The organism is Sphingomonas sp. S-NIH.Pt15_0812 (assembly GCF_003951315.1).
Lineage (GTDB): Bacteria > Pseudomonadota > Alphaproteobacteria > Sphingomonadales > Sphingomonadaceae > Sphingomonas.
Genome location: NZ_QLJH01000013.1, coordinates 54471 through 110930 on the forward strand (window position 1 = coordinate 54471; position 56460 = coordinate 110930).

Below are 56460 nucleotides of genomic sequence, written 5' to 3' on the forward strand. Positions count from 1 at the left end.
ATCGCCCGCATCGCCGCGCGTTCCGCCGGGTCGGCGGTGCGCTGCGAGACCGAGAGTTCGACATCGCCGCCCAGCAGCTCGCGCCCGCGCGCACCCAGTTCGTCGGCGATGGCGGCGGAGAGGCTGCCGATCGCCGCCAGCGCGCCGACGCCCAGCACCAGGCAGACCAGCAGCAGCCGCAACCCCCGGAACCGCGCCGACAATTCGCGACGGGCCAGCCGCCAGGCCAGCGGCCATGTGCTCATGCCACCAGCCGCCCGTCGACCATTTCCAGCGTCCGGTCGCAGCGCTGGCCCAGCGCCGGATCATGGGTGATGATGACCAGGCTGGCGCCGCTTGCCCGCTGGCGCTCGAACAGCAGGTCGATGATCCGCCGTCCGGTCGCGCCGTCCAGATTGCCGGTCGGCTCGTCGGCGAAGACGATGCTGGGGGCGGGGGCCAGGGCGCGGGCGATCGCCACGCGCTGCTGCTCGCCGCCGGACAGTTGCGACGGATAATGGTCCAGCCGGTGCGCCAGGCCGACCGCCGCCAGTTCCGCCTCGGCGCGCGCCTGCGCGTCGGGAAGGCCCGCCAGCTCCATCGGCACCGCGACATTCTCGTGCGCGGTCATCGTCGGGAGCAGGTGGAAGGCTTGCAGGACGATGCCGATCCGGCCCCGCCGCGCCACCGCCAGCCGGTCCTCGTCCAGCGTGCCGAAATCCTGCCCGTTCACCAGCACCTGCCCGCCGGTCGCGCGCTCCAGCCCCGACAGCACCGCCATCAGCGACGACTTGCCCGATCCCGACGCGCCGAGCAGCGCGACGCTCTCGCCCGCGCGCACCTCCAGGTCGATGCCGCGCAGGATCTCGACCGGCTCCGCACCGCCCAGCACCAGCCTTACATCGCGGGCGCGGATCACCATATCCGGAGCCGACATCAGGACGCCAAAGGCAAGAATGACAAAATCATACCGGCATTATGGGCGGGCGGTCGTCCCGATCCAAGCCATGGCGCTGCTGGCGGCGTGCAATGGTCAAAATGGTCAGGGCGATCCGGCGGTCCAGGCGAACACGGCCACCGCCGCCACGTCACCGATGCCCGCTACGACTCCCGCCGGGACGGTCCCGGTCAGCGGGCCGAAGCGGCTGGTGCTGGCGTTCGGCGACAGCCTCTATGCCGGCTATGGCCTGGCGCGCGGACAGAGCCTGCCCGATGCGCTCCAGACGCGACTGCGCGGGGCGGGGGTCGATGCGACCATCGTCAATGCCGGCGTGTCGGGCGACACCACGGCCGGCGGGCGGCGGCGGCTGGCCTATACGCTCGACCGGCTGGATCGCCGGCCCGATCTGGTGCTGCTCGGCCTGGGCGGCAACGACGTGCTGCGCCAGGTATCTCCGGCGGAGACGCGCGCCAATCTGGAGGCGATGCTGGCCGAACTCGATCGCCGCCATATCCCGGTGGTGCTGACGGGGATGCTCGCACCGCCCAATCTGGGGCCGGATTTCGCCGGGCGGTTCAACGCGATCTTCCCCGATCTCGCCCGCCGGCACGACGCGCCGCTCGATCCCTTCATCCTCCAGGGGGTGATCGGCAACCGGGCGCTGATGCTGCCGGACGGCGTCCACCCCAATGCGCAAGGGGTGGAGCGGATCGCCGACCGGCTCGCGCCCCTGGTCGAACGCCGGCTCGCGGAGCTGCCGCGCGACGATCGGTGAGCCAAATCGGCCCGGCTGCGGGACCGCCATTGTTTGGTAACCAAGCCCGTGTATGCTGCGGTGCGGCACGAGGCCGCACGAGGATCAATCGACATGTTCGATGCGCTGGGCGCCATGTGGTATGAAGTCGGCGCGGCGGTGCTGTTGCTGTCCGGCGTGCTCCTGAGCAATTTCGCCCGTCCCCGCCGGCCCTGAGGGTTCAGGGCCGGGCGGGTCCGGTTCAGTTGCGCCTGTCACGATAGACCGCGACGCCGATCGCGGCGGCGGCGACCAGGGCGGTGGTCGCCAGCACTGCGGGCCGTGATGGCATGGCCGGCTCGACAAGGGCCACGGGCGATGGCAGCGGCGACAGGGTGGCGGGATCGCCGGTGAACAGCCGCACCAGATGCCTTGCGACCGCGGCCGGGTCCTCGCGCTGCGGGAAATGGCCGACGCCCGCCAGATGCACCTTGGCGAATGGGCCACGGAACTTCGCCCGGACATCCTCCGATGCGGAGGGCGGATTCACCCCGTCGCGGTCGCCCTGGATATAGAGCGTCGGCAGCGCCAGCGTCGCGGTCGCCTTCACCGCATCCGCCAGCCAGCGGCCGCGCGGGTCGGGATCGGCCTCGTCCCAGCGCGCACGATAGCTGTGCAGCGTCACCGCCACCCAGTCCGGATTGTCGAAGGCGCGCGACACCCGCTCGAACAGCGCTTCGTCGAACCAGCCGGGCGGCGACCAGTTGGTCCAGTGGATATGCGCGAACCCCTTGGGGTCGTCGCGCACCGCCCGTGCGCCGCGCGCGGTCGCCATGAACCAGTGATACCATTGCCGCTGCGCCTGTTCGAAGGACGGTGTCGCCATGCCGCCCAGGCGCGGCGGCGTGCTGAGCATCGCCATGCGCTGCACCCGCTCGGGCCAGCCGACCGCCAGTGCCTCGGCGATGTTCGATCCCCAGTCATGGCCCGCGACCATGAATCGCCCGATGCCGAGCCGGTCGAGCAGCGCGATCGCGTCCAGCGCCAGGATCGCGCTGTCGCCGGTGCGCGGCGCGGTGCGGTTGCGGAACCGAGTCGCGCCGAAGCCGCGCAGGCTCGGCACGATGGCGCGCAGCCCCGCCGCCGTCAGTGCCGGCACTACCTCGTCCCAGGTCGAGGCATCGTCGGGCCAGCCATGTAGCAGCAGCACGACCGGCGCGCCGGGATCGCCGTGATCCGCATAGGCGATCTCCAGATCGTCGGTGGTCATCGTCTTCGGGGCTGCGTGTCGTCCGTCTTGCATTCTCCGCACAACCGACCGGGCGGCCCTGGGGTTCAATGATCCAGCGGCGTTGCGGCACCGGTCGGCGCAAGCCGCGCGGCAACCAGGGGCGGGGGTGGGGGTTGTCCCCTCCACATCGGTAAAGGGGACAGGTTGGATGCCGCAATGGAGCTGGATCCTGCGTCGGATCGTCCGTCGCATCTGGTTTCGCGCCGGGCTGATCAGCCTGCTCAGCGTGATGCTGGCCATCCTGGCCGGGGCGATCACGCCCTATCTCCCCTATCGCTTCGACGCGGAGATCGGGCAGCGATCGGTCGGCACCATCCTGCAGATCATGGCGTCCAGCATGTTGGCGGTGACCACCTTTTCGCTGACCGCGATGGTCAGCGCCTATTCCTCCGCCACCCAGCTCGCCACCCCGCGCGCGACTCAGCTGATGATCAGCGACCCGACCTCGCAGAACGCGCTGTCGACCTTTCTCGGCGCGTTCGTGTTCGCGATGGTCGGCATCGTCGGGCTGAACACCAGCGCCTATGGCCATGACGGACGCATCATCCTGTTCGCGGCGACGGTGCTGATCATCCTGCTGGTGGTCGCGACTTTGCTGCGCTGGATCGGCCATATCACCGCCTTCGGCCGGATGGCGGACGTGATCGACCGGGTGGAGGATGCGGCGACGCGGGCGATGCGCGACCATGCCGCCCGGCCGCATCAGGGCGGCAGGCCGGCGGTGCCGGTGCCGGCCCATGCCGTCGCCGTCACCGGCACGCGCACCGGCTATGTCACCCATATCGACATGGCGGCGCTCGGCCATCTGGCGGAGCGCCACGGCCTGACCGTCCATGTCGTCGTGCTGCCGGGGACGATGGTGCATCCGGCCCGGCCGCTCCTCCGGGTCGAGGGCATGGTCGACGACCAGCGGGCGGCGGCGCTGATCGCGACCTTCAGCATCGAACGGCATCGCAGCTTCGACCAGGACCCCCGGCTGGGCCTGATCGCCCTGTCCGAGATCGCCAGTCGCGCGCTGGCCCCGGCGACCAACGATCCGGGGACGGGGATCGAGGTGCTCAACGCCCTGCTCCGCGTCTTCCTGATGCTGCGGCCGGAGGCTGGCGGCGCGCACCATGACGCCGAGGTTGGGTGTGCCGTGCATATCGGCCGGCCGGCGATGGACGACATGCTCACCGATGCCTTCGGGCCGATCCTGCGCGAGGGCGGGCAGGAGGTGGAGGTGGCGGTGCGGCTGACCGGCACGCTGGCGGCGCTCCATGCCAATCTGCCGGGCGCTCAGGCCGCGGTCACGCATTGGGCCTGCCGCCATGCCGCGCGGGTGGCCGACACGCTCACCGACCCGATGGACCTGGCGACCTTCCGGCAGGCCTATGCCCGGTGGTGGCCGGCCTAGAGCGACGGGCCGAACACCGACCAGCCGGTCCGCGCCGCCAGCATCTCCAGCGCGCGCACGCCCAGGATCGAATTGCCATGCTGGTCGAGATTGGGCGACCAGACCGCGATCGCCGCCCGCTCCGGCGCGATCGCCAGGATGCCGCCGCCGACCCCGCTCTTCGAGGGCAGGCCGACCCGGACCGCGAAATCGCCCGAACCGTCATAATGGCCGCACGTCATCATCAGCGCCAGCACCGTCCGCATCCGCCGCGCCCGCTCCGCCTCGGCGGCATCGTCGGGGGCGATGCGGGTGCGGGTCAGGAACAGCCCGGTGCGTGCCAGACCCGCGCAATCGACGCGGATCGCGCATTGCCGGGCATAGGCCTCCATCACCCGGTCGTTCTCGGCCTCCAGATTGCCATGATGCCGCATGAAGCTCAGCATCGCGCGGTTGAGGTCGCCGCCCTCGGTCAGCACCGCGTCATCGAGCGGCACGTCGTCGGCCCCCAGCGTGTCGGCCACCAGATCGACGACCGAATCGCAGCGGCCATGGTCCGTCACCAGCATGTCGACCACGACCAGCGCACCGGCATTGATGAAGGGATTGCGCGGCAGGCCGCTGGTGCGTTCCAGGTCGATCAGCGAGTTGAACGGGTCGCCCGACGGCTCGCGACCGACGCGTTCGAACACCCGGTCGCCGCGCGACCGCAGCGCCAGGTCCAGCGCCAGCACCTTGGAGATGCTCTGGATCGGGAAGGGCGTATCCGCCGCGCCCGCCGTCACCACCCGGTCGGCGGTGGCGACGGCGATGCCGAACGGGCCGGGCGTCAGGCTGTCGTCCTTGGCGTCGGCGGCGGCCTCGATGGCGGCGGCGTCGCGGGTGATCTCGGCGGCGATGGCGTCGAGCGTCTGTTGCAGGTCCATGCCCGACCGAACGAGCGGTGCCGGGCGCGGGTCCGACAATCCGGTGGATTCGCAACGCGTCATACCCACTTGGCGCGATCGGAAACCGCTCCAGGATGCGCCATGCGCGTCCTGCCCATGGCTCTGGCCCTCGCGTCCGCCGCTCCGCCTTTGCTCGCGCAGGCCTCGACCGGCCGCTGGTCTATGGGAATGCCGACATGGCGGCGGACGCCGATCTGCGTGGCACGCTCGGCCTGCCGGCGCTTTTCGGCCGGATCGCGGTGATCGACTATCCGAACCGCCGCTTTTGCCTGTTCGACGAAGCCGACCTGCCGCCCGTGCTGGCCAGAGCCACCTATGTTCGCGCGATGCTGCGCGGGGGAAAATTCTTCGTGCCGATCCGCAGCGGCGGCTTCGCCAGCGACACGATCGTGTTCGACACCGGCTCCAGCGAGATACCGCTGCATGTCGACTTGGCGGTGTGGAAACGGCTGACCGGCCGCGCGACCGCCGACGCCGCGCCGGTGATGCTGGGGGAGGGGGCGTTGGGGCCGATCACGGTCTTCACCAATCCGGATGCGCCCGAATCCTTCGCCGACTGGCCGATGCGGACCGAGGGCGTGCTGGGCAACGCGTCACCGTGGGGCGGAATCGTCATCCTCGATCTGACCGAACGGATGCGATTCGGCCGGCTGGCTTGAGGCGCGATCGGGCCACCATCGTTTGATGACGATGGACCGCGTCATGATGTCGGCGACCGGCAAGACATGCTGCGACAATGCACGAGCGCATCCGCCAAAATGTTCCAACGATGTGAGGGAGAGCGGCCGTGTCGCAAGACTGGCGGTCAAAGTGGGCATTTGCCCGACTTTGACCGATAGTGGTGCCCAGAAGAGGACTCGAACCTCCACGACCTTGCGATCGCCAGCACCTGAAGCTGGTGCGTCTACCAATTCCGCCATCTGGGCACGGGGTAGTGAGGCGCCTTTAGGGGCGGGGACTCGGCCTTGTCAACAACCCTTTCGCTGGGCAAAGGCATTTTATCCCATCCGACAACGGACGACATGCTCATGAAGAACAAGCTGGTGACGCTGATCGGCGGCGGAGGCTTTGTCGGCCGCTACGCCGCCCAGGCCCTGTTGCACGCAGGCGCGCGCATTCGCGTGGCGCAACGCGACCCCCGCCAGGCCTGGCATCTCAAACCCCTGGCCGCGATCGGCCAGATGCAGTTGGTGGCCGCCGATGTCGGCCGCCCCGACACGATCCTGCGCGCGGTGCAGGGGGCCGACGCGGTGGTGAACCTGGTCGGCGTGCTCAGCGGCGATTTCCAGCGCGCCCATGTCGACGGCGCGCGCGCCGTCGCCGAATCGGCCGCCCGCGCGGGCGTCGAGGCGCTGGTCCATGTTTCCGCGATCGGGGCCGATGCGAATGCGGCCTCCGCCTATGGCCGGTCCAAGGGCCAGGGCGAGGCGGCGGTGCGCGAGGCGTTCCCCAACGCCACCATCCTGCGCCCCTCGATCGTGTTCGGGCGCGAGGACGCGTTCGTGAACCGATTCGCCGGGATGATCGAGAAGGCGCCGGTCGTGCCGGTGCTGCGCGGCGGCACCCGCTTCCAGCCGGTCTTCGCGGGCGATGTCGGCGCTGCGGTGCTGGCGGCGGTGCAGGAGCCGGGCCGGTTCGGCGGCCACATCTATGAACTGGGCGGCCCCGACGTGCTGAGCATGAAGGCGCTGCTGCGCTGGATCGCCAACGAGATCGACCGGTCGCCGCACTTCCTCGACCTGCCCGATTCGCTGGGCGCGCTGCTCGCCAAGCTGCCGGGCACGCCGATCACCACCGACCAGTGGCAGATGCTGGGCCGCGACAATGTCGTCGGCCAGGGCGTGGAAGGCTTGTCGGCGCTGGGCGTGACGGCGACGCCGATGGCGGCGGTCGCGCCGGAATGGCTGGTCCGCTTCCGCAAGCAGGGCCGGTTCGGCCGTCGCTCGCGCGAGCAGGCCGCCTGAAATGCATGATCTGCTGATCGCCGTCCTCCTCGGCATCATCGAGGGGGTGACGGAGTTCCTGCCCGTCTCGTCCACCGGCCATCTGGTGCTGGGCGGCTATTTCCTGGGACTGCCGGAGGGCGATCCGACCTTCGATATCGTCATCCAGCTCGGCGCGATCCTCGCGGTCGTCGTCGTCTACTGGCAGCGCTTCATGAAGGTGGGCGTCGGCCTGCTCGCGCGCGACGCGGGGGCGATCCGCTTCACGCGCAACGTGCTGCTGGGCTTCATCCCGTCGATGCTGGTCGGGGCGGTCGCCTATTCGGCGATCCGCGCGCTGATCCAGGACCAGTCGGTGGCGGTGGTGGTGATCGCCATCGCGCTGATCCTGGGCGGCCTCGCCATCCTGTTCATCGAACGCACCGTGCCGCCCGCCGCCAAGTCGAGCGTCGAGGGGCTGAGCTGGAAGACGGCGCTGGGCATCGGCGTGATCCAGTGCGTGGCGATGATCCCGGGCGTCAGCCGTTCGGGCGCGACGATCATGGGCGCGCTGACCATGCGCGTCGATCGCGAGACGGCGGCGGAGTTCAGCTTCTTCCTCGCCATCCCGACCATGGCCGGGGCGACGGCGCTCGCCCTGTGGAAGGCGCGGCACGAACTGGGCAGCGCGCACCTGACCAGCATCGCGGTCGGCTTCGTCGTGTCGTTCCTGGTGGCGATCGCGGTGATCCGCTGGTTCGTCGGCGTCATCAGTCGGCGGGGATTCGCCCCCTTTGCCTGGTACCGAATCGCGGCAGGAGGATTGACCCTGCTGGCCATCGCGCTGCGATAAGGTTTGATCCGGACCTAAAAACCGGCGCGGAAATCACTCGATTGCCCGTACCTTCGGCATCAAACATCTATTACGACAGTAATGCTGTCTTGTTTAAATGAAGCTACGTTGTAGGCCCCGTTCGAGACATTTTCGAACGGGGTCGCGACGTGGCTGACAATCCGATGCTGAAATTCGTGGTGCGTGAGCAGCACTATCCCGCCAAGCGCGAAGCCGAACAGCGCGCGCACGATTTTCGCGAGATCGCCGAACGCTATGCGCCGCCCGCCGCCGAGGATCAGGCCGGGCGCTGCTCGCAATGCGGCGTGCCCTATTGCTCGGTGCATTGCCCGCTGCACAACCATATCCCCGACTGGCTGCGCCTGACCGCTGAGGGGCGGCTGCGCGAAGCCTATGAGCTGTCCAACGCCACCTCGACCATGCCCGAGATCTGCGGCCGCATCTGCCCGCAGGACCGGCTGTGCGAGGGCAATTGCGTGATCGAATTCTCCGGCCATGGCGCGGTGACGATCGGCTCGGTCGAGAAGTTCATCACCGACACCGCCTGGGCCGAGGGCTGGGTGGAGCCGGTCGCGGTCGGCCCGGCGCGCGGGCAGTCGGTGGCGGTGATCGGCGCCGGCCCGGCCGGGCTGACCGCGGCGGAACTGCTGCGCGGCCATGGCTATGAGGTGCATGTCTATGACCGGCACGACCGCGCCGGCGGGCTGCTGACCTATGGCATCCCCGGCTTCAAGCTGGAGAAGCCGGTGGTGATGCGCCGCGTCGACCGGTTGAAGGAGGCCGGCATCGTCTTCCACGAGGGATTCTCGGTCGGCGAGGATGCGACGCTGGAGGAGCTGCGCGGCCGCCATGACGGCGTGCTGATCGCGACCGGCGTCTACAAGGCGCGCCAGGTCGAGGTCGCGGGCAACGACGCCTCGGGCGTGATCGCGGCGCTCGACTTCCTCACCGCCTCCAACCGCAAGGGGTTCGGCGACGCGGTGCCCGCGTTCGACAGCGGCGCGCTGGATGCGTCGGGCAAGGACGTGATCGTGATCGGCGGTGGCGACACCGCGATGGACTGCGTCCGCACCGCGATCCGCCAGGGGGCCCGGTCGGTCAAGTGCCTCTACCGCCGCGACCGCGCCAACATGCCCGGCAGCCAGCGCGAGGTCGCCAATGCCGAGGAGGAGGGGGCGGAGTTCGTCTGGCTGTCCGCGCCGCTGGGCTTCGAGGGCGAGGGCGGCGCGGTGCGCAGCGTCCGCGCCAGCCGGATGCGGCTGGGCGCCCCCGACGCCAGCGGCCGCCGCGCGCCCGAGGTCGATCCGGGCGGCGAGCTGGCGCTGGACGCCGATCTGGTCATCAAGGCGCTGGGCTTCGACGCGGAGGATCTGCCGACCCTGTGGGGCGCGCCCGAACTGGGCGTCAGCCGCTGGGGCACGGTGCTGGTCGACGGCAAGACGCTGATGACCTCGCTCGACGGCGTCTTCGCGGCCGGCGACATCGTGCGCGGCGCGTCGCTGGTGGTCTGGGCGATCCGCGACGGCCGTGACGTCGCGGCGTCGATGCACCAGTGGCTGAAGGCGAAGGCGCGCGCCGAACGGGTGGCGGCGTGAGGTTGTCGCCGGACACGGTCGCAGCGATCAAGTCCGCTGCCGCCGAAGCGTTCGGCGACGATGCCGTGGTGCGGCTGTTCGGCAGCCGCACCGACGATCTGGCGCGGGGCGGCGACATCGACCTGCATGTCGAAGCCGCGCCCGACCATGCCGATCTGGACCATGAGGTGCATTTCCGCGCGCTGCTGTGGAAGGCGCTCGACGAGGAGCAGCTGGATGTGGTGGTCGCGCCGCGTGGTCGGATCGACCGCTGGATCGACCGTGCCGCGCATCGTGAGGGGATCGTGTTGTGACCCCGGAGGATGTGCGGGAGGCGACCGCCGAGGCGGCGCGTGCCGCGATCGCGGTGACCGACCATCTGGAACGGCTGATCGGGCGGCTGTCGACCGTGTTGCCGGTCGCGCCGGACGTGTTGCAGGACTGGGACGATGATCCGCGCGAACGGCTCCACGCGCTGTTGCGGATGTACGAACAGACCTACGACCTGACCGCGCGCAAGCTGGTCCGGGGCTTGCTGTTCCTGTCGGGCGAAACCATCGCCGGCCTGTCGGCGCAGAACCAGTTCCGGCGGGTGGAAGCCTTGGGCGGCATCGACAGCGCGGATCGCTGGATCGCCCTCGGCGTCACCCGCAACATCCTCGTTCACGACTATCCGGTCGATCCCGTCGCCCAGGCCCAGCGGGCCAATCGGGCCTGGACCGATCTTCCCGATCTGATCGCGGCGACTCGCCGCATTGTCTCACATCTTCGCCAGGAAGGGCTTATCCGATGACCGACCAGCGCACCTATCTCGCCGAACATGGCATGTACCGCCCGGATTTCGAGGGCGACGCATGCGGCGTCGGCCTGGTCGCGGCGACCGACGGCAGGCCGTCGCGCCGCGTCGTCCAATCCGCGATCGACGCGCTGAAGGCGGTCTGGCACCGCGGCGCGGTCGATGCCGATGGCAAGACCGGCGACGGCGCCGGCATCCATATCGACCTGCCGCACCGCTTCTTCGACGACGCCATCGCCGCGTCGGGCCACAAGGTGCGGCCGAACCATCTGGCGGTCGGCATGGTCTTCCTGCCGCGCACCGACCTGGGCGCGCAGGAGACGTGCCGCACGATCGTCGAGAGCGCGATCATCGAGGCGGGCTACACCATCTATGGCTGGCGGCAGGTGCCGGTCGACGTGTCGGTCATCGGCCTGAAGGCGCAGGCGACGCGGCCCGAGATCGAGCAGATCATGATCGCCGGGCCGCTCCCCGAGGAACAGGATGCCGCCGAGTTCGAGAAGAATCTCTATCTGGTCCGCCGCCGCATCGAGAAGCGGGTGATCGCGGCGCAGATCCAGGGCTTCTACGTCTGTTCGCTGTCGGCGCGCTCGATCGTCTACAAGGGCCTGTTCCTGGCGGAGAGCCTGTCGGTCTTCTATCCCGACCTGACCGATCCCCGCTTCGAGAGCCGGGTCGCGATCTTCCACCAGCGCTATTCGACCAACACCTTCCCGCAATGGTGGCTGGCGCAGCCGTTCCGGTGCCTGGCCCATAATGGCGAGGTCAACACGATCCGCGGCAACAAGAACTGGATGCTCAGCCACGAGATCCGGATGGCGTCGATCGCGTTCGGCGACAATTCGGAAGATATCAAGCCGGTGATCCCGGCCGGCGCGTCCGACACCGCCGCGCTCGACGCGGTGTTCGAGGCGATCTGCCGCTCCGGCCGCGACGCGCCGACCGCCAAGCTGATGCTGGTGCCCGAGGCGCTGGACGAGCGCAGCGGCGACGTGCCCGACAATCATGCCGCCATGTATCGCTATCTCGCGTCGGTGATGGAGCCGTGGGACGGGCCGGCGGCGCTGGCGATGACCGATGGCCGCTGGGCGGTCGCGGGCATGGACCGCAACGCGCTGCGTCCCTTGCGCTACACCAGGACCGCCGACGGGCTGCTGATCGTCGGGTCGGAAAGCGGCATGGTGATCGTGCCCGAATCGACCATCATCGCCAAGGGCCGGCTGGGGCCGGGCCAGATGATCGCCGTCGACCTGCAGGAAGGCGTCGTGCTGGAGGACCGCGCGGTCAAGGACCGGATCGCGGGCGAGCAGGATTATGCCGCCATGACCGGCGAGTTCCTGACGATGACGGACCTGGGCGAGGTCGACGACGATGCGACGGTCCGCTATCCGCGCGCCGAACTGGCGCGCCGCCAGGTCGCCGCCGGGCAGACGCTGGAGGATATGGAGCTGATCCTCGCGCCGATGGTCGAAAGCGGCAAGGAGGCGATCGGGTCGATGGGCGACGACACGCCGCTCGCCGTCATCTCCGACAAGCCGCGCCTGATCAGCCAGTTCTTCCGCCAGAATTTCAGCCAGGTGACGAACCCGCCGATCGACCCCCTGCGTGAGCGGCACGTGATGTCGCTCAAGACGCGGTTCGGCAACCTCGCCAACATCCTGGACGTGCGCGACCAGCGCGAGCGGGTGCTGGTGCTCGACTCGCCGGTGCTGACCGGCGCGGACTGGCAGCGGTTGAAGAACCATTTCGGCCGGTCGGCGGCGGAGATCGACTGCACCTTCGAGGCGGAGGGCGGGCCGGACCGGCTGCGCGCCGCGATCCAGCGCATCCGCAACCAGGCCGAACAGGCGGTGCGCGAGGGGCGCAGCGAGCTGTTCCTGACCGACGAAGCCGTGGGCGAGGGCCGCGTCGCCATCGCCGGCGTGCTGGCGGCGGCGGCGGTGCACACGCATCTGGTGCGCCGGGGCCTGCGCTCCTACGCCTCGATCAACGTCCGCTCGGCCGAATGCCTCGACACCCATTATTATGCGGTGCTGATCGGCGTCGGCGCGACCACGGTGAACGCCTATCTGGCCGAAGCCGCGATCGCCGACCGCCACGCGCGCGGCCTGTTCGGCGAGCTGGCGCTCGACGAATGCCTGCGCCGCCACCGCGTCGCGGTGGAGGAGGGGCTGCTCAAGATCATCTCGAAGATGGGCATCGCCGTCATCTCCTCCTATCGCGGCGGCTATAATTTCGAGGCGGTCGGGCTCAGCCGTGCGCTGGTCAACGACCTGTTCCCCGGCATGCCCGCCAAGATCTCGGGCGAAGGTTATGCCTCGCTGCACCTGAGCGCGATGATGCGGCACGACATGGCCTGGGACCAGGGCGTGGCGACGCTGCCGATCGGCGGCTTCTATCGCCAGCGCAACGGCGGCGAGACCCATGCCTATTCGGCGCAGCTGATGCACCTGCTCCAGACGGCGGTGGCGACGGACAGCTATTCCAGCTATCTGCAATTCTCGCGCGGCGTGTCGGACCTGCCGCCGGTCTATCTGCGCGACCTGCTCCAGTTCAACTTCCCGGCCGAGGGCGTGCCCGTCGACCAGGTCGAGGCGATCACCGAGATCCGCAAGCGGTTCGTGACGCCGGGCATGTCGCTGGGCGCGCTCAGCCCCGAGGCGCACGAGACGCTGGCGATCGCGATGAACCGCATCGGCGCCAAGGCGGTGTCGGGCGAGGGCGGCGAGGACGTGATCCGCTTCCAGCCCTATGACAATGGCGACAACGCCAATTCGGGCGTCAAGCAGATCGCCAGCGGCCGGTTCGGCGTCACCGCCGAATATCTGAACGCCTGCGAGGAGATCGAGATCAAGGTCGCGCAGGGCGCCAAGCCCGGCGAGGGCGGGCAGCTGCCCGGCTTCAAGGTGACCGAGTTCATCGCGAAGTTGCGCCACGCGACTCCGGGCGTGACGCTGATCTCGCCGCCGCCGCACCACGACATCTATTCGATCGAGGATCTGGCGCAGCTCATCTACGACTGCAAGCAGATCAACCCGCGTGCGCGCGTCTGCGTCAAGCTGGTCAGCTCGGCCGGCATCGGCACGGTCGCGGCGGGCGTGGCCAAGGCCCATGCCGATGTCATCCTGGTGTCCGGCCATGTCGGCGGCACCGGCGCCTCGCCCCAGACCTCGATCAAATATGCCGGCACGCCTTGGGAAATGGGCCTGTCGGAAGTGAACCAGACGCTGACGCTGAACGGCCTGCGCGGGCGCATCCGCCTGCGCGCGGACGGCGGGCTCAAGACCGGGCGCGACATCGTCATCGCCGCGATCCTGGGCGCGGAGGAGTTCGGCATCGGCACGCTGTCGCTGGTCGCGATGGGCTGCATCATGGTGCGCCAGTGCCATTCGAACACCTGCCCGGTCGGCGTCTGCGTGCAGGACGAGAAGCTGCGCGCCAAGTTCACCGGCACGCCGGAGAAGGTCATCAACCTGATGACCTTCATCGCCGAGGAGGTGCGCGACATCCTGGCCCGGCTGGGCTGCAAGAGCCTGGACGAGGTGATCGGCCGCACCGAGCTGCTCCGCCAGGTCAGCCGCGGCGCCGAGCATCTCGACGATCTCGACCTCAACCCGATCCTGGCCAAGGTCGATGCGACCGACGCCGAGCGCCGGTTCAGCCTGGCGACCTTCCGCAACGACGTGCCGGACAGCCTGGACGCGCAGATCATCAAGGACGCGGCGGCGGTCTTCTCGCGCGGCGAGAAGATGCAGCTGACCTATTCGGTGCGCAACACGCATCGCGCGGTCGGCACCCGCCTGTCGAGCGAGATCACCCGGACATTCGGGATGAGCAAGCTGGCCGACGGTCACGTCACCATCCGCCTGCGCGGCAGCGCCGGCCAGTCGCTGGGCGCGTTCCTGTGCAAGGGCGTGACGCTGGAGGTGTTCGGCGACGCCAACGACTATGTCGGCAAGGGCCTGTCCGGCGGCACGATCATCCTGCGCCCGGCGGTGTCCTCGCCGCTCGCCAGCCAGGAGAATACGATCGCCGGCAACACCGTGCTCTATGGCGCGACCTCGGGCACGCTCTATGCGGCGGGCCAGGCGGGCGAGCGCTTCGCGGTGCGCAACTCCGGCGCGACCGTGGTGGTCGAGGGCTGCGGCGCCAATGGCTGCGAATATATGACCGGCGGCGTGGCGGTGGTGCTGGGCCAGGTCGGCGCGAACTTCGGCGCGGGCATGACCGGCGGCATGGCCTTCGTCTATGACGCGGACGGCCTGTTCGAGCGGCGCGCCAATCCGGAAAGCATCGTCTGGCAGCGCCTGTCCTCGGCGCATTGGGAGCAGGTGCTGCGCGACCGGATCGAGGCGCATGCCGCCGCGACCGACAGCAAGTGGTCGCGCGGGCTGCTGGAGGATTGGGACCGGGTCGCCGGGCAGTTCTGGCAGGTGGTGCCCAAGGAGATGCTGACCCGCCTCGCGCATCCGCTGGACGACAGCCAGGCGTTGCAGGCGGCCGAATAAGCGAAGGGAAGGGGGGCTGGTGACCTGGTCGCCGGCCCCGCTTTTTATCGTCGCCCGAGGGCCATGCCGGGGGTGACAGTGCCGTCTTTGCCCGCGTAACAGGGCGGTATGTGGCAGCTTCTCCAGTTTCCGTTATGTCCGTTTTCCCGAAAAGTCCGGCTGCTGCTCGGCGAGAAGGGCGTCGGCTACGAGCTGGTGCGCGAATCGCCCTGGCTGCGGCGCGACGAATTCCTCGACATGAACCCGGCCGGGCAGACGCCGGTGATGGTCGATGCCACGCGCGGCATCCTGCTGATCGATTCGATGGCGATCTGCGAATATCTGGAGGAGACGGTCGAAAAGGCCGCGATGATCCATGGCACCGCCGCCAACCGCGCCGAAATCCGCCGGCTGGTGACGTGGTTCGACACGCATTTCTTCCACGACGTCACCGGGCCGTTGCTCCACGAACGCATGGTCAAACGGCTGGCCCACCGCGTCGCGCCCGACGGCAAGGCGCTGCGCGAGGCGATGAAGGCGGCGGTCAGCCATCTCGACTATACCGACTATCTGCTCGACCATCGGCAATGGCTGGGCGGCGCGACGCTGAGCCTCGCCGATCTGGCGGCGGCGTCGCAGATCTCGATCGCCGATTATCTGGGCGGCATCGACTGGAAGGGGCATGACCAGACGGCGCGCTGGTATCAGGGGCTGAAGAGCCGGCCCTCCTTCCGCCCGCTGCTCGCCGAGCGGATGGAGCTGGTTGCGCCGCCCGCCCATTATGACAATCTGGACTTCTGAACGATGACGACGATCGCGCTGGAGGATTTCCTGAAGGTGGATGTCCGCGTCGGCACGATCGTCGCCGCCGAACCCTTTCCGGAGGCGCGCAAGCCCGCGATCCGGCTGGTGATCGACTTCGGGCCGGAGATCGGCCGCAAGCGGTCCTCCGCGCAGGTCACCACGCATTACGCGCCCGAGACGCTGGTCGGGCGGCAGGTGGCGGCGGTGGTCAACTTCCCCCCGCGCCAGATCGGGCCGATGATGTCCGAGGTGCTATGCCTGGGCTTTCCCGATGCGGAAGGCGCGGTGGTGCTGGTCGCGCCCGACCAGCGGGTGCCGGACGGGGGAAAGCTGTTCTGAGGGGGGCTTCGAAAGATGCCGCGCCCTGGTCCTGTTCCCCCGCCGGCGGCTGGGGGCGCGTCACGCAACGGTTCGGGTGACGTACCCCGAGCGGGCCCCGGCCGGTGGGAACGGAAACGGGGCGGGCGTACATGCCCCCTGCGTGGAACCGTCTTCCGTCCTCACCGCACCAGCCGCAGCCGTCCGCCCCCCGGCATGGGCGCGGCGGTGAGCAGGTCGTCGACGCGCGCGGCGAGATCGACCTGGCGGAACGGCTTGGCGAGGCGCGGCACGTCGGCCGGCACATCCTCGCCCGCCGCCGCATAGCCGGTGATCAGCAGCGCGGGCAGCGCCGGTCCGCCGGTGCGGCATTCGGTGATCAGCGCCGCGCCGGTCATGCCCGGCATCAGATAGTCGGTGACCAGCAGGTCGACCTCCGCGCCGCCGCGCAGCATCGCCAGCGCCTGACTGGCCGATCGCGCCTCGACCACGTCATAGCCGATGTCGCGCAGCATGTCGGCGGTGGCGCTCCGCACGATCTCCTCGTCGTCCACCAGCAGGATGCGCGCCGCCTGGCGCGCGGCGGTCGGGTCGCCGGACCGTTCCGCCGCCCGCTCGGCCGGCTGGTGCGAGATGGGCAGCCACAGCTCCACCGTCGTGCCGACGCCGACCGTGCTGTCCAGTCGCAGCGTGCCGCCCGATTGCGCCGCCAGCCCGTGGATCATCGACAGGCCCAGGCCCGTGCCCTTGCCGACCCCCTTGGTGGAGAAGAAGGGTTCGGCCGCGCGCGCCAGCGTCGCCTTGTCCATGCCGGTGCCGGTATCGGTGGCGAGCAGCCGGACATAATCGCCGGGCGTCAGGCCGAGCAGGTTGCGCTCGCCCGCCGTCGCGGCGGCGGCGGTGATGGTCAGCTGCCCGCCCGAGGGCATCGCGTCGCGCGCGTTGATCGCGAGGTTGAGCAGCGCCAGTTCGAGCTGGTTGGGATCGACCGAGGCGGGCGGCAGGTGGCGCGGCACCTCCAGCACGACGCGGATCGTCGGGCCCAGCGAGCGGCGGATCAGGTCGACGATGCCGTCGATCAGCGCGCCGACATCGACGGCGCGCGGCTGCAACGCCTGGCGGCGCGCAAAGGCGAGCAGCCGCTGGGTCAGCGTCGCCGCCCGCTCCGCCGCCTGGAGCGCGTTGCCGATCATCCGCTGCGTCCGCTCGTCCTCGCGATGGCGGCGACGGACCATGTCGAGGCTGCCGACGATCGGGGTCAGCAAATTGTTGAAGTCGTGCGCGACGCCGCCGGTCAGCTGGCCGATCGCATCCATCTTCTGCGCCTGGGCGAGCTGCGCGTCCGCCTCCTTGCGCGCGGTGATGTCGGTGACGACGCCGGTCATCCGGATCGGGCGGCCGGCGGTATCGTGGCGGATGCGCCCCTTCTTGGTGATCCAGCGCGCGGTGCCGTCCGCACCGGTGATCGCCATCTCGACGTCGAGATGGCCGCTGATCCGCGCATCCTCGAACGCCTGCGCCACGCTGGCGCGCTGGCGGGGGTCGACATGGCGCAGCGTCGTCTCGAACGACCAGAGCGGCAGCGGCTCGGTGTAGCCGAAGATCTCGTCATGGCGCGGGCTGCGCTCGATCAGGCCGGTGGCCAGGTCCATGTCCCAGCTGCCCATGTCGGCGGCGTCGAGCGCGAAGGCCAGACTGGCGCTCGCCGTCTCCAGCTCGCGTGTCCGGTCGGCGACGGCGCGCTCCATCGTCCGGGTGGCGGCGCGCAGCTCGTATTGGCGGCCGCGCGCCTTGAGCGCGGAGCGGACCGCGCCCAGGATCGCCTCCGCATGGAGCGGCCGTTCGAGCAGCACGACATTGCCCAGCGCCTCCACCCGTCGCGCCGCCTCCGCCGAGCGGGGCGCGCGACCGCCATTGGCGAGCAGGATGAAGGGCAGGTCGGACCAGCCGGGTTGCGCGGTCAGCGTCGCGGCAAGCGGGCTGTCGTCCAGCCCGGCCAGCGCCTCCTCGGTCAGCAGCACCGCGCTCGCGCCGTCCCGCGCATCGGCGCCCAGGGCGGCGACCAGCGATGCGAGGTCCGGCACCACCTGCGCCCGGATGCCGTGATGGGTCAGCAGATTGGCGGCGACCGCGGCGTCGCGGCCGTGCGGCGCCAGGATCAGGACCGGATCATCCACCGGGCGACGTCCCGTGCGCGTCCGACAGCAGGGTCGTCGCCTCGCCCGAGAAGGTGGGGATGCCGGTCAGGACGCCATGGAAGGCGGAGAGCGGCTCGCCGAATTCCAGCCCCTGATCGGTGATGCGGAATTCGCGGATGGTGCGCTCATGCGCGGCGGTCCGCGTCTTGATGACCGAGATCGCCTGGCGCACCGCGCCGAACGCCTCGAAGAAGCGGAACTGCACCGCATTGTCGGCGAGATAGCTGATGTCGATGTCCGACCCCTTCTCGCCCAGCACGCCGTGCATCCCCAGGATCAGCAGCGTCACCACGCCGTTCAGCGCCAGATAGGTGAGCAGCTCGTGCATCTGGAGCATCAGATACTGCTCGTTGGGCATGGATTGCAGATAGGCGTTGAGGCTGTCGATCACGACGACGCGCGCGCCCTCCGCCTCGATCGCATGGCGCACGACGGCGGCGAACGCGCCGGGCGACAGTTCCGCCGGGTCGATCGCGCGGAGCAGCAACTGCCCGGTTTCGATATAGGGGCGCAGGTCCATGCCGAGCGCGGCGGAGCGCTGGAGCAGCGTCGGCATCCGTTCGTCGAACAGGAAATAGGCCGTCCGCTCGCCCCGGCGGAGCGCCGCGACCAGCGCGCCGGTCGCGGTGGTGGTCTTGCCGACGCCGGCCGGGCCGGACAACAGGGTCGCGGTGCCGGGCGTCAGACCGCCGCCGAGCAACGCGTCGAACGCCGCCGACCCGGTCGATACGGGCGCGGTATCGAAGGCGGTTTCCATGCTGCCCGCGACCAGCCGCGGAAAGACCGCCAGGCCACCGCGCTCGATCTCGAAATCATGATAGCCGCCGCTATAGCGCTGCCCCCGCATCTTCACGATGTGAAGCCGTCGCCGCGCCGCGCCGAAGCCGGACAGCGTCTGTTCCAGCGCGATGACGCCGTGCGCGATGCTGTGCAGTTGCAGGTCGCCGGTCGTGCCGCTCTTGTCGTCGAGCATCAGCACGGTGCACTGGCGGGTGGAGAAGAAATGCTTCAGCGCCAGGATCTGGCGGCGATAGCGGATCGGGCTTTGCGCCAGCAGCCGCAGCTCGGACAGGCTGTCGATCACCAGCCGGGCGGGGCGGACGGCATCGACCTTGGCCATGATCGCGCGCACCGTCTCGCCCAGCTCGACCTCGCTGGGGTAGAGCAGCGTCTGCTCCTCCGCTTCGTCCAGTCCCTCGGCCGGGATCATCTCGAACAGGGTGAGCGCGTCCAGCGACCAGCCATGGCTGACGCCGACCGCGCGCAGTTCCTCCTCGGTCTCGGCAAGCGTGATGTAGAGGCCGGTCTCGCCCGCCGCCGCGCCGGCCAGCAGAAACCCCAGGCCCAATGTCGTCTTGCCGGTGCCGGGCGTGCCCTCGATCAGATAGAGGCGCTGGCGCGTCACGCCGCCCTGCAACACCTGATCCAGCCCGGCGACGCCCAGGGCGGCGAGGGGCGGCGGGCGGTCCTGTACCGGTGGCATCGACGTCTTCCTTCCCCGCGTGGAACCGTCTTGTTTCGACACCGGGCTTGGGGTCGTATACCGATGGCCGTTATAAGCTTTACAGCGACTTGCTGACGAAGCCTAGCATCGATGCGGGAAGAGGCGCCGGATCAGGGTCGACAATGGACCAGATCGGGTCACCGTCGGCGCAGCCGGGGCAGGGGCGCGGCGGACAGGATCAGCACCGTCGCCACCCCGGCGATCCCGGCCGCGCCCAGGAAGCGGACCCAGCGCTCGCCCGTGATCGGCGCGCCGCAGCGCCACAGGCCGGCGGTCAGCACCATGACGCCCGCCACGCGCAGCCAGCGCGCATCGCCCTTGGTCAGGCCCAGATCGCGGCGGATGCGGAACGAGCTGGCGGCGAGCAGCAGCCAGCCGATCAGGCAGGTCAGCACGGTTTCAAGCATGGATGGTCTCCGAACGGCTGGGCGCGCTCGGGGCGGCGCGGCGTCGTCTGGGGGCGGGCACGCGGCCGGTGCGCCAGGCGGCGAAGGCGAACAGGGCGGCGATCGCCAGCATCGCCAGGTCGAACGCGGCGAACAGCGTGTCGCCGCTCAGCAGCGAGCCCGGCAGGCCGCGCGTCGTGGTCAGCGCGTCGGCCAGCGGAATGGCGGCGAAGACGAGGGCGGCGAGCGCGAACCCCTCGCGCCAGGCCCGACGCGCGGGGCGGACGAGCTGCACGAGCGCGACCAGGCCCCAGGCCCAGAACATCGTCGCCACTTCCGCATCGGCGCGGCCGGGCTGCATCGCCGGGATCAGCCGGTTGGCGAGCAGATAGGAGGCCATGCCGACGGGCAGGCCGACGATCACCGCGATGTTCAGCCGCTCGACCAGCCGCAGCCCGAAAAAGGGCGCGGCCCCCGGCCGCCGCCGCTTGGCGGTCCAGAGCAGCAGGCCGGTGCCGACCATCGCCACGCCGGTCAGGCCCATGGCGAAATAGGCCCAGCGCAGCGCCGGTCCGGCATATTGCGCCAGGTGCAGCCCCAGCATGACCCCCGCGGTGGCGAGCGCGGTGCTGCCGGTGCCGGATTGCTCCAGCCACCGCCCGGTGGCGCCGTCATAGGTGACGGAGGGGCCGCGCGCGTTGATGGTGGTGCCGGTGCCCTGCGCCAGGGTGATGGTCGCGGCCTGATCATTGGGATGGTGGACGATGATCCGCGACACCGGCGCGCCCAGCCGGTGGCCGGCATCGGCGATCAGCGGCACGATCGGCGTCAGGCCGACGCGCTTGCCGGTCGCCGGCCGGTCGGCGGGCTGGCTGAAGGCGATCTGCGCGAATTCGGCGGGCTGCTTGTAATTGGCCAGGATCGGCCAGGGCATGTACATCGTCACCAGCGTGATCAGCCCGGTATAGGTGATCATCGCATGATAGGGCAGCGCCAGCACCGCCGAGACATTGTGCGCGTCCAGCCAGCTGCGCTGCCCCTTGTTCCAGCGCAGCGTGAAGAAGTCGGCGAAGATCCGCTTGTGGGTGATGACGCCCGACAGGATCGCGGCCAGCATGAACATCGCGCACAGCCCCGCCAGCCAGCGTCCCCAGGGATGCGGCAATTGGAGCTGGAAGTGGAAGCGGTAGAATTGCTCGCCGCCCCTGGTCTCGCGCGCGGTCACCGGCTGGCCGGTGGCGGGATCGAGTTCGATCTCGTCGGGGCGGGACGCGGCCTTGGCGGCGTCGGGCTTGGGGACCGGGAAGATTTCGGTCGTCGGCCGGCGCGCATCGGGCAGGAAGACATACCATTGCAGGTCGTCGGCGCCGGTCCGCTGCAGATAGGCGATGGCGGTGGCGGCGGCGCGTTCGGTGGAGACGGCCTGGACGCGCGACTCGGGCTGCATCCAGCGCGTGATCTCGGGCCGGAAATAGCTGGCGGTGCCGGTCAGGAACATGGCGAACAGCAGCCAGCCGGCCAGCAGGCCGAGCCAGCCATGGATCCAGGCCATGCTCTGACGCAGCGACACGCTCATGGCCGGACGCCCAGCCACCACAGCGCTGCGCCGCCCAGCAGCGCCACGCCCCAGACGAACCCGGCGACCCGCGCCAGTCGCGGCTCGTGGAAGCACCACAGGCCGATCGCGCCATAGGTCAGGAAGGACAGGATCATCGCCCAGCCGGTCGCCTCCACCCGGTCGACCGGCAGCAGACGGGCGGCGAGCGTCGCGAGCACGACGGCGGCAGCATAGCCGCCGACCAGCGCCGTCACCGATCGCGCGGCCATCGCCCAGACGATCGGACGGACATGGCGGCGCGCGGGCGACGGGGATGGGGCGGGATGGCCGCGCTCCATGAACATGATGTCGTTCCCCTTGCCGTTCTCGCCCGCTCCTCCTAGCGGCGATTGATAGTCGTTATCAATAATAAAATGGGCGTTCGACGGCAGCTGCCGTCACGCGGCAACGCTCGATCGCCTTCGAACCGATCCGCGCGGTCGGGCGCACGGACCGGTTCTAGGGGCTCAGCGGCAGCCTTGGCTGCGCTCGATCTCGCGGCCCGCCAGCGCGCCGACACCCGCGCCGACGATCAGGCCGGTGGTGCTGGGGGCGTTGTAGCGGCCGCCGCGACCGATCTCGCGTCCGAGCAGGCCGCCGACCACCGCGCCCAGCACGCCGCCGGTCGTGCCGCCGCTGCGGCAGCGACGGTCATAGCCGGTCCGCCGCCAGTCGCGACGATAGCTGTCGCCGCGATAATCGCGGTAACCGCGATCGTCATAGCCCCGGTCATATCCGCGGGCGTCATAGCCGCGATCATAGCCACGGGCATCATAGCCGCGGTCGTAATAGCCCCGGCCGTAATAGTCCTGCGCCATGGCGGGGGTGGCGGAAACACCCGCGATCGCCACACCGGCAACCGCGAGGACTTGCGTGACAGTCTTGAACATCGATCGTCTCCCTGTGGGCGTTGACGAACGATTACGCCGATTCGACTGTGGCAAGGCTGAACCGGGCTGGCAGCTTCCGTTCAGCCTTGCGGCCGGGCGTCAGAAATTCTTTGCGACGCCGACGAAGAATCCGCGCCGCGGGCCATATTGCGGCGCGCCGACGCCCACGCCGGTCCCGTCGCGGATTTCATAGCGATGGTCGAGCGCGTTGATGACGTCGAAGCGGATGTCGAGGTTCGGCCCCGCCAGATGCTGGCTCGCGGTCAGGTTGAACTGCGCATAGGGCGGCAGCTTCGCCCCGTTGGGCACCTGGTGGACGTCGTCGTCGCGGCGCAGGCCCGATCCATAGATCATGCTGCCGCCGAGCTTCGTGCCCTGCCCGAAGGCATAGGAAATGCCCGCCGAGCCGGTGAAGGTCTGGTCATGGTCGAGATAGATGTAACGACGCGCGATATAGTCGAGATCGTCCTGGCCGAAGCTGAACTGGCTGGAGAGGATGTTGCGACCCTTGGCCTTGGCGGCGGCAAAATTGGCATAGGCGAGCAATGGGCCGCGCGCATAGCTGACATTCGCCTCGATCCCGCCGATTCGACCCTGTTGATAGTTGAACGGCGTCAGGATGATCGGCGCGCCGAACTGCCCCTCGTCGATTAAATTCTTCGAGATGCGGTAATAGGCGTCGATGCCATAGGTGAGATAGCGGCTGAGCTTCGCCTGGAAGCCGGCGTCGAAATAATCCTGCCGCTCGGCATAGGGCACGGTGTTGGCGGTGACCGCCGGATAGGCGCTGGTGCCGACGAACTTCGCGATGCTGGTCGTGCCGACCAGTTCGAAGGGCGGCGGCACGAAATAGCGCGAATAGCCGGCATGGAGCGTATAGATATCGCCCGGCTGCCAGACCAGGTTGACGCGCGGCGACAGCTGCCCCTCACGCCGATAGCCATCATAGAGGTCGTAGCGCGCGCCATAGTTGAGCGTCAGGCGCGGCAGCAGCTTCCACTCGTCCTGCAGATAGGCGCTGACGCTGGTCGCGGTCTTGCCGCCATCGTCGACGATCGCGACCGGATCGCCCGCCTGCGCGCCGCTGGCGTCGACCGGGAAGACGCGGGTGATGGTGTCGCTGGTCGACCGGTCGCGCGTGACCAGCAGGCCGCCGCGCAGCGTGTGCGCCTGGCCCAGATGATAGACCGCATCGACCTGTCCGCCGATCGCGAAGTCCTGCTTGTACGCCTGTTGCGCCTGCCCGTTATAGAGCAGCTCGCCCAGGATGTCCGGCCGGTAGCGCAGCGACGAATAGCGCGCGAACAGCGAGGCCTGCACGGTCAGCGGCTCGGCATCGTGGAGGAAGGCGATCTGGCCGAAGCCGGTCTTCTCCAACTGCGTCTCGTTGAGATTCTCGCTGGGAAAGCCGGTCTGGCCGTTCACGTTCCAGCCCGCGCCCGGCTGCTGGCCGACGGGGTTGGGGATCTGGAACCACTGGTTGGAATAGCCGCCGACGAACGACACCCGGTTCCGGTCGTCCAGGATATGGTCGACATAGGTGAAGGCCTGATATTGGTCGGTCTTGTCATGGATCGGGGTCGAACGGCCGTCGACGCTCTCGATCCCCAGGCCGCTATGCCGGTAATCGCCCGAGACGAAGTAGTTGGTGCTCCCCGACGAGCCGCCATAGGTCAGGCTGGGCTGGATCGTGTCGTGGCTGCCGCCATAGAGCGAGGCGGTGCCGCCATTCTGGAACAGGCCGCTCTTGGTCGTCACGTCGATGACGCCGGCGGTGCGCAGGCCATATTGCGCCGGCAGCGCGCCGGTCAGGATGTTGACCTTCTCGACCAGGCGCGGCGACAGCGTCTGCCCGAACACCGCCAGCCCCTCGGGCAGGATGGTGCCGTTGATGCGATATTGCAGGCCGTTATGGTCGTCGCGGACGTGGAACTGGCCGAAACCGTCCTGCACGATGCCGGGCGCCTGGAGCAGGATCTGGTTGAACTGCTGGTTCTCGCCGCCGGGCAACGCCTTGATCGTGGCGCTGGTGATCTCATAGTTCGACGCGCCCAGGCTGGGCTGGATATGCGCGCGCGCGGTGTCGAGCCGGCGGGCGGTGACGACGATGTCGGGTGCCGGGGCGGTCGTGTCCTTGGCGCCGTCCGTGCCGTCCTTCCGGTCCTGCGCATCTGTCCGATCCTGATCCTGGCTCGGCAGGCCGCGCGTCTGCGCCAGCGCGGGCTGACCCCAGGCGGCGGCGGCAAGGGCGAGCAGGGCCACGCGGGAGAGGAGCAGGGGAACGCGCATCAGCTATTCTCGATGTTACTTTATATCAGATAGCTTGTGCATTGCGGCATCCTCGATCGCTGGCAAGACGGCGAAGGCAAGATGAGCAATTTGTCACCAAAGTGACGGAAAACCCCCATGTCGAACGGCCCATCGAACATGACGGGCGAGACAGGAAAGGTTTCTATGCTGATGATCGTCTTGCGGTGGTGAAGGATAATCCTGTCGGGGCCACGATGATGGCCGGCCATGATTTGATGGCTTCGTCTGCGGCTCCGAACATCATGAAGAAATGTTCAACATCCGTGCAGCCGGTGGAATTGCGGTGAACCAATGCCGATCAGGCTTCGTTGCGCGGGATCAACGGTTGAAGGAGGAGATGGGTGGTGGAGCGGACCGTGATCGTGACGGGGGCCGAGTCGGGAATCGGCGCGGCCTGCGCGGAGGCATTCGGCGCGACGGGCGCGCGGGTCGCCATCCTCTTCTATCAGGACCAGGCGGCGGCCGACGCCACGGCGGCGGCGGTGAGCAAGGCGGGCGGCACGGCGATGACCGTGCAGGCGCATGTCGATGACGAAGCCTCGGTCGACCGGGCCTTCGCGGCGGTGGAGGCCGCCTGGGGACCGGCGGCGGTGCTGGTCAATTCGGCCGGGCTCAACATGTCGGGGGTGACGGTGCGCGACATGACCCTGGCGCAGTGGCGGCGGCTGCTCGACACGGACTTGACCGGCGCGTTCCTGACCTCGCGCCGCTTCCTGACCGGGCGGGGCGAGGCGAAGGGCGACGCCGCGATCCTGCACATCTCCTCGATCCACGCCTATGCGGTGCGCGCGGGCGGCGCGGATTATTGCGCGGCCAAGGGCGGCCTGTCCAACCTGGTCGAGACGCTGGCGATCGAGGAGGCCCCGCGCGGCATCCGCGTCAATGCGATCGAACCCGGCATGATCCTGACCCCGATGAACGCGCGCGCCGAAAGCGACGACGCCTATCGCCGCACGCTGGAGCAGAACATCCCGCTCGGCCGCGCCGGACAACCGTCGGAAGTGGCGGAGCTCGCCGTCTTCCTGGCGTCCGACCAGGCCCGCTACATCACCGGGGCGCGGATCGTCATCGATGGCGGCCTGTCGCTGATGCAGGCGCTGGGCGCATGAGCATGCCGACGAACGCGACGGGATCGATCGCCGACCCGCATCGCAAGGATGCCGTCGTCGACGCGCCGCCGGACCTCGACTTCAACGTCAAGCGGATCGAAGAGGTGACGCTGGACGGCCCGCCGGAGCTGATGGCCCGCGACCTGATGAGCCCCTATGTCTGGCGCGAGCCGGACGGCCGCTGGGGCCTGATGGTCCGGGCGGTGGTGAAGCCGGGCGAGACGCTGACCGATACCGGCGTGATCTGGTCCGGGTGGAGCGACGATGGCCGCCACTTCACGATGCTGGACGCACCCTCGATCGTGCCGGGGCCGGGCGATCACGATGCCGGCGGCGTCGAGGACCCGACCGTGGTGCGCGGGCCGGACGGGTACATCGTCTATTATTCGGGCGTGCTGGCCGACCATTCGCATGGCGAACTCTCCTATGCCGCCGGCCCGTCGCTCGACCGGCTGGAAAAAAGCGGCGTCGCGCTCGCCTCCTCCAAGTCGGAGGGCAATACCAAGGAGGCGACGGTCGATCGCACCGCGGACGGGCGCTGGCGGCTGTTCTACGAATATGCGGCCGATGATGCGTCGCGCGTCGGGCTGGCGATCGGCGCGGAGGTGGCGGGGCCGTGGGACGAACAGCCCACGCCCTTCATGCCGCGCGCGGACAGTTGGGACGACTGGCATCTCTCCACCGGGCCGCTTTTGACCGACGATCCGGCGCGGCCGGTGATGTTCTACAACGGCGCGACTCGCGATGCGCGCTGGCGGATCGGCTGGGTGGCGTTCGACGAACACTATACGCGCGTGGTGGCGCGGGGCATCCAGCCGCTGGTCACGCCGCCGCCGGCCGACGATCGCGGCGCGACCGATATCGCGTTCGCCGCGTCGGTGGTTGTCGAAGATTGCTTGATCTGGCTCTATTATTCGTTGGAGGACCGGCGGCTCGCCCGGGCGCTGATCCGGCGCAGCTAGGCGCGCCGTCACCCGTCATACTCGATCCACAGGACCGTCCAGCCGATGCCAGCGGAAACGCCGCCCCCGACCGACCTTCCGCCCACGATCCACGCGCCGATCGCGCCCGCGCCGGAATTGCGGCCCGAGGCACCCTATGCGCGCGACGAACTGCTGCACGAGCTGTTCGACGCGACCACGCGCGACCATCCCCAGGCCGTCGCGTTGAAGCTGATCGGCGCGGACGAGGAATATGGCCGCGCCACGCAATGGACCTATGACATGCTGGCGCGGCGCAGCCTGTCGCTGGCGCATCGGCTGCGCGGCATGGGCATCGGCAAGGGCGACCGGGTGGTGCTGTGCCTGCCGCGCGGTCTGGACCAGTATATGGCGATCCTGGGCGTGCTGCGCGCCGGGGCCGCCTATGTGCCGGTCGACTGGGGCTATCCGCAGGACCGGATCGCCTTCATCGTCGAGGATAGCGGCGCGGCGCTGACCATCACGGTCGCCGCGCGCGCGGGCGAGATCGGCGGGCGGACGCTGGCGATCGATGCGGAGCTGGGCGACCTGGCCGCCGAGCCGCCCGTGCCGCTGCCGCGCGACGTGACGGGGGCGGCCCCGCAGGACCTGGCCTATATCATCTATACCTCCGGCACGACCGGGCGGCCCAAGGGGGTGATGATCACCCATGCCAATGCCTGCCACCTGGTCCGTTCGGAAAGCGCGATCCTGGCGCTGGACCCGGCCGATATCGTGTTCGGCGGGTTCAGCCTGGCATTCGACATGTCGGTCGAGACGATGTGGAGCGCCTTCTTCGTCGGCGCCACGCTGCTGGTCGCGACCGAGGCGCTGGCGAGCAGCGGCCCGGACGTGGCGATCGCGCTGGCGGCGGAGCGGACGACGATCTGGCATGTCGTCCCCTCGCTGATCGCGCTGGTCGAGCATCCGGTGCCGACGCTCCGCCTGATCAACATGGGCGGCGAGGCCTGCCCGCCCGATCTGCCGCGCCGGCTGGCGCGGCCGGGCCTGCGGCTGCTCAACACCTATGGCCCGACCGAAACCTCGGTGACCGCGACCTGGACCGAGGTGCAGCCGGGCCAGCGCATCACCATCGGCAAGCCGCTGCCCGGCTATACCGCCTGGATCGTCGACGCGGCGTTGCAGCCGGTCGCGGCGGGGCAGGAGGGCGAGCTGGTGATCGGCGGCCCCGGCGTCGGCGTCGGCTATGTCAACCGGCCCGACCTGACCGCCGAGAAGTTCACGATGACGCCGTTCGACACCGTGTCGGGCGGGCCGGAGCGGATCTATCGCTCGGGCGACCTCGTCCGGCTGGACGCGGCGGGCGATATCGATTTCGTCGGGCGGATCGACACGCAGGTGAAGATCCGCGGCTTCCGCGTCGAACTCGCCGAGATCGAGGCGGTGATCGGCGAGGCGCCGGGCGTGGCGCAGACGGTCGTGCATCTGTTCAACGATGCGGACGGCGCGGAATTCCTGGCCGCCTTCATCGTCGCGCGCAGCGGCGAGACGGTCGATGTCGCGGACGTCAGGGCGCGGGTCACCGAACGCCTGCCCAACTATATGCGCCCGGCCGCCTATCAGATGATGGCCGCGCTGCCGACGCTGCCCGCCTCGGGCAAGGTCGACCGCAAGGCGCTGGTCAAGCCGGAGATCACCGTCGACACCGGCCGCGCGGTCGAGCCGCCGGCGACGCCGATGGAGGCGACGCTCCACCGCATCTGGGCCGAGGCGTTCGCGCCGCAGCCCGTCTCCGTGCTGGACGATCTGTTCGAGGATCTGGGTGGCCATTCGCTCAAGGCGGCGCGGCTCGTCTCGGCGGCACGCAAGGTGCCGGGGCTGGAGGGCCTGTCGCTGGAGGATGTCTATGCCGCGCCCACCATCCGCGCGCTGGCGGAGCGGATCGGCGGCGCGGCGCCGATCGCGCTGCTGACGGAGGGCAGTTTCCACCGCGTGCCGGAATGGAAGCGCCGGCTGTGCGTCGCGGCGCAGACGCTGGCGTTGATCCCGATCTACACGCTGGCGGGCCTGCAATGGTTCACGCCCTATATCGCCTATACGCATCTGGCCGCGCGGATGAGCCGCATCGACGCGCTGGTCCTCAGCGCGCTGTTCTTCACCGTCGTGCCGGTCGCCTCCCTGTTCCTGTCGATCGCGGCGAAATGGCTGGTCGTCGGGCGGTTCAAGGCGGGCGACTATCCGCTTTGGGGCAGCTATTATTTCCGCTGGTGGCTGGTGCGCCGGATCATCGCGGTGACCGCCACCCCCTATATCGCCGGTACGCCGATGATCCGGGGCTATTACCGGATGCTGGGGGCCAGGATCGGCAAGCGCGCCTATCTGGGCACCGGGGTGATCGATACCGCCGACCTGTTCGCCTGCGGCGACGATTCGATCGTGAGCGACCAGGCGGTGATGGCGACCAGTTCGGTCGAGCGCGGGCTGCTGCGGCTGGGCCGGGTGACGCTCGGCGACCGGGTGTTCGTCGGGTCGCAGGCGGTGGTCGGGCGCGAGGCACGGCTGGAGGATGACGCGATCCTCGACGACATGTCGGCCCTGCCGGCGGAGATGGTGGTGCCGGCGCGCCAGCGCTGGACCGGATCGCCTGCCCGCTTCGCCGCGATGGTCGAGCCGGGCGCGGTGGCGGGCAGGACCGGCGGGCCGGGGCCGTCGCTCGGCCTGTTGCTGGGCGCGCTGCTGCTGCCGATCCTCGCCATCCTGCCGATCGCGCCGGGCCTGATCGCGCTGATCGAGCTCGACTGGGCGACGACCGGCTATGCCTATGTCCTCGTCTCGCCGCTGCTCGCCGTCACCTATGTCGTGATGATGTGCGTGCTGACCGTGCTGGCCAAGCGGCTGATCCTGGGGCGGGTGTCGCCGGGCGTCTACCGTCTGGAGAGCTGGTTCTACGTCCGCTACTGGATGGTCAAGCAGATCAACGACCTGGCGCTGCGCTTGCTGCACCCGATCTTCGCGACCCTCTATGTCATCCCCTGGTACCGGGCGCTGGGCGTGAAGGTCGGCCGGCGGGCGGAGATCTCGACCGCCAGCGCGATCGTCCCCGATCTGGTCGAGATCGGGCCGGAAAGCTTCATCGCCGATTCGGTCATCTTCGGCGCGGCGAAGATCGGGCACGGCACGATCGAACTGGCGCATACCAAGATCGGCCGGCGCAGCTTCATCGGCAATTCGGCGCTGTTGCCGAGCGGCGTGCAGATCGGCGACGAGGTGCTGATCGGCGTCCTGTCCAAGCCGCCGGAAGACCCCGCGCTGGCGCTTGAACAGGGCAGCACCTGGTTCGGCTCGCCCGCCTTCAAGCTGCCGGTGCGCCAGGTCGCGACGATGTTCGACGAGGGCGCGCGCTTCAATCCGTCGCGCGGGCTGATCGCCACCCGCCTGTCGATCGAGGCGATCCGCACCACCCTGTCGCTCACCGCCTTCCTGGTGTTCTTCAGCCTGCTGCTCTCGGTCGTCGGCGACCTGGACGACCTGGAGCGGGGCGGGCTGGTGATCGTGTCCACCTTCCCCTTCCTCTACATGGCGTTCTGCCTCGCCTGCGGGGCGTTCGTGCTGGCGCTCAAATGGCTGGTGGTCGGCCGCTACACCGCGACCACCGCGCCCTTGTGGAGCACCTTCGTCTGGCGGACCGAGCTGGTCACCGCGACCTATGAGAATCTGGCGGTCGCCAACCTGCTGGAACCGTTGCGGGGGACGCCGTGGATCGGCCTCTATCTCCGCCTGATGGGCGCGAAGATCGGCAAGCGCTGCTATATTGACACCACCGACCTGACCGAGCACGACCTGGTCACGATCGGCGACGATGTCGCGCTCAACGACTATGCCGGCCTCCAGACGCATCTGTTCGAGGATCGGGTGATGAAGGTCGGCGCGATCACGGTCGGTGACCGCGCGACGATCGGCTCGCTCGCCATCGTCCTCTATGACGCGGAGGTCGGCGCCGACGCGCAGCTCGGCGACCTGTCGGTGGTGATGAAGGGCGAGTCGCTGCCCGACGGCACCAATTGGGAGGGCAGCCCGGCGCGGATCGTCACCGGGGGCGCATGACACCGATCTGGCATGACGGGCCGCTCGACGGATTGGACTGGGACGGCGCCTCGCCGGTCGCGTGGCGCGTCGCCGATCCGGGGCGGGGGCGACGCCAGCCCCTGGTCGCGGCGTTGCTCGCCCGGCTGACGGGCGAGGCGGCAGCGGCCGTCCACCTCGCCCGCGATGCGGCCGGTGCGCCCTATGTGGCGTATCCGCCGGGCTGGCATATCGGCCTGTCGGGGCGGGGCGACCATGGCCTGATCGGCGCGGCGCGCCGGCCGATCGCGGTCGATCGCGAACTGGTCGACGATGCGCCGCCGCTCTGGGACATGCTGACGGAACGGGAGGCGCACGACCTGCGCCAGGTCCCCGCCGCCGGACAACCGCGCGCGTGGCTGCGCCGCTGGACGATCAAGGAGGCGCACGCCAAGCTGGTCGGCACGCCCCGCCGCCTCGCGCCGGAGGCGATCGACACGCGGTTGATCGATGCCACCCGCGCCACGGCGCACTGCGAGGGGCGTTCCGACTGCTGGACGCGCGACACCGGCGACGCGATCGAGACCCTCGCCTGCTGGAGCGCCGCATGACCGACCTCGGCGTCCGCCCCTATGCCGACACCGATCGCGCCGCGGTGCTGGCGATCTTCGACGGCAATGCCGACGATTATTTCGGGGCGGGCGACCGCGCCTGGCTGGAAGAGACGCTGGACGAACCGGACGGCCCCGCCTTCGTCGTCGCGGTGGACGGCGTCGCGGCGGCGTTCGGCGGCTATGAGGTCTGGGACCATTACAACAAGGCGCTGCTCTATTGGGGCATGGCGGCGCGGCGCTATCACGGCTGCGGCCTCGGTCGGCTGCTGCTGTTCGAGCGGTTGCGGCACGTCGCGACCCGCGCCGACCCGCCGACCCGCTACGTCACGGTCGATACCTCGCCCCAGGTCGCGCCCTTCTTCCGCCGTTGCGGGTTCCAGGAGACAGCGGTGTGGCCGCAGGGCTATCGTTCGGGCATGACGATGCACGAGCTCCGCTTCGATCTCGCCGCCACGTCGCCCGCCGCCTTGACGATGCAGCGCGACGCGGCGCTGGCGGCGGCGCGGGACGCGGTCGGGCGGCTTTAACGTCCCGGCGCCGGCCGCGCGACCAGCGGCGCGAGGCGGGCGCGGAGCAGGCGTTCGAAGCGCGGCAATGGGCAGAGCGTCGCGCAGCCCTTCACCGTCAGCGGCGTCACCGTCACCTCGGGCGACAGCGTGCGCAGGGCGTCCAGCGGCTGCGCCTGATAGGCGGCGCGGACGTAGAGCGCGCCCGATCGCGGGTCGCGATACCGCTCCAGCAGGATCGCGCCGCCGGGGGCGACGTCGTTCAGCGCATAGCCGGGCGCGGCGAGATCGACGCCGAGCGCCGCGCCCAGCGCGGTGACGTTGGTGTCGTGGCCGACCAGCAGGTCGAGCGCGGGCCCGTCCTTCCGCGTCAGCGCGCCGAGCATATGGTCGCCCAGCGCCGATGCCTGATGCGCGGCCATATAGGGGGAGCGGGTGAATACGTCGAACAGGGCGGCGTGCAGCCTGCCCAGCCGCGCGATCGTCGCGGCGTCGGCGCGGCCCCAGCCGACCTGAGACGCCGGCATCCCCTCGGCATATTGCAGCAGCAGCACCTGCGCGATGCCCGACGTGCTGCGGATCGGGCCCGACAGGTCGATGCCGCGCCCGTCCGCGGAGGGGCGAAGCGCGGGCGCGCCGCCGCCGGTGCAGCCCCGCGGATCGCCGCAATCCAGCACCCGGTCGAGCAGCCGGATATCGGGGCGATGGCGATCGGCGAGCGCCGCCATGCCGCCGGTATAGCGATCGATCGCGCCGACGGCGGCGCGCGCATCGAAGGCGGTGGCGCCGGCGCGCAGCGGCTCGAACAGCGGGTCCGCCTGATCCTCCGCCAGGTGATCGACCATGATCGGGCAGCCGGGCGCGAGGCCGGCGGCATAGGCCTCGCCGCTCTGGATGGTGCGGATCGCGGTATTGCTGTGGATTCGCACCGTGCCGCCGCGCGGACAGCCGGTGGCGGGCACCAGCCCGGCCTGGACCCAGCGGCGGCGGTCGAACGCGCCGAGCAGCGTCATCGCCTGCGCGCCATGCGGCGTCACCCGGCTTTCGGGCAGCGGCCAGCGCGGCCAGGGCGCGGCGCTCCTGGTGTCGGCGGGCACCTCGCCGTCGAGCGGCACGCGGACGCCGTGGCGCATCAGCACCACCGCCCGGTCGAGGACCAGGCCGGCGCGCACGGGCGCGGCCATGACGGGGGGCGACAAGCCGGCGAGGGCGGCGAGCAGGAGCGGCAGGCGACGGAGCAAGCGGGGCATGGCGCGGCCGTTACCCAGCGGATCGGACAGTTTCGTGACGCCCTATAGCCGGCGGAACATCACCAGGGCGTCGACCTCCACCCCGTCCGGCCGGCGGAACGCGCCCGGCACCGTGCCGACGGTCGCGAAGCCGAGCGCCTGCCACAGCCGCACCGCGCGCGTGTTGCTGCTGACCACGAAGTTGAACTGCATCGCCCGGAATCCCATCGCCCGGGCCTGGACCAGCGAATGCTCCGCCATCGCCCGGCCCACGCCCTGTCCACCGGCATCGGCGGCGGTCATATAGCCGGCATTGGCGACATGCGCGCCGCCGCCCGCCTGGTTGGCGCGCAGATAATAGGTGCCGAGGATACGCCCCGCGCGCTCCGCGACGAAGCCGGTCTTGTCCGGGCCCGACCAATAGGCCAGCGCCGCCGCCTCGCTCATTCCCGGATCGAGCGCATAGGTCTCGCCCGCGCGGATCACCGGCATCAGGATGGCGGGCAGCGCGGCGTGATCATCGGGTTTGATCGACCGGATGTGCATCGGGCTCGATTATGCGGTTGCGACCAGAAACACCAATCCAATGATTGCCTCCAAAATGGACGCGGTACAGAATCGAATTGGTGAAAGTCTTTTGCTGTCGATACTTTGTCGGAAATTTTATCCAACCAAAATAGTGATCGAATATACGCTGTGGAATATACGTATTGCTCGATCATTAACGACAAATTAACGAATTGATCGCGGTAAACAGCCGCAATCAAACAGGGGGTTTGTATGTCGAGCAAGAGTTTTATGGTGGGGGCCGTATTATCTCTTTCGTTGGCACTGGTGGGTCAGCCTGCGTCTGCGGCAATCGTGGCCGGCTTCAACAGCCAGACCTTGGTGCGCAATGACGATGGTTCCACCGGTTCGGTAGCCTTGCCGTTCATGGTCAACTTCTTCGGAAGGACGTACAGCAATATCTTCGTCAATAATAATGGTAACCTTACATTCTCCGGGTCCCGTAGCGACTTCACGCCGGTCGGGCTCGGAACGGGTTATTCCGGCACTGCGATCATCGCCCCCTTCTTCGCCGACGTCGACACGCGTGGCGCGGGCAGTGGCGTGACGGCCTATGGCACCGGCACCTATGAAGGACGGCAGGCGTTCGGCGCGACCTGGGACAAGGTCGGATATTATTCAGGGGCCACGGACAAGCTGAACAGCTTCCAGGCCATTCTGGTCAATCGTAGTGACGTGGCGACCGGAGATTTCGACATCTTCTTCCGTTATGGCTCGATCCAGTGGGAGACCGGCGGCGGCAGCGGCGGCAGCGGCGGCAGCGGCGGCCGGGGCGGCCACTCCGCCTCCATGGGATTCAATGCGGGCACGGGTAACGCACCCGGCACCTATTACGCAGCGCCGGGATCGCTGCAGAACGGGGCGCTGATCGACGGCGGTGCCAATGCGCTGAAGGACCGTGAGTTCAAGTTCGAGGTGCGCGGCGGCGTCGCGGAGCCGGTGACGATCGTGCCGGAGCCGGCCGGCTGGGGCATGTTGATCCTGGGCTTCGGGGCGGTCGCGATGGTCGCGCGGCGGCGGCCGAGTCCGCACACGATGATCAGCGCCTGATCCCGCAGCGACCGCCAGCCCGATCATGGTTGGCGGTCGTCATTTCAACACCATCGGCAGGCCGGCGACGACCAGTTCGACCCGGTCGGCGGCGGCGGCGACGCGCTGGTTGACGATGCCCGCCAGATCGCGGAACCGGCGCGCCAGCGCATTGTCGGGGACGATGCCCCAGCCGACCTCGTTCGACACCAGCACCACGCGCCCATGGACCGAGGCCAGCGCGGCGCACAGCGCGTCCAGCGCCGGGTCGAGCGGCCGGTCGGCGAGCAGCAGGTTGGAGGTCCAGAGCGTCAGGCAATCGACCAAGAGCAGCCCGTCCGGCGCATCGGCCCGGGCGATCGCGGCGGCGAGATCGACCGGCGCCTCCACCGTCTGCCAGCGTCCGTCGCGATCGGCGCGGTGCCGGTCGATCCGGTCGCGCATCTCCGCGTCGAAGGCCTGGGCGGTGGCGATGAAGACACGCCGCCCGGCGTCCGCCGCCTCGGCCAGCGCCTGCGCGCGCCGGCTCTTGCCCGATCGTGCGCCGCCCAGCACCAGGGTCACGCGCTCCGTCATCCCGCCATTCCCGTCTCTGCCCTGCCTTCTACAAAGCCTCGCCTTGGCCGTCATGGCCCGCTAGACCGGGCGCGACAAGCGATGAGGGGGCATATGAACAAGCATTGGCCATGGATCATCCTGGGACTGGTCGGTGCGGCCTGCCTGGCGGTGGTGGCATCCGCCCGGGGCGAGCCGATCAACGCATTGTGGATCGTCGCGGCGGCCCTGTCGGTCTATCTGATCGCCTATCGCTATTATGCCAAGTTCATCGCCGGCCGCGTGTTCGGCATCAATCCGGCGCGCGCGACTCCGGCGGTGCGCCGCGCCGACGGGCTGGATTATGTCGCGACCGACCGTCGCGTGCTGTTCGGCCATCATTTTGCGGCGATCGCGGGGGCGGGGCCGCTGGTCGGGCCGGTGTTGGCGGCGCAGATGGGCTATCTGCCTGGCACCTTATGGATCCTGGCGGGCGTGGTGCTGGCCGGTGCGGTGCAGGATTTCGCCGTGCTATTCATCTCGATGCGCCGCGACGGCCGGTCGCTGGGCGAACTGATCCGCATGGAGATGGGCGCGGTGGCCGGCACGATCGCGCTGACCGGCGCGTTCATGATCATGGTCATCATCCTGGCGGTGCTGGCGCTGATCGTGGTGCGCGCGTTGGCCGAAAGCCCCTGGGGCATGGTGACGGTGGCGGCGACGGTGCCGCTGGCGATGCTGATGGGCGCCTATACCCGCTGGGTCCGCCCCGGCGCGATCGGCGAGGTGTCGCTGCTCGGCTTTGTCGGGCTGATCGGCGCGATCTTCGCCGGGCAATGGGTGTCGCTGCATCCCGTGCTGGCACCGATGTTCACCTTCACGCCGGTGCAGCTCTGCGCGATCCTGATCGTCTATGGCGCGGTCGCCTCGGTGCTGCCGGTCTGGCTGCTGCTGGCCCCGCGCGACTATCTGTCGACCTTCCTGAAGATCGGCGCGATCGCCGCATTGGCGATCGGCATCGTGATCATGGCCCCGCCGCTCCGGATGCCGGCGCTGACCGCCTTCGCCGCGAACGGCGCGGGGCCGGTCTGGGCCGGGCCGCTCTTCCCCTTCCTGTTCATCACCATCGCCTGCGGCGCGGTGTCGGGCTTCCACGCGCTGATCGCCAGCGGCACCACGCCCAAGCTGATCGCGAGCGAGGCGGACGCGCCGTTCATCGGCTATGGCGCGATGCTGATGGAAAGCGCGGTGGCGATCATGGCGCTGGTCGCGGCGTCGATCCTCGACCCCGGTGTCTATTTCGCGATGAACGCGCCGGCCGCGCTGCTCGGCACCGATCCCGCCAGTGCGGCGGCGGCGGTGACCGCGATGGGCTATCCGGTCTCCGCCGCGACGCTGGCGCAGACCGCGCGCGACGTGGGCGAGGCGACGATCATCAGCCGCACCGGCGGCGCGCCGACGCTGGCGGTGGCGATGGCGGAGATCTTCAGCCACGCGGTCGGCGGCGCGGCGATGAAGGCCTTCTGGTATCACTTCGCCATCCTGTTCGAGGCGCTGTTCATCCTGACCGCGGTCGATGCCGGCACCCGCGCCGGCCGCTTCATGCTCCAGGACCTGATCGGCCTGGCCAGCCCGCGCTTCCGGGAGGGGAAGGGCGCGTCCGGGCTGGTCGCGACCGCCTTGTGCGTCGCGGCCTGGGGCTTCTTCCTCTATCAGGGCGTCACCGATCCGCTGGGCGGGGTGAACACGCTCTGGCCGCTGTTCGGCATCTCCAACCAGATGCTGGCGGCGGTCGCGCTGATGCTGGCGACGGTCGTGCTGTTCCGCATGAAGCGCGAGCGGTTCGCCTGGGTGACGATGGTGCCGGCGGCCTGGCTGCTGCTGTGCACCGGCACCGCCGGGCTGATGAAGCTGTTCCACCCCGATCCGAAGATCGGCTTCCTCGCCCACGCCGCGCGCTTCGCGGCGGCGGCGGCGCGGGGCGAGGTGCTGGCGCCCGCCAAGTCGCTCCAGGACATGCAGCGGATCGTGATGAACGACCGGATCGATGCCGGGCTGTGCGCGCTGTTCCTGGCGGTGGTGGCGGCGATCCTGGTCTTCGCGGTCCGCACCTGCCTTGCCGCCCGCGCGCTGCCCCGGCCGAGCGCGACCGAAGTGCCGCCGGCGATGACGCTGGCGGCGGCGGAATGAAGCGGGTGTTCGCCCGGCTGGCGCAGATGGCGCGGCTGATGGTCGGGATGCCCGATTACGACGCCTATTGCCGGCACATGGCGGCGCATCATCCCGATCGCCCGCCGATGACCCGCGCCGCCTTCTTCCGCGACCGGCAGCAGGCGCGTTACGGCAGCGGCGGCGGGCGCTGCTGCTGAGCCGATCGCGCCTGGTCGAAGATGCGGGCGAAGCCGTCCGCATCCATCGCGCCGGTGACGATCAGCGGGCCGACCAGATAGGCGGGGGTGCCTTGCAGCCCCAGCGTCGCGGCGGCGCGGGCATTGGTGTCGAGCCGGGCGTCGATCGCCAGGCGCTGTCGCTCCAGGTCGTCGCGCAACCGATTCCAGTCGCCGCCCGCGGCCGTGACGGCGTCGCGCAACACGGCGTCGGTCAATGCGCGGGGCTCCGCCATCAGCGTGCGGTGGACGGCCGGATAGAGCGATCCCGATGCCAGGGCGACCCGCGCCGCGCGGCGTGAGATGTCGCCGAAGATCGGCCAGTCGCGATAGACCAGCCGGACCCGGCCATCGGCCGCGACCGCCCGGTGCATCGCCGGATCGGCGCGCCGACAGGCGGGGCAGCGATAGTCGGTGAAGACCTGCATCACCAGGTCGGCGCTCGCCGGGCCGATGGACGGGGCGGCACGGTCCGCCAGGATCGCCCGCATCGCCGGATCGTCGCCGGCCTGCCGCGCCTCGTCGGGCGGGCGGGCGATCAGCTTCCCCACGGTCCAGCCGCCCGCGACCATCCCGATGAGCAGCATCAGGTCGCGGCGGGCGATCACGCCGGGCACGGCGTTGCCATGGTCGATGGAAGGGCGATGGAAGACCGGTTCGCGCAGCGGCGCGGAGCAGGTAGAGGCTGTCTCGGTCCCGGCGGTCGTCTCGCGCCTCCGCGTGCAGAGATCGGCTCCGTCATCCGCCCGGCAGGACGCGGTCCACCCTCATTCGTCGATCCCGAAATTCAGGCCCCGCGAGACGCTGGGGTCGACGACGGCGAGCAGCAGATAGGCGCCGAACTGCTTGGCGCGCTGCCACCAGCCGGTCGCGGCCTTATACCCGTCCAGCGTGACCTCGTTCGACTCGGCGATCTCGCCATCGACATAGGTGCGGACATGGTCGGCAAAGGCGCGGTCCTCGATCCGCAGCATCAGCTCCAGGTTGATGAACAGGCTGCGCATGTCGAAATTGGCCGAGCCGATATGGACGGCGTCGTCGATCACATAGAGTTTGGTGTGCAGCTTGGTCGGCGCATATTCGAACAGTTGCACGCCGCGGCGGAGCAGACCGGCATAGGAGAAGCGCGCCGCCGCGATCGTGGCGTTGTTGTCGGACCGGGCGGCGGTGACGACGCGGACGCGGTGGCTGTCGCGGCCGGCACGCTCGATCCGGCGCAGCAGCAGCGGGCTGGGCAGGAAATAGCCGGCGATCATGTCGATGCACCGCCCCCGCGCCATGTCGTCGCGCACCGTCCGCGCCCAGGGGGACAATTTGCGCGTCGGCCCGCCGATCAGCCAGCGCAGCGCGCCCTGCGTCTCGCTATAGCGCGCCAGGATCTTGTTGAGCGGGCGGACGCGCAGCTTGGGGTGCTCGGTCGCCTGGTGCAGCGCGTCGAAATAGTCGCCCATCCGCGCCGCCGCCGGTCCCTCGACCAGCAGGCCCAGGTCGCGCCAAGCCTGTTCGGCGACGGTGCCAAAATAATCATCCTCGACATTGAAGCCGCCGATGATGATCCGCGCCTGCTCTGGTGTCTCCGCATCGGCGAGCGCCAGCTTCTGGTGGTTGCGCAGCAAGTAGCGCCGACCGAAGCGCGGCGCGAAGCGGCAGAGGTCGATCCCCGCCTCGCTGAGCGGGGTGAAGAAGTCGTCGGGCGTGTCGTCACTGCCGAACCCGTCGATCAGCAAGGCGACCGAAACCCCGCGTCGGGCCGCGGCGATCAGCGCGTCGTTCACCCGCCGCCCCGCGCCGTCATCGGCATAGATATAATAGAGGACGCGCAAGGAGCGGCGCGCCGAGTCGATCAGCTCGACCAGCGCGTCCAGCCGGCGCGGGCCGGTGTCGAGCAGGGTCAGGCGGTTGCCGTCGACGGTGAAGACCGGTTGTTCGGGCCGCGCCGTGGGTGGCGTCACCGGGATGCAAGCGGCGGCGCGCGGGCGATCGGCCGATGGGGCGATGGCGAGCGTCATGATGATGCTCTACGCATCAGCGCCCCGGTCGATCCGGGACCGTCATGATTTCGGGCGCCCGGCCGTGGGCGGCGGTTTACCTTGACTTTCCGGCGGCCGGCGGATAGCCGCTCACGCTTCTCCTGATTCCGGTTTCCGAAGGACACGGCATGGCACGCGTCACCGTCGAGGATTGCGTCGACAAGATTCCCAACCGTTTCGATCTGGTGCTGTTCGCCGCCCAGCGCGCGCGGCAGATTTCGGGCGGCGCGGAGCTGACGCTCGACCGCGATCGCGACAAGAACCCGGTCGTCGCGCTGCGCGAGATCGCCGAGGAAACGGTCCATCCCGACAATCTCGAAGAGTCGGTGGTCAACAGCCTGCAGAAGGTGCGGATCGACGACGAGGACGAAGCGGACGAGATCGGCAGCCTGGCCGCATCGGCGGAGGCGCTGCGCCTCACCGCCGCCGCGCCGCCGCGCAACCAGAATCTGGGCGCCGATTACGACGGCTGATCGCCGGACCTAGGCTTCTCAGCAGACAAGGGGCTGCGACGGCGACGTCGCGGCCCTTTTTCGTTGGTCGAACAGATCGTCGGAAAGCCGCGACATCCTCTCGCGACGGCGAAATCCATCGTGCCATCCCGGCGGAGGCAAAGTGTCCTTGCCCGTCGTTGTCGTGCTTCTGCGGACGTGGAAGACCATCCATAAAGCGTCGCCTTGCTGGGCTCCAGGGTCCTGCCTTCGCAGGAGCACAAGCCTGTCCGGCCTGGTTGTCGGGCTCCTGCGACCTGGCCGCCGAGCCAGCCAATCACGGCCACAAAGCGGTGACGTAAACCGCTTTTCCACCATTTCCGATGCGTCAGCGCGCGCACGCCATTGCACTTGGCCAGCATTGGCCGGCATTGATCCGTTATGGATGCTGATCGATTCGCGCGGCTTGCCCCGAGACATCGCGAATGTCTGCGACTGGTGCGCCAGCTCAAAAGCTCGAAGCAGATCGCGGCAGAGCTCGGCATCGCGCCGGGCACCGTCGACGGCTATCTGACCGAAGCGGCGGAGATCATCGGCGTGCGCGGCCGCGCCGCCGCCGCCAATGCCCTGGCCGAGCATGAATCCGCCCTGCCCCAGGGCGACATGCTGGCCGTTCCGCCCCGCAATCCACCCCCTGAAAATCCGGGGGTGGAAACCGCCGGGGTAGTGGAAGCCCCGGTTTCCCTCGCATTTCCGGTTTCGCCGGACAGGGCGGACCCCGTCGCTCCAGCGCCATCCCCGACCGGGGCGGCGCCGGTATCGGGGTTCCGCCTGCCGCTCCGGCGACAGGGGGAAGTCGGCAATGACCTGAGCATGGGCCAGCGCCTCCTGTGGATACCGGCTCTGGCCCTCGCCTCGGTGGTGGGGTTCGGCACGCTGGTGACCGCACTCGAAACGCTGACCGGGCTACTCGGACGAGTCTGGAAGCTACCCACATAGTCCGGACAGGGGCGCTCCCTTTGGGGGCGGACGCATGGATGACCCAGATGCTGCACACCATTCCGACCGAGGCCGTGGCGATGCCCGCCGCCGAGGAACTGGCCAATACGCTGCGCGCCTTCGAACAGGCGATCGACGACAGCTTCGCGCTGGGCGGCCGTCTCGCCACCTTGCTCCCCGCCGCCCGGACCGAGGCGCGTCTGTCCGCCGTGGTCGGGCAGGGCGTGTTCGACCGCGTCTGCCAGGCGCTGACCGCGATGGGCGAGGCGCGCGGCCATGCCGTCGCCAGCCACCGCCTGCTCGACAAGATCAACCAGCAGGTCGGCTACGTCGTCGCCTATGGCGACGAGCAGCCGAAGCCGGGCGACGACAATTACGGCCGCAGCAGCGCCAGCATCGTGTCCATCCGCGACGCGGCCTGATTGCAACGCTGACGGCCGGTTCACCGGATCCACCCCACCATGGCCCCGCACATCCTGATCTTCAACATCGTCCAGATCCTGGTGTGCGGCTATGCCTGGTGGCGGGGCGGCCAGCCCGAGCGGGTGGTCGCGCTGCTGCTGATGGCGGCGGGGTTGGGGACGCTGCTGATGCCGACCGTTCCGCGCGGGTTCGACCAGCTCCACTGGCGGATCCTGGCGATCGACGTGGCGCTGCTCGCGGCGCTGGGCGTGGTGGCGCTGCGGGCGGCGCGGTTCTGGCCGCTCTGGCTGGCGGCGATGCACCTGATCGCGATCGCGGTGCATTTCGCCAAGGCCTATCACCCGTTCCTGCTGCCCTGGATCTATGCCGTCGCGGTCGGCCAGCTCGCCTATGCGATGCTCGCCCTGCTGCTGGTCGGCACGATCCGCCACCAGCGTCGCCGCCGCGCGGCGGGCGTCGACCCCGACTGGTCGGCCTGACCAACAATCGAGACAGACCGTGAAGAATCCCATCCGCCTGGTCCGCTGGCCGGACTCCGATCGTGCCCAATGGCAGGACTGGCTGCTCGCCGCGCAGGTCGCGGTCGGCCCCCGGACCGAGGCGCCCGTGCTGACCGCCGTCCCCGCCATGCCGGCCGAGCGCGTGCCCGTCGACGCCCTGCCCGAACTGCCCGCCCCGCCCGAGCAGCCCAGCTATGTGGAACGGGCCGTCGCGCTCTACGAGCAGCGCCGCCTGCGCCAGCGCCTGTTCGGCCATCCCGACGGACTGTTCCAGGAACCGGCCTGGGACATGCTGCTGCACCTGTTCATTCAGCAGGAGCGGGGCGACCGTGTGCCGATCTCCAACCTGTCGAGCGCGTCCTGCGTGCCGCAGACCACGGCGCTGCGCTGGATCAAGGTGCTGGAACGCGAGGGGCTGGCCCGGTGCTGGCAGAGCAAGAGCGATGCCCGCGTCCGCTATGTCGAGCTGACGCCGCACGCCCAGGACATCATGCTGCGCTATCTGGACCAGATCTAGGGCGGGGCGAGCGTCGGTTTCACGCGAAGCCCCAAAGCCGCGCGGCCTTGCCGTGCCCGGCGGGGCGGGGCAGGGGGCGGCATGATCACCTTCCATCTCGCGCGCGCCGACAATGGCGTGATCGGCGTCGACGGGCGGCTGCCCTGGCACCTGCCCGCCGACCTGAAGCGGTTCAAGGCGCAGACGCTGGGACGGCCGATGATCATGGGGCGCAAGACCTTCGACAGCTTTCCAGCCCCCTTGCCCGGTCGGCGGCATATCGTGCTGACCCGCGACCGCGCCTGGTCGGCGGCGGGGGCGGAGGTCGCGCATGATCCGGCTGCCGCGCTGGCGCTGGCGGGCGGGGATGCGGCGGTGATCGGCGGCGCGGAGGTCTTCGCGCTGTTCACGCCCGACCGGATCGAACTGACCGAGGTGCATGTCGAGGCGGCGGGCGATACGCGGGTGCCGGACTTCGCCGGCTGGCGCGAGGTGGCACGCGAGGATCATCCGGCGGCGGACGGTCGCCCCGCCTACAGCTTCGTCACGCTGCTGCCGCCGGCCGAATCGACCCTATCGCCAAGCCGGCACGGCTAAGCTACAGCGCGGCCATGCAGCGGCTCGACGGCGGCTCGGCCATTCCGCCCCATCTTGCCGGCGGGATCGTCGCGCTCGGCAATTTCGACGGCTTTCACCTCGGACATCAGGCGGTGGTCGGGGAGGCGGTCGCGCGCGCCCGGCGCGAGGGGCGGCCGGCGCTGGTCGCGACCTTCGACCCGCATCCGGTGCGGCATTTCGTGCCCGACACCCCGCCCTTCCGCCTGACCACGCTCGACCAGCGCGAACGGCTGTTCGCGGAGGCCGGCGCGGACGCGATGCTGGTGTTCGGGTTCGACGCGGCGCTCGCCGGCCTGGATGCCGAGGCGTTCGTGGCCGAACGGCTGTGCGACCGCCTGCGCGTGGCGGGCGTGGTGACCGGGCAGGACTTCACCTTCGGCCGGCGCAAGTCGGGCGATGCCGGCGTGCTGGCGCGGCTGGGCGCGCGCCATGGCTTCAGCGCCACCGCCGTCGCCCCGGTCACGCTGGCGGGCGAGCCGGTCTCCTCCAGCCGCATCCGCGCGCATCTGCGCCTGGGCGAGACACGCGAGGCGGCGCGGCTGCTGACCCGTCCGTTCACGATCGCCGGCATGGTGGAGCATGGCGACAAGGTCGGCCGCACGATCGGCTATCCGACCGCCAATCTCCAGCTCGGCCAGTATCTGCGCCCGGCCTATGGCATCTATGCGGTGCGCGGACGGCTGGACGACGGGCGGGTGCTGAACGGCGCCGCCAATCTGGGCATCCGGCCGCAGTTCACGCCGCTGAAGGAACTGCTGGAGCCGTATTTCTTCGACTTCACCGGCGACCTGTACGGCCGCCGGCTGGAGGTCGAGCTGATCGAATACCTCCGCCCCGAGGCGATGTTCGACGGACTGGACGCGCTGATCGCGCAGATGGACGCCGATTGTCTGCGGGCGCGGGAGGTTCTAGGGGCCGCGCATTCATGACCGACGCATCTTCGACCCAAGAACCGCCACGCGACTGGCGCGACACCGTCTTCCTGCCGAAGACCGACTTCCCGATGAAGGCGGGCCTCGCCGCCAAGGAGCCGGCGATCCTCGATCGCTGGGCGCGGATCGGCCTGTACCAGCGGCTGCGCGCGGCGCGTGCGGGCCGCGAATTGTTCGTGCTCCACGACGGCCCGCCCTATGCCAATGGCGACATCCATATGGGCCATGCGATGAACAAGGTGCTGAAGGACGTGATCGTCCGCAGCCAGTCGCTGCTCGGCAAGGATGCGCCCTATGTGCCCGGCTGGGATTGCCACGGCCTGCCGATCGAATGGAAGGTCGAGGAGGCGTATCGCGCCAAGAAGCTGAACAAGGACGACGTGCCCGTCGACCAGTTCCGCGCCGAGTGCCGCGCCTATGCGGCGAAGTGGGTCGACGTGCAGCGCGCCGAGTTCGAGCGGCTGGGCGTGATGGGCGACTGGTCCGACCCGTACCTCACGATGAACTACGACGCCGAGGCGGCGATCGTCGGCGAGTTGCTGAAGTTCGCCGAGAGCGGGCAGCTCTATCGCGGCGCCAAGCCGGTGATGTGGTCGCCGGTCGAGAAGACCGCGCTGGCCGAGGCCGAGGTCGAATATGAGGATGTCGTGTCGACCCAGATCGACGTGGCGTTCGAGATCGTCGAGGCCCCGAACGCGCCCGAACTGGTCGGCGCGCACGCGGTGATCTGGACGACGACGCCCTGGACGATCCCGGTCAACCAGGCCTTGGCCTATGGCCCGGACGTGGATTACGTGCTGGTCGCCGACGAGGCTGGCCGGCGGTTCCTGGTCGCCGACACGCTGGCCGAGACCTTCGCGGCCCGTGCCGGCACCGCGCTGACCCGCGGCGGCTGGACGGGCAAGGGCGCGCAACTGGACGGCGCGGTCGTGCGCCATCCGATGCACGCGCTGGGCGGCTTCTTCGCCAGGCCCCGGCCGATGCTGCCGGGCGATTTCGTCACCACCGATGCCGGCACCGGGCTGGTCCATATGGCCCCGGATCATGGCGAGGATGATTTCCTGCTCTGCAAGCAGTTCGGCATCGATCCGGTCTTCGCGGTCGATGCGGCCGGGATGTACCGTGCCGACTGGGCGTGGCTGAGCGGGCAGGGCTCGGTCATCAACAAGAAGTTCGTGGCCAGCGACGGACCCGTCTGCACCGACCTGCGCGAAGCCGGCGCCCTGCTCGCCGCGTCGGACGATTTCAAGCACAGCTATCCGCATAGCTGGCGCTCCAAGGCCAAGGTGATCTTCCGCGCGACGCCGCAATGGTTCATCCCGATGGACCGCAGCGGCGTGGCGGACATGGATGGCGGCAACGGCAATGGCGCGACCCTGCGCGAACTGGCGCTCGATTCGATCGCGCGGACCCAATGGGTGCCGCCGCGCGCCGAGAACCGGATCACCGCGATGGTGCAGGGCCGGCCCGACTGGGTGATCAGCCGCCAGCGCGCCTGGGGCGTGCCGATCGCGCTCTACGTCAACCGCGCGACCGGCGAATATCTGAACGACCCGGCAGTCAACGCCCGCATCGTCGCGGCGTTTCGCGAAGGCGGCGCGGATGCCTGGTTCACCGGCGATCACCAGACGCTGCTGGGCGAGGCGTACACGCTCGCCGACTGGGAGCCGCAGAACGACATTCTCGACGTGTGGTTCGATTCGGGCTGCACGCACGTCTTCACCGTCGAGGCGCGCTACGGCGAGGGGGTGCGCGCCAACCTCTATCTGGAGGGCTCGGACCAGCATCGCGGCTGGTTCCAGTCGTCGCTGCTGGAAAGCTGCGGCACGCGCGGTCGCGCGCCCTATGACGCGGTGCTGACGCACGGCTTCGCGCTCGACGACAAGGGACGCAAGATGTCCAAGTCGCTGGGCAATGTCGTCGATCCGCTCAAGGTGATCGGCGAATCGGGGGCCGACATCCTGCGCATGTGGGTCGCCTCCACCGATTATTTCGACGATGTGCGGATCGGCAAGGAAGTGCTGGCGACCGCGTCGGACGCCTATCGCAAGCTGCGCAACACCTTCCGCTACCTGCTCGGCGCGCTCGACGGCTTCACCGACGAAGAGGCGGTGGCGGTCGAGGCGATGCCCGAGCTGGAACGCTACGTCCTCCACCGGCTGGGCATGATCGACACCGAGCTGCGTACCGCGGCGACCGGCTATGAGTTCAACCGCTATATCCGGCTGCTGACCGACTTCGCCAATGAGGATCTGAGCGCCTTCTTCTTCGACGTGCGCAAGGACAGCCTCTATTGCGACGCGGCCGACAGCCTGAAGCGGCGCAGCTATCGCACCGTGCTCGACATGCTGTTCCATGCGCTGGTCCGCTATGCCGCGCCGATCCTGTGCTTCACCGCCGAGGAAGTGTGGCAGGCGCGCTTCCCCAGCGAGGACGGGTCGGTGCATCTGCTCGAATGGCCCGAACTGCCGGCGCTGGACGGCGATGTGCCGCTCGGCACCCGCTGGCAGGGCGTGCGCGCGTTGCGCGAGACGGTGACCGAGGCGATCGAGCCGCTGCGCCGCGCCAAGACGATCCGCTCCAGCCTGGAAGCCGAAGTGACGGTGCCGAGCGCCCCCTTGCCCGAGGCGGAGCTGGCCGAACTGTTCATCGTCGCCGATGTGCGCGTGGGCGAGGATGTGGCGGTCGCCCGGACGGAGCGGCACAAGTGCGGCCGCTGCTGGCGGCACCTGCCTGAGGTGACGGTGGACGGCGCATTGTGCGACCGCTGCGCCGGGGTGGTGGCATGACCCTGCCCAAGCGCGGCCTGCTCGCGGCGCTGGCGCTGTTCGCGCTCGATCAGCTGGTCAAATGGGCGGTGGTCGGGCCGCTCGGCCTCGATCATCTGGGCGCGGAACGCTATGTCGCGCCGATCTTCTCGCTCCGCTTCGTGCCCAATGTCGGCGTGTCGCTCGGCCTGTTGCCCGCGGACGGCAATGCCACGCGTTGGGCGCTGGTGGCGATGACCGGGGCGATCGCGATCGGCGTCGCGATCTGGATGACGCGCGAGAAGCATCCGACCGACCAGGTCGCGCTCGGGCTGGTGCTGGGCGGCGCGCTCGGCAACATCCTCGACCGGGTGCGCTTCGGCTATGTGGTCGATTTCGCCGACCTGCACTTCGGTGACTGGCGGCCCTTTTTGGTCTTCAATGTCGCCGATGCGGCGATTACCATCGGTGTTCTGGTGCTGCTGCTCCGTGCCTTTCTGTCGCGCGACAAGGCCGCGCCTTCTGTGGAGAGTCCCCATGCGTAACTTCGTGGCCATCGTCGGAGCGGCGGCGCTCCTTGCCGGTTGCGGCGCCGGCCGTTCGCTCGATCGGGCGCGGCCCGACGAATTCGCCGTCGCGCGCCAGCCACCGCTGGTGATCCCGCCCGATTACGCGCTGGTCCCGCCGCAGCCGGGCACCGCGCGGCCGCAGGACAATTCCAGCCAGCAAGACACGGTCGACGCCCTGTTCGGCAACGCGCCGCGCAGCGCGTCGGAGCGGGCGGCGCTGGACCAGGCCGGGGCGGACGCCGCCGCGCCCGGCATCCGTTCCTCGGCCGGCGATCCGCAGACCAATGTGATCGACAAGGGCGAGACGACCCGCAGCATCGTCGCCGCCCCCGCCGGCGACGGCCAGGACGCGCGCGCCACCGCGAACTGACCGGCGGGGGGCAAGGGGGCGGGCAGGACTAGGCCCGCCCCCTTTGCCGTGCTCCCGCGAACGCAGGAGCCCAGGGCCCCACAGGTCATAAGGCGTGTTCCGCTTGGCTCCGGGCTCCTGTCTTCGCAGGAGCCGACATACCGCCAGGAATGAAAAAGGGCCGGCGCTCCCCCTGTGGAGCGCCGGCCCTTCGTCGTTCGGGCGGGTGGTGGCTTCCCCCGAAGCCGCCACCTACCGTCGTGGGTGAAATCAGAAGGCGGCGGTCAGCGAGAACACCACCGTGCCGCCGGCGATCGACGCGCCGCCGGGCACCTGGCCCTTGGAGAAATTGGGCTGGAGATAGGCGGACTCGGACTTGCTGATGTCGGTGTCGATATAGGACACGTTGAGCACCAGGTTCTTATAGGCCGCGACATCGGCGCCCAGCGACCAGTCCCAATATTCGCCGGTCGGCGCCAGGCTGGTGCCGTTGGGGCCAAGGCCCGGATTGCCGTGCGAATAGCCGATATGCGCCTTGGCGGTGATCGGCGTGCTGGGCACCGCGACCGCCGCGTCGCCGGTCAGGTAGACATTGTCCTGGCGCTGGCCACGGCTGTACGGCGTGTTGGAGAAATTGCCGAGCGAGGTCTGCTTGGGCGCATAATAGGCGCCCGCCGTCAGCGTCGCCGGACCCGCCGCGCCGGACAGGCGGCCGAAGAACTCGACCACGTCGGACTCGGAGAAGCCGCCCGGATAGGTGTACCAGGTGACGCCGGCGTCGATCGTCGCGCTGCCGAAGCTGTGCTTGTAGCCGCCGATCGCGTCCAGCTCCATATTGGCGCCGCCGAACGTGCCCCAACCCGCCAGGTTGGACGCGAAGGTGCCGATATAGAAGCCGCTTTCATGCGCGATCGTCAGCGCCGCCTGGACGGCCGCGTTCTTGTTGGTCTGCGAGATCCCGCGCAGACGATAGTCGGTCAGAATCGACGCGCTGCCGCTGACCGTGACGGGCGAGGGCGGCGCGGTGTCCTGCGCCAGGGCAGGGGTAGCGGCCGCGAGCGAAAGCCCGGCGACCAGGAAGTGCGAGAAGCGCATCAGGTGTCTCCCTGAGGGATGAAGCCGATGTCCCCGCCTGCATTCCCGAAGGGGCCCGCCTCTGTCAGGGCCGGAAAGCCCCCGTGCGGTCCGTCCGTCGGTGACAGCGGCATGACAGCCGGTGCCGCAGCGCACAAGATGTTTTCGTGCTCCCGATCGCCACCGGACATCAGCATGTTGCGCCCAAGCCACAGGCCAAGTTCGCGATCAATCGTCCCGCGATGGCCGCAATCGGATCTCGCGCTGCGGCACCGGGATGCGGATATCGTGCTCTTTCAGCAACCACCACAAGCGGTTGAGCACATCGGAGCGGACATTGCCGACGCCCCCCTCGGGATCGCTGATCCAGGCGAGGATTTCATGCTCGACCGCATATTCGCCGTAGGCGGTCAGCCAGACATTGGGCCTGGGGCTCTTCAGCACGCGCGGACTTTCCGCCGCCGCGCGCAGCATCAGCGCCTGCGCCAGCTTCAGGTCGCAGTCGTATCCGACGCGCACCGCGATTCGCACGCGCACGTTGCGGTCGGAGAAGGACCAGTTCTCCACCTCCTGCGTCATCAGATTCTCGTTGGGGATCAGATGCTCCTTGCCGTCGCGGGTGATGACGGAGACGGCGCGCACCCCGATCTTGTTGACCCGGCCGGCCTCCTCGCCGACGACGATCACGTCGCCGGGCTTGATCGAACGGTCCATCAACAGGATGATCCCGGCGATCAGGTTGCCGATCGTCTTCTGCAGGCCGAACCCGACCGCCAGGCCGAAGGCGCCGGAGAAGATCGCGAAGCTGGTCAGGTCCAGCCCGAGCAGGTCGATGCCGAAGAAGAAGGCGAGGATGACCACGCCGACCCCGACCAGCTTCTGCGCCAGCAGCTTCTGCGTCGGGTCCAGGCCGCCCGCATGGCCGATCGAATGGCCGGCGACGCGGTTGACCAGCCGCACGCCCGCGAACAGCGCGACCAGCGTCACGGTCATGCTGATCAGCGTCAGCAGCGACAGGCGGCGCTGCCCGAAGGGAAAGCCGATCCGCTCCAGCACCTGGGTGATCGGCTCCAGCCCGCCGACCGCGCGGCTGAACAGGGTGACGAACAGCACGATCGCGACCAGCCAGGCCGACCAGCGCGGCAGGCCCAGGCCGCGCAGCACCTGATGCGCGGCGCGCGCCGTCGCCAGCCCGGCCGCGAAGCCCAGCGGCAGCGCGGCGAGCGGCGGCCAGGGCCAGACGGTCAGCACGATCGCCAGCAGCAGGGCGGCGCCGAGATGCCGGAGGATCGCGGTGGTGCGCGTCCATATCCCCTCGCCATGGCCGGAGGCGTGCTGCTTCCACCACAGGCCGACCGGCGGGCCGAGCCGGTGGCCGGCCAGCACCCCCGCCAGCAGGCAGAGCAGCACCAGTCCGCCCGCCACCCCGACCTGCGCCAGGTCGCCGCGTTCCGGCGTGGCGAAGCCGGTCGTCCGCCACCAGGCGAGGAGCGGGTTCACGCCGCCGTGGCGCGCCAGGCGGCCAGGCCGCGGTCCAGGTCGGCGATCAGGTCGTCCGGGTCCTCCAGGCCGATCTGGAGGCGGACCATCGGCCCGGCATCGTCGCGCGTGGTGACGCTGCGATGGCGTTGCGGATCGATCGGGATCGCCAGGCTCTCATACCCGCCCCAGCTATAGCCGATGCCGAACAGGTCGAGCGTGTCGATCAGCGCGGCGCGGGCGGCATCGCTGCCGCCGGCCAGGGTGAAGGCGAACAGGCCGCTCGATCCCTTGAAGTCGCGCAGGAACAGGTCGTGGCCGGGGCAGCCGGGCAGGGCCGGGTGGAGCACCGCCGCCACCTCCGGCCGCTCCGCCAGCCAGCGCGCGATGCGGAGCGCCGCGGCCTCGTGATGGCGCAGCCGCACCGCCATGGTGCGCAGGCCCCGGCTGCCGAGCCAGGCATCGTCGGGGCTGGTCACCTGGCCCAGTTGCAGGCTGGCGTCGCGCAGCCGCGCGAACCGGCCGGGACCGGCGGTGACCGATCCCAGCATCACGTCCGAATGGCCGACGATATATTTGGTGCAGGCCAGGATGGTATAGTCGACGCCCAGCTCGATCACCGGGAACAGCAGGGGCGTCGCCCAGGTATTGTCGATGAGGGTCGTCACGCCGCGGGCCCGCGCGGCCGCGACGATGGCGGGTACGTCCTGCACCTCGAAGGTCAGGCTGCCGGGGCTCTCCATGAAGATGGCGCGGGTGCGCTCGCCGATCAGATCGGCGATTCCCGCCCCGATCATCGGGTCGTAGAATCGGGTGGTGATCCCCATCCGCTTGAGCAAGCCACCCGCCAGGTTGCGCGTCGGGTCATAGGCGCTGTCGACCAGCAGCAGCTCGTCGCCCGGCGACAGGATGGCGAGCAGGGCGGTCGAGATGGCGGCGACGCCGGACGGATAGAGGAAGGTGCCCTCCGCACCCGGCTCCAGGCTGGTCAGCGCATCGGCGAGCGACCATTGCGTCGGCGTGCCGCGCCGGCCGTAGAACAGCCGGTGGTGCGTGTCGCGTCCGCCCGACTCGCGCAGATGCGCGACCGAATCGTACAGGATGGTCGAGGCGCGCCAGACCGGCGGATTGACGATGCCCGCCGTCCATTCGGGCCGCCGTCCGGCCTGGACGACGCGCGTGCCCTCGCGCTTGTCGGTGATGTCGCCGTTCATGCCGTTGCTCCTAGTGCCTTGGGGGTGTCGGCCCGGCCGCCCCACTCGCTCCAGCTGCCGTCGTACAGGGCGGCGTCGCGGCCCATCAGGTGGAGCGCGAAGGCGAGCGTCGCGGCGGTGACGCCCGATCCGCAGGTGGTGACGATCGGCCGGTCGAGATCGATCCCGGCGAATGCCTCCGCCAGCGCCGCGCCCCGCTTATAGGCGCCGTCCGGATGGAAGAGGCGCGCATAATGGAGGTTGTGCGAGCCCGGGATATGGCCGGGGGCGGCGCCGTGCGGATCGCCCTCCGCGCCGGTGAAGCGGCCGGGCGAGCGTGCGTCGATCACCTGCTCGGCCCCGCTGTCCAGATTCGCGCGCATCTGGTGGAGCGTGCGCAGGTGCGTCGGCTCGAAGCGCGGCGTGGCGTGGCGCGAGCGGGGCGTGGCCTGTCCCGTCTCCAGCGGCCGCCCCTCGGCCCGCCATTTGGCGAGACCGCCGTCGAGGATCGCGACCGCGCCGATATTATGGTTGCGGATCAGCCACCAGGCGCGCGCCGCGCTCTTCCACGGGCTGTCGTCATAGAGGACGATGCGGGTGCCGTCGCCCAGGCCCAGCCGCCCCAGCCGGCTGGCGACCTTGGCGATCGGCGGCAGCATGTTGGGCAGGGAGGAGTCGGTGTCGCGCAGTTCGGCCAAGTCGAGGAAGACCGCGTCCGGGATATGGCCCGCCTCGAACTCGGCAGGCGCGTCGCGGCCCAGCGCGGGGTCGAGCAGCGTCGCGTCGGCGATGCGCAGGTCGCGCGCGCCCAGTTCGGCGGCGAGCCATTCGGTGGTGACGAGCGGGTCCAAGACGGCCTCCGGTCGGGCCAGCCTGTCGCGACCTCTACTCGTTCCCCGTGGGCCGGGCGGCCCGTCGACAAGCGCGGGCGGGGGCGAGCCGGGGTTCAGTAATCCGCGCCGTCGCCGCCGTCGAGACTGTCGAGGAACGCCGCCGCCTGCGCCCGCGTCGCGCCCCGTGCCTCCGCCGATTGTTTGGCCCAGGTGCGATAGGGCATCGCCATGCGGTGGTTGCCGGCGAGCTTGTCCTCGTGCCGGGCGATGAAATCCCAGTAAAGCGCGTTGAAGGGGCAGGCGTCCGGTCCGATCCGCTGCTTCACGTCGTACCGGCAATGGCGGCAATAATCCGACATCCGGTCGATATAGGCGCCGGAGGAGACATAGGGCTTGGACCCGACCAGCCCGCCATCGCCGAACTGGCTCATCCCCAGCGTGTTGGGTAGCTCCACCCATTCATAGGCGTCGACATAGACCTCCAGATACCAGCGGTGCACGGCGGCGGGGTCCGCGCCGATCAGCAGGGCGAAATTGCCGGTCACCATCAGCCGCTGGATATGATGCGCGTGCGCGGTGTCGAGCGTCTGGCCGATCGCTTCGCGCAGGCAGTGCAGGTCGGTCTCGCCCGTCCAGTACCAGCCGGGCAGCGGCCGGTGATGGTCGAGATGGTTGCGCTCGACATAGCCCGGCCCCTCGCGCCAGTAGATGCCGCGCATATATTCGCGCCAGCCGATGATCTGGCGGACATAGCCCTCGACGCTGTTGAGCGGGGCGCGGCCGGCGCGATACTCGGCCTCCGCCCGACGACACAGGTCGAGCGGGTCGAGCAGCCCGGAATTGATATAGGGGCTGAGGATCGAGTGCCAGAGATGCCGCTCGCCGGTCAGCATCGCATCCTCGTAATCGCCGAAGCGGGGCAGGGCGTTGGCGAAGAAGGCCTCGGCCTGGCGCTCGGCATCGGCGGCGGTCACCGCCCAGTCGAAGCCGTCGAGCCGGCCGGGATGGTTGGCGAAGCGTTGCCGCACGAGCGCCAGCACCTCGTCGGTGATCGCGTCGGGCGCGAAGGCCAGCGGGCGCGGCATCAGCAGGTCGCGCTCCGCGGGCTTGCGATTCTCCTTGTCGAAATTCCACCGGCCGCCCTCGGGCTTGTCGCCGTCCATCAACAGGCCGGTGCGGCGGCGCATGTCGCGGTAGAAATATTCCATGGTCAGCTCGCGCCGCCCCTCGGCCCATCGCTCGAAATCGCGGTGATCGGCGACGAATCGGTCGTCGGCGCGGATCTCGACGGGCAGGCCGAACAGCGTCTCCCAGCTCTCCAGCATCGCGCGGACCCGCCACTCGCCCGCCTCGGTCACGACGATCCGGTCGGGGGCATGGCGCGCGATCCCGGCGGCGACCGCGCCGGTGAAGCTGTCGGCGGCGTCGGCATCGTCCAGGCGCTGATAGTCCACCATCCAGCCGACGGCGCGCAAGGCGTCGGCATGGTGGCGCATCGCCGACAGGATATAGGCGATCTTCTGCTGGTGATGGCGGACATAGCCCGTCTCCTCCACCACCTCCATCATCAGCACCACGCAGGCGTCCCGGTCCTGGTCGCGCAGGGCGGACAGGGACAGGGACAGTTGGTCGCCCAGCACCGGTATCAGCGTTTTCATTGCCGCGTCGTCATCCTACATGGGCGGCATGACACCGAAATTCCTTGGCCAGACCGCTGCGCTTCCCGACTCTCCCGAAGCGGCGGTGCTCGATTACGTTCCCAATCCGCGGATCGGCCGCACCTATCTGGTGCGCTTCGCCGCGCCGGAATTCACTTCGCTCTGCCCGGTGACCGGCCAGCCGGACTTCGCGCATCTGGTGATCGACTATGTGCCGGGCGAGACGATCGTCGAATCCAAGTCGCTCAAGCTGTTCCTCGGCTCGTTCCGCAACCATGCGGCGTTCCACGAGGATTGCACGGTCGGCATCGGCGAGCGTCTGGTCGAGGAGATGAAGCCGGTATGGCTGCGCATCGGCGGCTATTGGTATCCGCGCGGCGGTATCCCGATCGACGTGTTCTGGCAGTCGGGCGCGCCGCCCGCCGACCTGTGGCTGCCCGACCAGGGCGTGGCGTCCTATCGTGGTCGCGGCTGATCCCCGGGCCGCTTCATGTTGCGGTGCAACCGGAAAAATGGAACCTTTCATAAGGATGAACGGTTTGGTCTGATGGCGCATAGCACCGTTCCGTGGTGTGGATGCAATCCCGAGGATCGATGATGGTGCAAGAGTCCAGCGAGATGACGATCAACCACCTGGCGATGATCGGCAATTACCTGCCGCGTCAGTGCGGGATCGCCACCTTTACGACCGACGTGCACCAGGCGATGCGCGACCGCTTCCCGGACATCCGCGTGGACGTCTATGCGATGGACGATCATCCCGGCCGCTATGCCTATCCGGACGCGGTGACCGGCGCGATTCCGCAGAACGAACTGTCCGCCTATGTCGATACCGCTCGCACCATCGAGGCGAGCGGCGCGCAGGCGATCTGGGTGCAGCATGAATATGGCATCTTCGGCGGCCCGGCGGGCGAGCATCTGCTCGCGCTGCTCGATCGTACCACGCTGCCGGTGGTGGTGACCCTCCATACGGTGCTGGAAAAGCCGAGCGCCGACGAGCGTCGCGTCCTCGAGGGCCTGCTGCGCCGCGCCGCGCGCGTGGTGGTGATGGCGGAGCGCGGGCGCGAGATTCTGCAGCGCGTCTATGCCGCCAATCCGCGCCAGATCGCGATGATCGCGCATGGCGTGCCCGATCGGGAACTGGTCGATCCGGCGACGCTCAAGGAGCGGTTCGGCTGGAAGGACCGTCCGGTGGTGCTGACCTTCGGCCTGCTCGCCCCCAACAAGGGGATCGAGACGATCATCGAGGCGCTGCCGACCGTGGTCGAGCGGCATCCGAATCTGCTCTACGTCGTGCTGGGCGCGACCCATCCGAACCTGGTCGCGCATGAGGGCGAACGCTATCGCGACAGCCTGAAGGCGCTGGCGGCGGAAAAGGGGGTCAGCGACAACCTCGCCCTGGTCGATGGCTTTGTCGAGCATGACGCCCTGATCGATTATCTCCAGGCGGCGGACATCTATGCCACGCCCTATCTCAACCCGGCCCAGATCACCTCGGGCACGCTGTCCTATGCGGTCGGCGTCGGCAAGGCGGTGATCTCCACGCCCTATGTCCATGCCACCGAGATTCTGGCGGACGGGCATGGCGTGCTGGTCGATTTCCGCGACAGCGCCGCCTTCGCGCGCGAAATCGACCGGCTGCTGTCGAACGATCGCGATCGCCATCGCCTCTCGCAGCGCGCCTATTCGCGCGGCCGCACCATGATCTGGCCGCGCCTGGCGGAAGCGATGCTGGCGGCCACCGAGGCCGCGATCGCGGCGCGTCCCAGGCGACTCGCCAAGCCGCTCGCCGTCCGCCCCCTCAAGCCCGATTTCGCCGCGGTCGAGCGGATGAGCGACTCGACGGGCATGTTGCAGCATTCGATCTATTCGATCCCCGATCGCCGCCATGGCTATTGCATCGACGACAATGCGCGCGCGCTGATGCTGGTCAGCGCCATCCCCGATCTCGATCCGGTCCAGCGCGACAAGTGGATGACGATCTACGCCTCCTTCCTGCAATATGCCTGGAATCCCGACCGGCGGCGCTTCCGCAACTTCATGCGCTTCGACCGCACCTGGTGCGAGGAAGAGGGATCGGAGGATTCGAACGGCCGTACGCTCTGGGCGCTGGGCGTCACCGCGCGCGATGCGGCCGAGCAGAAGCATCGCGACTGGGCGGCGGTCATGTTCGATTCGACCGCCAGCCTGGCGCTCGACCTGGGTTCGCTGCGCGCGCAGTCCTTCGCGATGCTCGGTGCCGCGGCGATGCTGGAGGCCAAGCCCGGC

General features: G+C 69.4%; 53 protein-coding genes and 1 tRNA gene (2 of these 54 running past the window's edge). 32 read left to right on the forward strand and 22 right to left on the reverse strand.

Features of this window, described 5'->3' with window-relative positions:
• Positions 1–245, reverse strand: partial view of an FtsX-like permease family protein gene (locus BRX43_RS10505; protein ID WP_125994811.1) — the start only. It extends 2254 nt beyond the left edge of the window; 245 of the gene's 2499 nt are visible here — the first part of the coding sequence; it begins with the start codon at positions 243–245; the stop codon falls past the left edge of the window.
• Positions 242–916, reverse strand: a complete 675-nt coding sequence (locus BRX43_RS10510) for an ABC transporter ATP-binding protein (protein WP_125994812.1) — start codon at positions 914–916, stop codon at positions 242–244. The genes BRX43_RS10505 and BRX43_RS10510 overlap by 4 nt, the downstream gene beginning before the upstream one ends.
• A gap of 70 nt (positions 917–986) precedes the next feature.
• On the opposite strand from BRX43_RS10510, the gene BRX43_RS10515 reads away from it, so the two are divergent.
• Positions 987–1694, forward strand: coding sequence for an arylesterase (locus BRX43_RS10515; RefSeq protein WP_241214900.1), 708 nt, complete (start codon positions 987–989; stop codon positions 1692–1694).
• 220 nt (positions 1695–1914) lie between these two features.
• Here the strand turns inward: BRX43_RS10515 and BRX43_RS10520 are convergent, their stop codons facing one another.
• The gene (locus BRX43_RS10520) at positions 1915–2922 is read right to left on the reverse strand and encodes an alpha/beta hydrolase (protein WP_125994814.1); all 1008 of its coding nucleotides are present in this window, start codon (positions 2920–2922) and stop codon (positions 1915–1917) included.
• Positions 2923–3091: 169 nt separating this feature from the next.
• Between BRX43_RS10520 and BRX43_RS10525 the strand changes: the two genes are divergently transcribed.
• Entirely contained in the window at positions 3092–4339 is a 1248-nt protein-coding gene (locus BRX43_RS10525; RefSeq protein ID WP_125994815.1) for a DUF2254 domain-containing protein, read from the forward strand.
• Here the strand turns inward: BRX43_RS10525 and glsA are convergent.
• A complete protein-coding gene (glsA, locus tag BRX43_RS10530) occupies positions 4336–5307 on the reverse strand; it encodes a glutaminase A (protein ID WP_241214901.1) in 972 nt (323 codons plus the stop codon). The genes BRX43_RS10525 and glsA overlap by 4 nt on opposite strands.
• A 32-nt stretch (positions 5308–5339) precedes the next feature.
• On the opposite strand from glsA, the gene BRX43_RS10535 reads away from it, so the two are divergent.
• Positions 5340–5924 (forward strand): hypothetical protein, encoded by a 585-nt coding sequence (locus tag BRX43_RS10535; protein WP_125994817.1) that lies wholly within the window; start codon positions 5340–5342, stop codon positions 5922–5924.
• Between the two features lie 180 nt (positions 5925–6104).
• Here BRX43_RS10535 and BRX43_RS10540 read toward each other — a convergent pair.
• A tRNA-Leu gene (locus BRX43_RS10540) sits at positions 6105–6191 on the reverse strand.
• Positions 6192–6293: 102 nt separating this feature from the next.
• Here BRX43_RS10540 and BRX43_RS10545 point away from each other — a divergent pair.
• The 8 genes from BRX43_RS10545 (at position 6294) to BRX43_RS10580 (ending at position 16040) form a co-directional block, all read left to right on the forward strand.
• On the forward strand, positions 6294–7229 hold the full coding sequence (locus BRX43_RS10545) for a complex I NDUFA9 subunit family protein (protein ID WP_125994868.1): 936 nt from the start codon (positions 6294–6296) through the stop codon (positions 7227–7229).
• Position 7230: 1 nt separating this feature from the next.
• The gene (locus tag BRX43_RS10550; protein ID WP_125994818.1) at positions 7231–8040 is read left to right on the forward strand and encodes an undecaprenyl-diphosphate phosphatase; all 810 of its coding nucleotides are present in this window, start codon (positions 7231–7233) and stop codon (positions 8038–8040) included.
• Positions 8041–8189: 149 nt separating this feature from the next.
• Positions 8190–9635 (forward strand): NAD(P)-dependent oxidoreductase, encoded by a 1446-nt coding sequence (locus tag BRX43_RS10555; protein WP_125994819.1) that lies wholly within the window; start codon positions 8190–8192, stop codon positions 9633–9635.
• Positions 9632–9928: a nucleotidyltransferase domain-containing protein gene (locus tag BRX43_RS10560; protein ID WP_125994820.1), complete on the forward strand. Its 297-nt coding sequence runs from the start codon at positions 9632–9634 to the stop codon at positions 9926–9928. The genes BRX43_RS10555 and BRX43_RS10560 overlap by 4 nt, the downstream gene beginning before the upstream one ends.
• Positions 9925–10407, forward strand: coding sequence for a hypothetical protein (locus BRX43_RS10565; RefSeq protein WP_125994821.1), 483 nt, complete (start codon positions 9925–9927; stop codon positions 10405–10407). Before BRX43_RS10560 ends, BRX43_RS10565 begins: the two co-directional genes overlap by 4 nt.
• A complete protein-coding gene (gene gltB, locus BRX43_RS10570; RefSeq protein ID WP_125994822.1) occupies positions 10404–14918 on the forward strand; it encodes a glutamate synthase large subunit in 4515 nt (1504 codons plus the stop codon). The genes BRX43_RS10565 and gltB overlap by 4 nt, the downstream gene beginning before the upstream one ends.
• A 108-nt stretch (positions 14919–15026) precedes the next feature.
• Positions 15027–15698, forward strand: a complete 672-nt coding sequence (locus BRX43_RS10575) for a glutathione S-transferase family protein (protein ID WP_125994823.1) — start codon at positions 15027–15029, stop codon at positions 15696–15698.
• A 3-nt stretch (positions 15699–15701) separates the two neighbouring features.
• On the forward strand, positions 15702–16040 hold the full coding sequence (locus tag BRX43_RS10580) for a tRNA-binding protein (RefSeq protein ID WP_125994824.1): 339 nt from the start codon (positions 15702–15704) through the stop codon (positions 16038–16040).
• A gap of 161 nt (positions 16041–16201) precedes the next feature.
• Here the strand turns inward: BRX43_RS10580 and BRX43_RS20845 are convergent, their stop codons facing one another.
• From BRX43_RS20845 to BRX43_RS10615, 7 genes are all read right to left on the reverse strand, one after another.
• Positions 16202–18196 (reverse strand): hybrid sensor histidine kinase/response regulator, encoded by a 1995-nt coding sequence (locus tag BRX43_RS20845; protein WP_125994825.1) that lies wholly within the window; start codon positions 18194–18196, stop codon positions 16202–16204.
• A complete protein-coding gene (locus BRX43_RS10590) occupies positions 18189–19700 on the reverse strand; it encodes an ATPase domain-containing protein (RefSeq protein WP_125994826.1) in 1512 nt (503 codons plus the stop codon). Before BRX43_RS10590 ends, BRX43_RS20845 begins: the two co-directional genes overlap by 8 nt.
• Positions 19701–19858: 158 nt before the next feature.
• Positions 19859–20128: a hypothetical protein gene (locus tag BRX43_RS10595; protein WP_125994827.1), complete on the reverse strand. Its 270-nt coding sequence runs from the start codon at positions 20126–20128 to the stop codon at positions 19859–19861.
• Positions 20121–21683: a PepSY-associated TM helix domain-containing protein gene (locus BRX43_RS10600; RefSeq protein ID WP_125994828.1), complete on the reverse strand. Its 1563-nt coding sequence runs from the start codon at positions 21681–21683 to the stop codon at positions 20121–20123. The genes BRX43_RS10595 and BRX43_RS10600 overlap by 8 nt, the downstream gene beginning before the upstream one ends.
• Positions 21680–22009 (reverse strand): iron transporter, encoded by a 330-nt coding sequence (locus BRX43_RS10605; RefSeq protein ID WP_125994829.1) that lies wholly within the window; start codon positions 22007–22009, stop codon positions 21680–21682. The genes BRX43_RS10600 and BRX43_RS10605 overlap by 4 nt, the downstream gene beginning before the upstream one ends.
• 162 nt (positions 22010–22171) lie before the next feature.
• A complete protein-coding gene (locus BRX43_RS10610) occupies positions 22172–22594 on the reverse strand; it encodes a glycine zipper 2TM domain-containing protein (RefSeq protein WP_125994830.1) in 423 nt (140 codons plus the stop codon).
• Positions 22595–22693: 99 nt separating this feature from the next.
• Entirely contained in the window at positions 22694–24883 is a 2190-nt protein-coding gene (locus BRX43_RS10615) for a TonB-dependent receptor (protein ID WP_125994831.1), read from the reverse strand.
• Between the two features lie 101 nt (positions 24884–24984).
• Here BRX43_RS10615 and BRX43_RS10620 point away from each other — a divergent pair, with 101 nt between their 5' ends.
• The 6 genes from BRX43_RS10620 to BRX43_RS10645 are packed head-to-tail and all read left to right on the forward strand — an operon-like array spanning position 24985 to position 32136.
• On the forward strand, positions 24985–25191 hold the full coding sequence (locus tag BRX43_RS10620; protein WP_125994832.1) for a hypothetical protein: 207 nt from the start codon (positions 24985–24987) through the stop codon (positions 25189–25191).
• A gap of 54 nt (positions 25192–25245) precedes the next feature.
• The gene (locus BRX43_RS10625) at positions 25246–26013 is read left to right on the forward strand and encodes an SDR family oxidoreductase (protein WP_241214902.1); all 768 of its coding nucleotides are present in this window, start codon (positions 25246–25248) and stop codon (positions 26011–26013) included.
• Between the two features lie 2 nt (positions 26014–26015).
• Positions 26016–26975 (forward strand): glycosidase, encoded by a 960-nt coding sequence (locus BRX43_RS10630; RefSeq protein WP_206433185.1) that lies wholly within the window; start codon positions 26016–26018, stop codon positions 26973–26975.
• Between the two features lie 45 nt (positions 26976–27020).
• A complete protein-coding gene (locus BRX43_RS10635; RefSeq protein ID WP_125994833.1) occupies positions 27021–31037 on the forward strand; it encodes a Pls/PosA family non-ribosomal peptide synthetase in 4017 nt (1338 codons plus the stop codon).
• Entirely contained in the window at positions 31034–31606 is a 573-nt protein-coding gene (locus BRX43_RS10640) for a 4'-phosphopantetheinyl transferase superfamily protein (RefSeq protein WP_125994834.1), read from the forward strand. The genes BRX43_RS10635 and BRX43_RS10640 overlap by 4 nt, the downstream gene beginning before the upstream one ends.
• Positions 31603–32136, forward strand: coding sequence for a GNAT family N-acetyltransferase (locus tag BRX43_RS10645; protein WP_125994835.1), 534 nt, complete (start codon positions 31603–31605; stop codon positions 32134–32136). The genes BRX43_RS10640 and BRX43_RS10645 overlap by 4 nt, the downstream gene beginning before the upstream one ends.
• On the opposite strand, the gene BRX43_RS10650 is transcribed toward BRX43_RS10645, so the two are convergent.
• Together BRX43_RS10650 and BRX43_RS10655 are read right to left on the reverse strand one after the other, a co-directional pair.
• On the reverse strand, positions 32133–33365 hold the full coding sequence (locus BRX43_RS10650; RefSeq protein ID WP_125994836.1) for a histidine-type phosphatase: 1233 nt from the start codon (positions 33363–33365) through the stop codon (positions 32133–32135). The genes BRX43_RS10645 and BRX43_RS10650 overlap by 4 nt on opposite strands.
• Before the next feature lie 42 nt (positions 33366–33407).
• Positions 33408–33890, reverse strand: a complete 483-nt coding sequence (locus BRX43_RS10655) for a GNAT family N-acetyltransferase (protein ID WP_125994837.1) — start codon at positions 33888–33890, stop codon at positions 33408–33410.
• A gap of 234 nt (positions 33891–34124) precedes the next feature.
• On the opposite strand from BRX43_RS10655, the gene BRX43_RS10660 reads away from it, so the two are divergent.
• Positions 34125–34961, forward strand: a complete 837-nt coding sequence (locus BRX43_RS10660; RefSeq protein ID WP_206433182.1) for a nidogen-like domain-containing protein — start codon at positions 34125–34127, stop codon at positions 34959–34961.
• A 39-nt stretch (positions 34962–35000) separates the two neighbouring features.
• Here BRX43_RS10660 and cobU read toward each other — a convergent pair whose 3' ends face one another.
• Complete coding sequence (gene cobU, locus BRX43_RS10665; RefSeq protein ID WP_125994838.1) at positions 35001–35516, reverse strand: bifunctional adenosylcobinamide kinase/adenosylcobinamide-phosphate guanylyltransferase; 516 nt, start codon at positions 35514–35516, stop codon at positions 35001–35003.
• 93 nt (positions 35517–35609) lie between these two features.
• Here cobU and BRX43_RS10670 point away from each other — a divergent pair, with 93 nt between their 5' ends.
• Positions 35610–37664: a carbon starvation CstA family protein gene (locus tag BRX43_RS10670; protein ID WP_125994839.1), complete on the forward strand. Its 2055-nt coding sequence runs from the start codon at positions 35610–35612 to the stop codon at positions 37662–37664.
• Complete coding sequence (locus tag BRX43_RS10675; RefSeq protein ID WP_125994840.1) at positions 37661–37843, forward strand: YbdD/YjiX family protein; 183 nt, start codon at positions 37661–37663, stop codon at positions 37841–37843. Before BRX43_RS10670 ends, BRX43_RS10675 begins: the two co-directional genes overlap by 4 nt.
• Here the strand turns inward: BRX43_RS10675 and BRX43_RS10680 are convergent.
• Both BRX43_RS10680 and BRX43_RS10685 read right to left on the reverse strand, forming a co-directional pair.
• Positions 37813–38478, reverse strand: coding sequence for a DsbA family protein (locus BRX43_RS10680; RefSeq protein WP_125994841.1), 666 nt, complete (start codon positions 38476–38478; stop codon positions 37813–37815). The two genes, BRX43_RS10675 and BRX43_RS10680, sit on opposite strands and share 31 nt — an antisense overlap.
• A 150-nt stretch (positions 38479–38628) precedes the next feature.
• Positions 38629–39870, reverse strand: a complete 1242-nt coding sequence (locus BRX43_RS10685) for a phosphatidylserine/phosphatidylglycerophosphate/cardiolipin synthase family protein (protein WP_125994842.1) — start codon at positions 39868–39870, stop codon at positions 38629–38631.
• A 149-nt stretch (positions 39871–40019) separates the two neighbouring features.
• Here BRX43_RS10685 and rpoZ point away from each other — a divergent pair, with 149 nt between their 5' ends.
• The 10 genes from rpoZ to BRX43_RS10735 all read left to right on the forward strand — a co-directional run bounded on the left by rpoZ (position 40020) and on the right by BRX43_RS10735 (position 47976).
• Complete coding sequence (gene rpoZ / locus BRX43_RS10690) at positions 40020–40364, forward strand: DNA-directed RNA polymerase subunit omega (protein WP_125994843.1); 345 nt, start codon at positions 40020–40022, stop codon at positions 40362–40364.
• Positions 40365–40763: 399 nt separating this feature from the next.
• Entirely contained in the window at positions 40764–41321 is a 558-nt protein-coding gene (locus tag BRX43_RS10695) for a helix-turn-helix transcriptional regulator (protein WP_125994844.1), read from the forward strand.
• Positions 41322–41359: 38 nt separating this feature from the next.
• Positions 41360–41743: a hypothetical protein gene (locus BRX43_RS10700; RefSeq protein ID WP_241214903.1), complete on the forward strand. Its 384-nt coding sequence runs from the start codon at positions 41360–41362 to the stop codon at positions 41741–41743.
• A 39-nt stretch (positions 41744–41782) separates the two neighbouring features.
• Complete coding sequence (locus tag BRX43_RS10705) at positions 41783–42223, forward strand: hypothetical protein (protein WP_125994845.1); 441 nt, start codon at positions 41783–41785, stop codon at positions 42221–42223.
• Positions 42224–42242: 19 nt separating this feature from the next.
• Positions 42243–42761 (forward strand): MarR family winged helix-turn-helix transcriptional regulator, encoded by a 519-nt coding sequence (locus BRX43_RS10710; protein WP_125994846.1) that lies wholly within the window; start codon positions 42243–42245, stop codon positions 42759–42761.
• Positions 42762–42842: 81 nt separating this feature from the next.
• The gene (locus tag BRX43_RS10715; RefSeq protein ID WP_125994847.1) at positions 42843–43337 is read left to right on the forward strand and encodes a dihydrofolate reductase; all 495 of its coding nucleotides are present in this window, start codon (positions 42843–42845) and stop codon (positions 43335–43337) included.
• 14 nt (positions 43338–43351) lie between these two features.
• Positions 43352–44287 carry a bifunctional riboflavin kinase/FAD synthetase gene (locus tag BRX43_RS10720; protein ID WP_125994848.1) on the forward strand — a complete coding sequence of 312 codons (936 nt, stop codon included), beginning with the start codon at positions 43352–43354 and terminating at the stop codon, positions 44285–44287.
• Positions 44284–47079: an isoleucine--tRNA ligase gene (gene ileS, locus BRX43_RS10725; protein WP_125994849.1), complete on the forward strand. Its 2796-nt coding sequence runs from the start codon at positions 44284–44286 to the stop codon at positions 47077–47079. Before BRX43_RS10720 ends, ileS begins: the two co-directional genes overlap by 4 nt.
• Positions 47076–47582, forward strand: coding sequence for a signal peptidase II (lspA, locus tag BRX43_RS10730; RefSeq protein ID WP_125994850.1), 507 nt, complete (start codon positions 47076–47078; stop codon positions 47580–47582). The genes ileS and lspA overlap by 4 nt, the downstream gene beginning before the upstream one ends.
• Positions 47575–47976, forward strand: coding sequence for a DUF3035 domain-containing protein (locus BRX43_RS10735; RefSeq protein WP_125994851.1), 402 nt, complete (start codon positions 47575–47577; stop codon positions 47974–47976). The genes lspA and BRX43_RS10735 overlap by 8 nt, the downstream gene beginning before the upstream one ends.
• A 249-nt stretch (positions 47977–48225) precedes the next feature.
• On the opposite strand, the gene BRX43_RS10740 is transcribed toward BRX43_RS10735, so the two are convergent.
• The 5 genes from BRX43_RS10740 to BRX43_RS10760 form a co-directional block, all read right to left on the reverse strand.
• Positions 48226–49050, reverse strand: coding sequence for a TorF family putative porin (locus BRX43_RS10740; protein WP_125994852.1), 825 nt, complete (start codon positions 49048–49050; stop codon positions 48226–48228).
• A gap of 207 nt (positions 49051–49257) precedes the next feature.
• A complete protein-coding gene (locus BRX43_RS10745) occupies positions 49258–50529 on the reverse strand; it encodes a mechanosensitive ion channel domain-containing protein (protein ID WP_241214904.1) in 1272 nt (423 codons plus the stop codon).
• Positions 50526–51722, reverse strand: a complete 1197-nt coding sequence (gene metC / locus BRX43_RS10750) for a cystathionine beta-lyase (protein WP_125994853.1) — start codon at positions 51720–51722, stop codon at positions 50526–50528. The genes BRX43_RS10745 and metC overlap by 4 nt, the downstream gene beginning before the upstream one ends.
• Positions 51719–52552 (reverse strand): sulfurtransferase, encoded by an 834-nt coding sequence (locus BRX43_RS10755; protein ID WP_125994854.1) that lies wholly within the window; start codon positions 52550–52552, stop codon positions 51719–51721. Before BRX43_RS10755 ends, metC begins: the two co-directional genes overlap by 4 nt.
• Positions 52553–52647: 95 nt before the next feature.
• Positions 52648–54192 carry a cryptochrome/photolyase family protein gene (locus tag BRX43_RS10760; RefSeq protein WP_125994855.1) on the reverse strand — a complete coding sequence of 515 codons (1545 nt, stop codon included), beginning with the start codon at positions 54190–54192 and terminating at the stop codon, positions 52648–52650.
• 28 nt (positions 54193–54220) lie between these two features.
• On the opposite strand from BRX43_RS10760, the gene queF reads away from it, so the two are divergent.
• Positions 54221–54667, forward strand: a complete 447-nt coding sequence (queF, locus tag BRX43_RS10765) for a preQ(1) synthase (protein ID WP_125994856.1) — start codon at positions 54221–54223, stop codon at positions 54665–54667.
• A gap of 122 nt (positions 54668–54789) precedes the next feature.
• Positions 54790–56460: the 5' portion of a glycosyltransferase family 4 protein gene (locus tag BRX43_RS10770; protein WP_125994857.1), read on the forward strand. 597 nt of this gene lie beyond the right edge of the window; only the first 1671 of its 2268 coding nucleotides appear in the window; the start codon lies at positions 54790–54792; its stop codon lies beyond the right edge, outside the window.

What these genes read in the sequence shown, in the direction of transcription:
- BRX43_RS10615 (WP_125994831.1), bottom strand. Translation starts at nt 24,883, where the DNA reads ATGCGCGTTCCCCTGCTCCTCTCCCGCGTGGCCCTGCTCGCCCTTGCC.
- BRX43_RS10575 (WP_125994823.1), top strand. Translation starts at nt 15,027, where the DNA reads ATGTGGCAGCTTCTCCAGTTTCCGTTATGTCCGTTTTCCCGAAAAGTC.
- BRX43_RS10590 (WP_125994826.1), bottom strand. Translation starts at nt 19,700, where the DNA reads ATGCCACCGGTACAGGACCGCCCGCCGCCCCTCGCCGCCCTGGGCGTC.
- BRX43_RS10645 (WP_125994835.1), top strand. Translation starts at nt 31,603, where the DNA reads ATGACCGACCTCGGCGTCCGCCCCTATGCCGACACCGATCGCGCCGCG.
- BRX43_RS10535 (WP_125994817.1), top strand. Translation starts at nt 5,340, where the DNA reads ATGCGCCATGCGCGTCCTGCCCATGGCTCTGGCCCTCGCGTCCGCCGC.
- BRX43_RS10515 (WP_241214900.1), top strand. Translation starts at nt 987, where the DNA reads ATGGCGCTGCTGGCGGCGTGCAATGGTCAAAATGGTCAGGGCGATCCG.
- lspA (WP_125994850.1), top strand. Translation starts at nt 47,076, where the DNA reads ATGACCCTGCCCAAGCGCGGCCTGCTCGCGGCGCTGGCGCTGTTCGCG.
- BRX43_RS10675 (WP_125994840.1), top strand. Translation starts at nt 37,661, where the DNA reads ATGAAGCGGGTGTTCGCCCGGCTGGCGCAGATGGCGCGGCTGATGGTC.
- BRX43_RS10685 (WP_125994842.1), bottom strand. Translation starts at nt 39,870, where the DNA reads ATGACGCTCGCCATCGCCCCATCGGCCGATCGCCCGCGCGCCGCCGCT.
- BRX43_RS10610 (WP_125994830.1), bottom strand. Translation starts at nt 22,594, where the DNA reads ATGTTCAAGACTGTCACGCAAGTCCTCGCGGTTGCCGGTGTGGCGATC.
- BRX43_RS10635 (WP_125994833.1), top strand. Translation starts at nt 27,021, where the DNA reads ATGCCAGCGGAAACGCCGCCCCCGACCGACCTTCCGCCCACGATCCAC.
- glsA (WP_241214901.1), bottom strand. Translation starts at nt 5,307, where the DNA reads ATGACGCGTTGCGAATCCACCGGATTGTCGGACCCGCGCCCGGCACCG.
- ileS (WP_125994849.1), top strand. Translation starts at nt 44,284, where the DNA reads ATGACCGACGCATCTTCGACCCAAGAACCGCCACGCGACTGGCGCGAC.
- metC (WP_125994853.1), bottom strand. Translation starts at nt 51,722, where the DNA reads ATGAACGGCGACATCACCGACAAGCGCGAGGGCACGCGCGTCGTCCAG.
- BRX43_RS10510 (WP_125994812.1), bottom strand. Translation starts at nt 916, where the DNA reads ATGTCGGCTCCGGATATGGTGATCCGCGCCCGCGATGTAAGGCTGGTG.
- BRX43_RS10640 (WP_125994834.1), top strand. Translation starts at nt 31,034, where the DNA reads ATGACACCGATCTGGCATGACGGGCCGCTCGACGGATTGGACTGGGAC.
- BRX43_RS10580 (WP_125994824.1), top strand. Translation starts at nt 15,702, where the DNA reads ATGACGACGATCGCGCTGGAGGATTTCCTGAAGGTGGATGTCCGCGTC.
- rpoZ (WP_125994843.1), top strand. Translation starts at nt 40,020, where the DNA reads ATGGCACGCGTCACCGTCGAGGATTGCGTCGACAAGATTCCCAACCGT.
- BRX43_RS10660 (WP_206433182.1), top strand. Translation starts at nt 34,125, where the DNA reads ATGTCGAGCAAGAGTTTTATGGTGGGGGCCGTATTATCTCTTTCGTTG.
- BRX43_RS10695 (WP_125994844.1), top strand. Translation starts at nt 40,764, where the DNA reads ATGGATGCTGATCGATTCGCGCGGCTTGCCCCGAGACATCGCGAATGT.
- queF (WP_125994856.1), top strand. Translation starts at nt 54,221, where the DNA reads ATGACACCGAAATTCCTTGGCCAGACCGCTGCGCTTCCCGACTCTCCC.
- BRX43_RS10525 (WP_125994815.1), top strand. Translation starts at nt 3,092, where the DNA reads ATGCCGCAATGGAGCTGGATCCTGCGTCGGATCGTCCGTCGCATCTGG.
- BRX43_RS10655 (WP_125994837.1), bottom strand. Translation starts at nt 33,890, where the DNA reads ATGCACATCCGGTCGATCAAACCCGATGATCACGCCGCGCTGCCCGCC.
- BRX43_RS10715 (WP_125994847.1), top strand. Translation starts at nt 42,843, where the DNA reads ATGATCACCTTCCATCTCGCGCGCGCCGACAATGGCGTGATCGGCGTC.
- BRX43_RS10670 (WP_125994839.1), top strand. Translation starts at nt 35,610, where the DNA reads ATGAACAAGCATTGGCCATGGATCATCCTGGGACTGGTCGGTGCGGCC.
- BRX43_RS10595 (WP_125994827.1), bottom strand. Translation starts at nt 20,128, where the DNA reads ATGCTTGAAACCGTGCTGACCTGCCTGATCGGCTGGCTGCTGCTCGCC.
- BRX43_RS10630 (WP_206433185.1), top strand. Translation starts at nt 26,016, where the DNA reads ATGCCGACGAACGCGACGGGATCGATCGCCGACCCGCATCGCAAGGAT.
- BRX43_RS10705 (WP_125994845.1), top strand. Translation starts at nt 41,783, where the DNA reads ATGGCCCCGCACATCCTGATCTTCAACATCGTCCAGATCCTGGTGTGC.
- gltB (WP_125994822.1), top strand. Translation starts at nt 10,404, where the DNA reads ATGACCGACCAGCGCACCTATCTCGCCGAACATGGCATGTACCGCCCG.
- BRX43_RS10760 (WP_125994855.1), bottom strand. Translation starts at nt 54,192, where the DNA reads ATGAAAACGCTGATACCGGTGCTGGGCGACCAACTGTCCCTGTCCCTG.
- cobU (WP_125994838.1), bottom strand. Translation starts at nt 35,516, where the DNA reads ATGACGGAGCGCGTGACCCTGGTGCTGGGCGGCGCACGATCGGGCAAG.
- BRX43_RS10720 (WP_125994848.1), top strand. Translation starts at nt 43,352, where the DNA reads ATGCAGCGGCTCGACGGCGGCTCGGCCATTCCGCCCCATCTTGCCGGC.
- BRX43_RS10600 (WP_125994828.1), bottom strand. Translation starts at nt 21,683, where the DNA reads ATGAGCGTGTCGCTGCGTCAGAGCATGGCCTGGATCCATGGCTGGCTC.
- BRX43_RS10550 (WP_125994818.1), top strand. Translation starts at nt 7,231, where the DNA reads ATGCATGATCTGCTGATCGCCGTCCTCCTCGGCATCATCGAGGGGGTG.
- BRX43_RS10650 (WP_125994836.1), bottom strand. Translation starts at nt 33,365, where the DNA reads ATGCCCCGCTTGCTCCGTCGCCTGCCGCTCCTGCTCGCCGCCCTCGCC.
- BRX43_RS10740 (WP_125994852.1), bottom strand. Translation starts at nt 49,050, where the DNA reads ATGCGCTTCTCGCACTTCCTGGTCGCCGGGCTTTCGCTCGCGGCCGCT.
- BRX43_RS10545 (WP_125994868.1), top strand. Translation starts at nt 6,294, where the DNA reads ATGAAGAACAAGCTGGTGACGCTGATCGGCGGCGGAGGCTTTGTCGGC.
- BRX43_RS10520 (WP_125994814.1), bottom strand. Translation starts at nt 2,922, where the DNA reads ATGACCACCGACGATCTGGAGATCGCCTATGCGGATCACGGCGATCCC.
- BRX43_RS10605 (WP_125994829.1), bottom strand. Translation starts at nt 22,009, where the DNA reads ATGTTCATGGAGCGCGGCCATCCCGCCCCATCCCCGTCGCCCGCGCGC.
- BRX43_RS10735 (WP_125994851.1), top strand. Translation starts at nt 47,575, where the DNA reads ATGCGTAACTTCGTGGCCATCGTCGGAGCGGCGGCGCTCCTTGCCGGT.
- BRX43_RS10700 (WP_241214903.1), top strand. Translation starts at nt 41,360, where the DNA reads ATGACCCAGATGCTGCACACCATTCCGACCGAGGCCGTGGCGATGCCC.